Source organism: Rhodococcus sp. 15-649-2-2 (genome assembly GCF_002258645.1).
Classification (GTDB): Bacteria; Actinomycetota; Actinomycetes; order Mycobacteriales; family Mycobacteriaceae; genus Rhodococcoides.
Map to the genome: position 1 here is coordinate 284,948 of NZ_NPFM01000028.1, position 56,707 is coordinate 341,654.

At 64.4% G+C, this 56,707-nt stretch carries 60 protein-coding genes and 2 tRNA genes (1 of these 62 only partly in view); 34 read left to right on the plus strand and 28 right to left on the minus strand.

What is annotated here, in order from left to right; all coding sequences use genetic code 11:
• The 3 genes in view from cysD to CH305_RS19195 are tightly spaced (each overlapping or abutting the next) and all read right to left on the minus strand, a layout consistent with a single transcriptional unit that may run on beyond the window.
• Positions 1-530 carry the 5' portion of a sulfate adenylyltransferase subunit CysD gene (gene cysD / locus CH305_RS19185; protein ID WP_032402552.1) on the minus strand. The gene continues 415 nt to the left of window position 1, outside the view, so the window shows 530 of its 945 coding nt (coding positions 1-530); the start codon lies at positions 528-530; the stop codon falls past the left edge of the window.
• Positions 527-1,237 carry a phosphoadenylyl-sulfate reductase gene (locus CH305_RS19190; RefSeq protein WP_032379572.1) on the minus strand — a complete coding sequence of 237 codons (711 nt, stop codon included), beginning with the start codon at positions 1,235-1,237 and terminating at the stop codon, positions 527-529. Before CH305_RS19190 ends, cysD begins: the two co-directional genes overlap by 4 nt.
• On the minus strand, positions 1,234-2,952 hold the full coding sequence (locus CH305_RS19195) for a nitrite/sulfite reductase (protein WP_037151270.1): 1,719 nt from the start codon (positions 2,950-2,952) through the stop codon (positions 1,234-1,236). Before CH305_RS19195 ends, CH305_RS19190 begins: the two co-directional genes overlap by 4 nt.
• Before the next feature lie 368 nt (positions 2,953-3,320).
• Between CH305_RS19195 and hemW the strand changes: the two genes are divergently transcribed.
• Complete coding sequence (gene hemW / locus CH305_RS19205) at positions 3,321-4,532, plus strand: radical SAM family heme chaperone HemW (RefSeq protein WP_094704608.1); 1,212 nt, start codon at positions 3,321-3,323, stop codon at positions 4,530-4,532.
• A gap of 45 nt (positions 4,533-4,577) precedes the next feature.
• On the opposite strand, the gene CH305_RS19210 is transcribed toward hemW, so the two are convergent.
• Entirely contained in the window at positions 4,578-4,883 is a 306-nt protein-coding gene (locus CH305_RS19210; protein WP_008715485.1) for a type II toxin-antitoxin system VapB family antitoxin, read from the minus strand.
• Between the two features lie 133 nt (positions 4,884-5,016).
• Here CH305_RS19210 and hrcA point away from each other — a divergent pair, with 133 nt between their 5' ends.
• The 8 genes from hrcA to era all read left to right on the plus strand — a co-directional run bounded on the left by hrcA (position 5,017) and on the right by era (position 12,868).
• Entirely contained in the window at positions 5,017-6,060 is a 1,044-nt protein-coding gene (gene hrcA, locus CH305_RS19215) for a heat-inducible transcriptional repressor HrcA (protein WP_094704609.1), read from the plus strand.
• A gap of 98 nt (positions 6,061-6,158) precedes the next feature.
• On the plus strand, positions 6,159-7,316 hold the full coding sequence (gene dnaJ / locus CH305_RS19220) for a molecular chaperone DnaJ (protein ID WP_094704610.1): 1,158 nt from the start codon (positions 6,159-6,161) through the stop codon (positions 7,314-7,316).
• 3 nt (positions 7,317-7,319) lie between these two features.
• Positions 7,320-8,093 carry a 16S rRNA (uracil(1498)-N(3))-methyltransferase gene (locus CH305_RS19225; protein WP_094610089.1) on the plus strand — a complete coding sequence of 258 codons (774 nt, stop codon included), beginning with the start codon at positions 7,320-7,322 and terminating at the stop codon, positions 8,091-8,093.
• The gene (locus tag CH305_RS19230; protein WP_094704611.1) at positions 8,090-8,845 is read left to right on the plus strand and encodes a S9 family peptidase; all 756 of its coding nucleotides are present in this window, start codon (positions 8,090-8,092) and stop codon (positions 8,843-8,845) included. Before CH305_RS19225 ends, CH305_RS19230 begins: the two co-directional genes overlap by 4 nt.
• 94 nt (positions 8,846-8,939) lie before the next feature.
• Positions 8,940-9,983 carry a PhoH family protein gene (locus tag CH305_RS19235; protein ID WP_032402418.1) on the plus strand — a complete coding sequence of 348 codons (1,044 nt, stop codon included), beginning with the start codon at positions 8,940-8,942 and terminating at the stop codon, positions 9,981-9,983.
• A gap of 47 nt (positions 9,984-10,030) precedes the next feature.
• Positions 10,031-10,573: an rRNA maturation RNase YbeY gene (gene ybeY / locus CH305_RS19240; RefSeq protein WP_032379166.1), complete on the plus strand. Its 543-nt coding sequence runs from the start codon at positions 10,031-10,033 to the stop codon at positions 10,571-10,573.
• Positions 10,574-10,613: 40 nt separating this feature from the next.
• Positions 10,614-11,936 carry a hemolysin family protein gene (locus tag CH305_RS19245; RefSeq protein WP_094704664.1) on the plus strand — a complete coding sequence of 441 codons (1,323 nt, stop codon included), beginning with the start codon at positions 10,614-10,616 and terminating at the stop codon, positions 11,934-11,936.
• A 17-nt stretch (positions 11,937-11,953) separates the two neighbouring features.
• On the plus strand, positions 11,954-12,868 hold the full coding sequence (era, locus tag CH305_RS19250) for a GTPase Era (RefSeq protein WP_032379164.1): 915 nt from the start codon (positions 11,954-11,956) through the stop codon (positions 12,866-12,868).
• 18 nt (positions 12,869-12,886) lie between these two features.
• Here era and CH305_RS19255 read toward each other — a convergent pair whose 3' ends face one another.
• Positions 12,887-14,308, minus strand: a complete 1,422-nt coding sequence (locus CH305_RS19255; RefSeq protein WP_094704612.1) for an amidase — start codon at positions 14,306-14,308, stop codon at positions 12,887-12,889.
• 73 nt (positions 14,309-14,381) lie between these two features.
• Here CH305_RS19255 and recO point away from each other — a divergent pair, with 73 nt between their 5' ends.
• The 4 genes from recO to CH305_RS19275 are packed head-to-tail and all read left to right on the plus strand — an operon-like array spanning position 14,382 to position 17,447.
• Positions 14,382-15,215 carry a DNA repair protein RecO gene (recO, locus tag CH305_RS19260; RefSeq protein ID WP_008715506.1) on the plus strand — a complete coding sequence of 278 codons (834 nt, stop codon included), beginning with the start codon at positions 14,382-14,384 and terminating at the stop codon, positions 15,213-15,215.
• Positions 15,172-15,990 carry an isoprenyl transferase gene (locus tag CH305_RS19265; protein WP_052058432.1) on the plus strand — a complete coding sequence of 273 codons (819 nt, stop codon included), beginning with the start codon at positions 15,172-15,174 and terminating at the stop codon, positions 15,988-15,990. The genes recO and CH305_RS19265 overlap by 44 nt, the downstream gene beginning before the upstream one ends.
• Entirely contained in the window at positions 15,983-16,405 is a 423-nt protein-coding gene (locus tag CH305_RS19270; RefSeq protein ID WP_052058431.1) for a hypothetical protein, read from the plus strand. The genes CH305_RS19265 and CH305_RS19270 overlap by 8 nt, the downstream gene beginning before the upstream one ends.
• Before the next feature lie 49 nt (positions 16,406-16,454).
• On the plus strand, positions 16,455-17,447 hold the full coding sequence (locus CH305_RS19275) for an iron-siderophore ABC transporter substrate-binding protein (protein WP_094610094.1): 993 nt from the start codon (positions 16,455-16,457) through the stop codon (positions 17,445-17,447).
• A 7-nt stretch (positions 17,448-17,454) separates the two neighbouring features.
• On the opposite strand, the gene CH305_RS19280 is transcribed toward CH305_RS19275, so the two are convergent.
• Both CH305_RS19280 and CH305_RS19285 read right to left on the minus strand, forming a co-directional pair.
• A complete protein-coding gene (locus CH305_RS19280; RefSeq protein WP_032402421.1) occupies positions 17,455-17,895 on the minus strand; it encodes a Fur family transcriptional regulator in 441 nt (146 codons plus the stop codon).
• Positions 17,892-18,230 (minus strand): metalloregulator ArsR/SmtB family transcription factor, encoded by a 339-nt coding sequence (locus CH305_RS19285; protein ID WP_032379570.1) that lies wholly within the window; start codon positions 18,228-18,230, stop codon positions 17,892-17,894. Before CH305_RS19285 ends, CH305_RS19280 begins: the two co-directional genes overlap by 4 nt.
• 340 nt (positions 18,231-18,570) lie before the next feature.
• On the opposite strand from CH305_RS19285, the gene CH305_RS19295 reads away from it, so the two are divergent.
• Complete coding sequence (locus CH305_RS19295; protein ID WP_032379159.1) at positions 18,571-19,956, plus strand: glycine--tRNA ligase; 1,386 nt, start codon at positions 18,571-18,573, stop codon at positions 19,954-19,956.
• A 65-nt stretch (positions 19,957-20,021) separates the two neighbouring features.
• On the opposite strand, the gene CH305_RS19300 is transcribed toward CH305_RS19295, so the two are convergent.
• Positions 20,022-22,058, minus strand: a complete 2,037-nt coding sequence (locus CH305_RS19300) for a YgcG family protein (protein ID WP_256983885.1) — start codon at positions 22,056-22,058, stop codon at positions 20,022-20,024.
• 122 nt (positions 22,059-22,180) lie between these two features.
• On the opposite strand from CH305_RS19300, the gene CH305_RS19305 reads away from it, so the two are divergent.
• From CH305_RS19305 to dnaG, 7 genes are read left to right on the plus strand one after another with little or no spacing between them, the layout of a single operon-like run.
• Entirely contained in the window at positions 22,181-23,110 is a 930-nt protein-coding gene (locus CH305_RS19305; RefSeq protein WP_094704613.1) for an ABC transporter ATP-binding protein, read from the plus strand.
• Positions 23,107-23,910: an ABC transporter permease gene (locus tag CH305_RS19310; protein ID WP_094704614.1), complete on the plus strand. Its 804-nt coding sequence runs from the start codon at positions 23,107-23,109 to the stop codon at positions 23,908-23,910. The genes CH305_RS19305 and CH305_RS19310 overlap by 4 nt, the downstream gene beginning before the upstream one ends.
• 46 nt (positions 23,911-23,956) lie before the next feature.
• Positions 23,957-25,066, plus strand: coding sequence for a sensor histidine kinase (locus tag CH305_RS19315; protein ID WP_094704666.1), 1,110 nt, complete (start codon positions 23,957-23,959; stop codon positions 25,064-25,066).
• Positions 25,063-25,671, plus strand: a complete 609-nt coding sequence (locus CH305_RS19320; protein WP_094704615.1) for a response regulator transcription factor — start codon at positions 25,063-25,065, stop codon at positions 25,669-25,671. The genes CH305_RS19315 and CH305_RS19320 overlap by 4 nt, the downstream gene beginning before the upstream one ends.
• Before the next feature lie 55 nt (positions 25,672-25,726).
• Positions 25,727-26,443: a YdcF family protein gene (locus tag CH305_RS19325; RefSeq protein ID WP_032379155.1), complete on the plus strand. Its 717-nt coding sequence runs from the start codon at positions 25,727-25,729 to the stop codon at positions 26,441-26,443.
• 1 nt (position 26,444) lies between these two features.
• A complete protein-coding gene (locus CH305_RS19330; RefSeq protein WP_094619871.1) occupies positions 26,445-27,719 on the plus strand; it encodes a deoxyguanosinetriphosphate triphosphohydrolase in 1,275 nt (424 codons plus the stop codon).
• Positions 27,720-27,761: 42 nt separating this feature from the next.
• On the plus strand, positions 27,762-29,678 hold the full coding sequence (gene dnaG, locus CH305_RS19335; protein WP_094704616.1) for a DNA primase: 1,917 nt from the start codon (positions 27,762-27,764) through the stop codon (positions 29,676-29,678).
• On the opposite strand, the gene CH305_RS19340 is transcribed toward dnaG, so the two are convergent.
• Entirely contained in the window at positions 29,675-29,920 is a 246-nt protein-coding gene (locus CH305_RS19340; protein WP_032379567.1) for a hypothetical protein, read from the minus strand. The genes dnaG and CH305_RS19340 overlap by 4 nt on opposite strands.
• Positions 29,921-30,069: 149 nt before the next feature.
• Between CH305_RS19340 and CH305_RS19345 the strand changes: the two genes are divergently transcribed.
• A tRNA-Asn gene (locus CH305_RS19345) sits at positions 30,070-30,142 on the plus strand.
• 224 nt (positions 30,143-30,366) lie between these two features.
• Complete coding sequence (locus tag CH305_RS19355; RefSeq protein WP_037150986.1) at positions 30,367-31,281, plus strand: AfsA-related hotdog domain-containing protein; 915 nt, start codon at positions 30,367-30,369, stop codon at positions 31,279-31,281.
• Here the strand turns inward: CH305_RS19355 and CH305_RS19360 are convergent.
• On the minus strand, positions 31,259-31,900 hold the full coding sequence (locus CH305_RS19360) for a ScbR family autoregulator-binding transcription factor (RefSeq protein ID WP_094704618.1): 642 nt from the start codon (positions 31,898-31,900) through the stop codon (positions 31,259-31,261). The genes CH305_RS19355 and CH305_RS19360 overlap by 23 nt on opposite strands.
• 58 nt (positions 31,901-31,958) lie before the next feature.
• Positions 31,959-32,792, minus strand: a complete 834-nt coding sequence (locus tag CH305_RS19365) for an oxidoreductase (protein ID WP_094704619.1) — start codon at positions 32,790-32,792, stop codon at positions 31,959-31,961.
• Positions 32,793-32,892: 100 nt separating this feature from the next.
• Between CH305_RS19365 and CH305_RS19370 the strand changes: the two genes are divergently transcribed.
• The 3 genes from CH305_RS19370 (at position 32,893) to CH305_RS19380 (ending at position 35,136) form a co-directional block, all read left to right on the plus strand.
• On the plus strand, positions 32,893-33,360 hold the full coding sequence (locus tag CH305_RS19370) for an NUDIX domain-containing protein (protein ID WP_032402432.1): 468 nt from the start codon (positions 32,893-32,895) through the stop codon (positions 33,358-33,360).
• A 74-nt stretch (positions 33,361-33,434) separates the two neighbouring features.
• The gene (locus CH305_RS19375; RefSeq protein WP_032379148.1) at positions 33,435-33,614 is read left to right on the plus strand and encodes a hypothetical protein; all 180 of its coding nucleotides are present in this window, start codon (positions 33,435-33,437) and stop codon (positions 33,612-33,614) included.
• Between the two features lie 55 nt (positions 33,615-33,669).
• A complete protein-coding gene (locus CH305_RS19380; protein WP_094704620.1) occupies positions 33,670-35,136 on the plus strand; it encodes an MFS transporter in 1,467 nt (488 codons plus the stop codon).
• A 10-nt stretch (positions 35,137-35,146) separates the two neighbouring features.
• Here CH305_RS19380 and CH305_RS19385 read toward each other — a convergent pair whose 3' ends face one another.
• Positions 35,147-35,869 (minus strand): GAF and ANTAR domain-containing protein, encoded by a 723-nt coding sequence (locus tag CH305_RS19385; protein WP_032402435.1) that lies wholly within the window; start codon positions 35,867-35,869, stop codon positions 35,147-35,149.
• A 114-nt stretch (positions 35,870-35,983) separates the two neighbouring features.
• On the opposite strand from CH305_RS19385, the gene CH305_RS19390 reads away from it, so the two are divergent.
• The 4 genes from CH305_RS19390 to CH305_RS19405 all read left to right on the plus strand — a co-directional run bounded on the left by CH305_RS19390 (position 35,984) and on the right by CH305_RS19405 (position 39,274).
• Positions 35,984-36,451, plus strand: coding sequence for a universal stress protein (locus CH305_RS19390; RefSeq protein ID WP_094704621.1), 468 nt, complete (start codon positions 35,984-35,986; stop codon positions 36,449-36,451).
• A 104-nt stretch (positions 36,452-36,555) separates the two neighbouring features.
• Positions 36,556-38,346 (plus strand): TIGR03767 family metallophosphoesterase, encoded by a 1,791-nt coding sequence (locus tag CH305_RS19395; RefSeq protein ID WP_094704622.1) that lies wholly within the window; start codon positions 36,556-36,558, stop codon positions 38,344-38,346.
• A complete protein-coding gene (locus tag CH305_RS19400; protein WP_094704623.1) occupies positions 38,343-38,693 on the plus strand; it encodes a hypothetical protein in 351 nt (116 codons plus the stop codon). Before CH305_RS19395 ends, CH305_RS19400 begins: the two co-directional genes overlap by 4 nt.
• Entirely contained in the window at positions 38,690-39,274 is a 585-nt protein-coding gene (locus tag CH305_RS19405; protein ID WP_143545315.1) for a hypothetical protein, read from the plus strand. The genes CH305_RS19400 and CH305_RS19405 overlap by 4 nt, the downstream gene beginning before the upstream one ends.
• 30 nt (positions 39,275-39,304) lie before the next feature.
• Here CH305_RS19405 and CH305_RS19410 read toward each other — a convergent pair whose 3' ends face one another.
• The 14 genes from CH305_RS19410 to CH305_RS19470 all read right to left on the minus strand — a co-directional run bounded on the left by CH305_RS19410 (position 39,305) and on the right by CH305_RS19470 (position 50,589).
• A complete protein-coding gene (locus CH305_RS19410) occupies positions 39,305-39,925 on the minus strand; it encodes a YdeI family protein (RefSeq protein ID WP_094704667.1) in 621 nt (206 codons plus the stop codon).
• Positions 39,926-40,380: 455 nt separating this feature from the next.
• Positions 40,381-41,139: a hypothetical protein gene (locus CH305_RS19415; RefSeq protein WP_094704625.1), complete on the minus strand. Its 759-nt coding sequence runs from the start codon at positions 41,137-41,139 to the stop codon at positions 40,381-40,383.
• 1,706 nt (positions 41,140-42,845) lie between these two features.
• Entirely contained in the window at positions 42,846-43,490 is a 645-nt protein-coding gene (locus tag CH305_RS19420; RefSeq protein ID WP_256983888.1) for an Ltp family lipoprotein, read from the minus strand.
• 86 nt (positions 43,491-43,576) lie between these two features.
• Positions 43,577-44,080 (minus strand): DUF2637 domain-containing protein, encoded by a 504-nt coding sequence (locus CH305_RS19425; RefSeq protein ID WP_094704627.1) that lies wholly within the window; start codon positions 44,078-44,080, stop codon positions 43,577-43,579.
• 514 nt (positions 44,081-44,594) lie between these two features.
• Positions 44,595-44,744, minus strand: a complete 150-nt coding sequence (locus tag CH305_RS29125; protein ID WP_179278351.1) for a hypothetical protein — start codon at positions 44,742-44,744, stop codon at positions 44,595-44,597.
• Positions 44,745-45,145: 401 nt separating this feature from the next.
• Positions 45,146-45,439 (minus strand): hypothetical protein, encoded by a 294-nt coding sequence (locus CH305_RS19435; RefSeq protein WP_094704629.1) that lies wholly within the window; start codon positions 45,437-45,439, stop codon positions 45,146-45,148.
• Position 45,440: 1 nt separating this feature from the next.
• Entirely contained in the window at positions 45,441-45,821 is a 381-nt protein-coding gene (locus CH305_RS19440; RefSeq protein WP_143545317.1) for a hypothetical protein, read from the minus strand.
• 5 nt (positions 45,822-45,826) lie between these two features.
• Positions 45,827-45,994, minus strand: a complete 168-nt coding sequence (locus tag CH305_RS29130) for a hypothetical protein (protein ID WP_179278352.1) — start codon at positions 45,992-45,994, stop codon at positions 45,827-45,829.
• Between the two features lie 381 nt (positions 45,995-46,375).
• Positions 46,376-46,666: a hypothetical protein gene (locus tag CH305_RS19445; RefSeq protein WP_094704631.1), complete on the minus strand. Its 291-nt coding sequence runs from the start codon at positions 46,664-46,666 to the stop codon at positions 46,376-46,378.
• Entirely contained in the window at positions 46,663-47,721 is a 1,059-nt protein-coding gene (locus CH305_RS19450) for a hypothetical protein (protein WP_094704632.1), read from the minus strand. The genes CH305_RS19445 and CH305_RS19450 overlap by 4 nt, the downstream gene beginning before the upstream one ends.
• Complete coding sequence (locus CH305_RS19455) at positions 47,718-48,074, minus strand: hypothetical protein (protein WP_143545318.1); 357 nt, start codon at positions 48,072-48,074, stop codon at positions 47,718-47,720. The genes CH305_RS19450 and CH305_RS19455 overlap by 4 nt, the downstream gene beginning before the upstream one ends.
• 134 nt (positions 48,075-48,208) lie before the next feature.
• Complete coding sequence (locus tag CH305_RS19460; RefSeq protein WP_094704634.1) at positions 48,209-49,582, minus strand: phage/plasmid primase, P4 family; 1,374 nt, start codon at positions 49,580-49,582, stop codon at positions 48,209-48,211.
• Positions 49,582-49,887, minus strand: a complete 306-nt coding sequence (locus CH305_RS28785) for a hypothetical protein (protein ID WP_143545319.1) — start codon at positions 49,885-49,887, stop codon at positions 49,582-49,584. The genes CH305_RS19460 and CH305_RS28785 overlap by 1 nt, the downstream gene beginning before the upstream one ends.
• 507 nt (positions 49,888-50,394) lie before the next feature.
• Complete coding sequence (locus tag CH305_RS19470) at positions 50,395-50,589, minus strand: helix-turn-helix domain-containing protein (protein ID WP_094704636.1); 195 nt, start codon at positions 50,587-50,589, stop codon at positions 50,395-50,397.
• A gap of 231 nt (positions 50,590-50,820) precedes the next feature.
• Here CH305_RS19470 and CH305_RS19475 point away from each other — a divergent pair, with 231 nt between their 5' ends.
• A complete protein-coding gene (locus CH305_RS19475) occupies positions 50,821-52,104 on the plus strand; it encodes a site-specific integrase (RefSeq protein ID WP_094704637.1) in 1,284 nt (427 codons plus the stop codon).
• A gap of 124 nt (positions 52,105-52,228) precedes the next feature.
• Here the strand turns inward: CH305_RS19475 and CH305_RS19480 are convergent.
• Both CH305_RS19480 and CH305_RS19485 read right to left on the minus strand, forming a co-directional pair.
• Positions 52,229-52,302: transfer RNA gene (locus CH305_RS19480), tRNA-Ile, on the minus strand.
• A gap of 69 nt (positions 52,303-52,371) precedes the next feature.
• Positions 52,372-54,507 carry a molybdopterin-dependent oxidoreductase gene (locus CH305_RS19485; RefSeq protein WP_094704638.1) on the minus strand — a complete coding sequence of 712 codons (2,136 nt, stop codon included), beginning with the start codon at positions 54,505-54,507 and terminating at the stop codon, positions 52,372-52,374.
• A gap of 82 nt (positions 54,508-54,589) precedes the next feature.
• Between CH305_RS19485 and CH305_RS19490 the strand changes: the two genes are divergently transcribed.
• From CH305_RS19490 to CH305_RS19500, 3 genes are all read left to right on the plus strand, one after another.
• Positions 54,590-55,393, plus strand: coding sequence for a serine hydrolase (locus CH305_RS19490; RefSeq protein WP_094704639.1), 804 nt, complete (start codon positions 54,590-54,592; stop codon positions 55,391-55,393).
• A gap of 144 nt (positions 55,394-55,537) precedes the next feature.
• Complete coding sequence (locus CH305_RS19495; RefSeq protein ID WP_094704640.1) at positions 55,538-56,050, plus strand: DUF3145 domain-containing protein; 513 nt, start codon at positions 55,538-55,540, stop codon at positions 56,048-56,050.
• A 90-nt stretch (positions 56,051-56,140) separates the two neighbouring features.
• Positions 56,141-56,587 carry a cold-shock protein gene (locus CH305_RS19500; protein WP_094704641.1) on the plus strand — a complete coding sequence of 149 codons (447 nt, stop codon included), beginning with the start codon at positions 56,141-56,143 and terminating at the stop codon, positions 56,585-56,587.
• Positions 56,588-56,707: the final 120 nt, after the last annotated feature.

The following is a 56,707-nucleotide window of genomic DNA, read 5'->3' on the forward strand; positions in this document are numbered from 1 at the left end:
GGGCGCTGCTTCTTCGGCTCCCACTGACCGAATGCGTTGCGCAGAGAGAAGATTCGCTCCTTGGCGCGGGCTCGTTCCTCGTCGCGTCGCGCACCGCCGAAGACTGCGTCGAATCTGTTCTCGGAGATCGCGTCGAGAAGAGGCACGGTCTGCAGCGGGTTGCGGATGCCGTCGGGACGCTCGGTGAGGCGGCCGTCGGCGAGGTACTCCTCGACGCTGGCCACGTGCAGGCGCAGGTTGTACTTCGCGACCACGTGATCGCGGAAGTCCAGCACCTCCTGCAGGTTGTGACCGGTGTCGACGTGCAACAGCGCGAACGGCAGGGGAGCGGGCCAGAACGCCTTGATCGCCAGGTGCAGCAGTACGGTCGAGTCCTTGCCGCCGGAGAACAGAATGACGGGGCGCTCGAACTCGCCCGCCACCTCACGGAAGATGTGGATGGCTTCGGATTCGAGTGCGTCGAGGGTGTCGAACCGATCTGCATCGAGATGTGTTCGACCGACGGTGGCCGAGGTGAGATCGAGTGTCATGAGGCGTGCAACCCACATTCGGTCTTGGCCTTGCCGGCCCATCGACCGCTACGTGGGTCGGCGCCGGGGGCTGGTTTGACGGTGCACGGTGCGCACCCGATGGACGGATATCCCTCGTCGACGAGGGGATTGACCAGAATCGAATGTTCGTCGATGTAGGCCTGCATCTGCTCGTCCGACCACGGTGCGATCGGGTTGATCTTCACCAGGCCGAAGGCGTCGTCGAAAGAGATGAGCGGAGCGTTGGCCCGGGTGGGGGCCTCGACCCGACGGATGCCGGTGACCCACGCGCTGTAGTTCGCCAGCTCCTTCTTCAAGGGCGCGACCTTGCGCATCGCGCAGCAGCGATTGGGCTCGCGGGCGAACAGGTCCTTGCCCTCGATCGAATCCTGTTCTGCGACAGTCTTCTCGGCGCGGGCGTTGACCACGTGAACGCCGTAGACTGCCTCGACGGCGTCGCGCGTTCCGATGGTCTCGGCGAAGTGGTAGCCGGTGTCGAGGAACAGCACGTCCACACCCGGGTGAACCTGTGCAGCGAGGTGAACGAGAACCCCGTCCTGCATGTTGGAGGCGACGATGAAGTCGTTACCGAAGTTGTCCTCGGTCCACTGCAGCAGCTCCAGTGGGCTGGCACCGTCGAGTTCGCGGGCACCGCGCTCGGCGATGTCCTTCAATTCCTCTACCGTCAAATTCAGCCTGGTACTCATCGCAAATCCGCCTCGTCTGCTCGCACGGCCCACTGAGCGAACCGTTCGCCGTCCTCGCGGTGCTTGTCGAAATTGCGCACCACTCTGTCGATGTAATCTCCCAGCTCGGAGCTGTTGACCTTGTGCTGGCGCAACTTCCGGCCGAACGCACTGTCCAGACCGAGGCTGCCTCCGAGATGAACCTGGAAACCCTCGATCTGATTCCCGGCCCCGTCGTCGACCAACTGACCCTTGAAGCCGATATCTGCGATCTGCGACCGCGCGCACGAGTTGGGGCAGCCGTTGATGTTGATCGTGATCGGAACGTCGAGTCGACTGTTGATGTCGGACAAGCGCTCTTCGAGCTCGGGGACGAGAACCTGTGAGCGCTTGCGGGTTTCGGCGAACGAGAGCTTGCAGAATTCGATGCCGCTGCACGCCATCAGGTTCTTGCGCCAGTGCGAGGGCCGGGCAGGCAGGCCCAGCGCATCGAGGTCGGAGATGAGCTGCTCGAGCGTCTCGTCCGGAACATCGAGGACGATCAGCTTCTGGTACGGCGTGAACCGGACGCGATCCGACCCTGCCTTCTCCGCAGCGTCGGCGACGGCGGCGAGGATGGTGCCGGACACGCGGCCCGCGATGGGTGCAACACCGACGGCGTTGAGCCCGTTCTTGAGCTTCTGGATCCCGACGTGATCACGGGGCCGAGCGGGCTTCTCGGGCGCCGGGCCGTCGATGAGCTTGCGGTGCAGGTACTCGTCCTCGAGGACCTGGCGGAACTTCTCGATGCCCCAGTCCTTGATGAGGAACTTCAGGCGCGCCTTGGTGCGAAGCCGGCGGTAGCCGTAGTCACGGAAGATCGAGACGACGCCTTCCCAGACGTCGGGAACGTCCGCGAGCGGAACCCAGACGCCGACTCGCTGCGCGAGCATGGGGTTGGTGGACAGTCCGCCGCCGACCCACAGGTCGAGGCCTGGTCCGTGTTCGGGATGTACGACGCCGACGAATGCGCAGTCGTTGATCTCGTGCACCACGTCCTGCAGGCCCGAGATCGCCGTCTTGAACTTGCGCGGCAGGTTGGAGTACTCCGGCTTGCCGATGTAGCGCTCGACGATCTCGTCGATGGCGGAGGTGGGGTCGAGGATCTCGTCGACGGCCTCGCCCGCGAGCGGGGAACCGAGCACCACGCGTGGGCAGTCGCCGCACGCCTCGGTGGTCTTCAGGCCGACGGCTTCGATCCGACGCCAGATCTCGGGGACGTTCTCGACCTCGATCCAGTGGAACTGCACGTTCTCTCGATCGGACAGGTCGGCGGTGTCGCGACCGAACTCCTGAGAGATTCCCGCGAGCACACGCAGTTGCTCCAGGTTCAGTGCGCCCGCGTCGCAGCGGATGCGCATCATGAAGTACTTGGCCTCGAGCAGGTCGATGTTGTCGTCACCGGTGAAGGTGCCGTCGTACCCCTGTTCACGCTGGGTGTAGAGGCCCCACCAGCGGAAGCGGCCGCGAAGGTCGCCCTTGTCGATGCTGTCGAAGCCCTGCTTGGAGTAGATGTTCTCGATGCGGGCACGCACGTTGAGCGGGTTGTCGTCCTTCTTGGACTGCTCGTTGGCGTTCAGTGGCTCCCGGTAACCCAGTGCCCACTGGCCCTCGGCTCGACGCTTGGTCGGCCGCGGCGTGCGCTCCCGTGGTGTGGCGGAGGCAGCGTCGGTGGTCGCGTCGCTGGTCGACGACATGCATTGCTCCTGCATCTTCTGTGCTGGCCGGCTTCCGTGCTGGCATTCTTCGGGTCGTCGCGCGAGGCGCTCGCGACACGAGTGGGAAGCCGGTGGATCGAATGGACGTGCTCGAAGGAGGCTGGGTCAGCAGCCGGTCGTGTGTCGACACGACGCGCTGCAGACACGGCCGAGATCGACATGGCGGCGCGCCACGAGTCGAATTCCTGAGTCGGTCACGGGTGCCATTGTGCCACGTCATCGGGGCGACGGAAGACCGCGGCGGCTATTTACCCCGATTTCGGGGTAAATAGGCTGGCAGGGCTGCTGCGATTGCTCTCGGCGGCGGGTGGGGAGAAGGGCCTGCACTCTCTGGGAGACTGGAGACCGTGAATACCGTCGTACCCGTCCCGTCCACCTTCGAGTTGCCGACCGAGGCGTTCGACGGCGTGGGGGACCGGACGTTCGGGATCTACGTGCACGTTCCGTTCTGCGCCACGCGATGCGGCTACTGCGACTTCAATACCTACACGGCTGGGGAGCTCGGTACGTCGGCGTCGCCGCAGTCCTGGTTGGAGGGCTTGCGCCGCGAACTCGACATCGCCGCGGGTCTCATCGAAGCGGGAACGGGTCGCGTTCCGACGGCCGACACCGTCTTCGTCGGCGGCGGCACACCGTCGCTGCTCGGGGGCGACGGGTTGGCCGACGTACTCGGGGCGGTCCGGTCGAGTTTCGGCGTCACCGACGGCGGCGAGGTGACCACCGAATCGAACCCGGAATCGACGTCTCCGGAGTTCTTCGATCGACTCCGCACCGCGGGCTTCACCCGGGTCTCGCTCGGAATGCAGTCCGCCGCACCGCATGTGCTCGCAGTTCTCGATCGCATCCACACGCCAGGTCGAGCGGTCGCTGCGGCGAAGGAGGCTCGCGCGGCCGGGTTCGAGCACGTCAACCTCGACCTCATCTACGGCACTCCGGGCGAGCGAGACAGCGACCTCGATCAGTCTCTTGCCGCCGTGCTCGAGGCCGGCGTCGACCACGTCTCGGCGTACGCGCTGATCGTCGAGGACGGTACGGCCATGGCCCGCAAAGTGCGCCGCGGTGAGCTGCCCGCCCCGGACGACGACGTGCTTGCGAGTCGATACGAACGCATCGACACGGCTCTGAACGCAGCCGGCCTTTCCTGGTACGAGGTGTCGAACTGGGCCACCGATGCCGACGCGCAGTGCCGCCACAACATCGGCTACTGGGACGGCGGCGACTGGTGGGGCGCGGGTCCGGGCGCACACAGCCACATCGGCGGCACCCGGTTCTGGAACGTCAAACACCCGGCGGCATACGCCGATCGCCTGGCCACCGGGGTACTGCCGGTGCACGGCAGCGAATTGCTCAGCGCCGAGGATCGACACCTGGAGGAGCTGATGTTGACCGTCCGACTCCGCACGGGAGTGCCGGTGAGCGTGCTCGGGCCGGCCGAGCGCGCCGCTGCCGAACAGGCGGTCGTAGACGGGTTGATGGCGGCGCGGGGGGACCATCTCGTGCTGACCGACCGAGGACGATTGCTCGCCGACGCGGTAGTGCGCAGCATCGCAGCGGCGTAGCGCAGACCTACTCAGGCACTCAGCGTTTCCAGGACCTTCGTACCCTCAGGCACCCAGGGCGTCGTAATCGAACACTCTGGCGTGCAACACCGTTCGGTTCCGCAGTGCTGCACGCACGGCTCGGTGCAGACCGTCTTCGAGATAGATGACGCCGCGGAATTGCACGGCGTGGGGGAAGAGGTCGCCGTAGAAGGTGGAGTCCTCGGACAGCAATCGGTCGAGTTCGAGCACCTTTGTCGTGGTGACGATCTCGTCCAGACGGAGCTGGCGTGGCGGGATTCTCGACCAGTCGCGGATGGACAGGCCGTGCTCGGGGTACGGCTTACCGTCACGAACACCCTTGAAGATCATCGCGAGGCCTGAGCCGCTGGACCGAATCGAAAGAACGTTTCCACCCGGACCACAGTAAGGCCTTGCACGAGCATGCGTGCCTCGGCTACTAGACTCGAGCGACGATTGGAAACGAGAACGGAGGTGGGCACCGATGTCGAGCACCGACGACAGGCGGTTCGAGATTCTACGAGCGATCGTGGCGGACTACGTGTCCACCCAGGAACCCGTCGGTTCACGGGCGTTGGTCGAGCGACACAACCTCGGCGTGTCGAGTGCCACCGTGCGCAACGACATGGCTGTGCTCGAGGCCGAGGGGTACATCGCTCAACCGCACACCAGCTCCGGACGGGTACCGACCGACAAGGGGTATCGCCAGTTCGTCGATCGGATCGCCGACGTCAAGCCGCTGTCGGCGGCCGAACGCCGGGCCATCCTGGAATTCCTCGAGAACGGCGTCGACCTGGACGATGTACTGCGGCGCGGCGTCCGACTGCTGGCTCAGTTGACTCGTCAGGTTGCCGTGGTGCAGTACCCCACACTGTCGGCGTCATCGGTTCGGCACCTCGAGGTGGTGGCGCTCACCCCGGCTCGGTTGCTGCTGGTGCTCATCACCGACTCGGGTCGGGTCGATCAGCGCATCGTCGAGCTCGGTGACGTCCTCGACGACGAGAACCTGTCGCAGCTGCGTCGCCTGCTCGGCAGCGCGCTGGAAGGAAAGCGACTGGCCGCCGCGTCCGTCGCGGTGGCCGAACTCGCCGAGAACGCTCCGGCCGGGCTGCGGGACGCCATGATCCGATCGGCCACGGTGCTGGTTGAATCGCTGGTCGAGCACCCCGAGGAACGCCTGGTACTCGGCGGAACGGCGAACCTGACGCGCAACGCCGCGGACTTCGCCGGCGACGCGGGGTTTCCCGGATCGCTCCGAGCGGTACTCGAGGCGTTGGAAGAGCAAGTGGTGGTGCTCAAACTGCTCGCAGTGACGCAGGACACCCGCACCGTGACCGTGCGGATCGGTGAGGAAACGCAGGTCGAGGAGATGCGTGGAACGTCGGTGATTTCCACCGGCTACGGGTCGGCTGGCATGGTCCTCGGAGGAATGGGTGTTCTGGGGCCGACCCGGATGGACTACCCAGGAACAATTGCATCGGTCGCCGCGGTTGCCAGGTACATCGGCGAGGTCCTGGCCGAGCGCTGAGACGAGCGAGAACCGATCGAAGACCGGCAGCGGGGGCACGGGCCGCCGGCACGCAGCATCAACGAACGAGATTCATCTTCTAGGACGAAAGAGACGACGTGGCACGGGATTATTACGGGACTTTGGGCGTCGGCCAGCAGGCGACTGACCAGGAGATCAAGCGCGCCTACCGAAAACTGGCGCGAGAACTGCACCCGGACGTCAATCCGGACGAGGCCGCACAGGCCCGGTTCAAGGACATCTCCACCGCCTACGAGGTGCTCTCCGATCCGGAGAAGCGTCGCATCGTCGACCTCGGCGGCGACCCGCTGCAGCAGGGCGGCGGAGGCGGCGGCGGTGGGTTCGGTGGAGCCGGATTCGGCGGTGGCCTGGGGGATGTTTTCGAGGCATTCTTCGGCGGCGGTGCCGGTGGGGCCCAGCGCGGGCCCAAGGGGCGTGTGCAGCCGGGAGCGGATTCGCTGCTGCGGACCAAGCTGACCCTCGACGAGTGCGCCACCGGCGTGACCAAGCACATCACCGTCGACACCGCGATCCTGTGCGACCTGTGCACCGGCTCGGGCACCAACGGCGACTCCAAGCCGGTTCGGTGCGAAACCTGCGGCGGTGCCGGTGAGGTGCAGTCGGTGCAGCGCTCGTTCCTCGGCCAGGTCATGACCAGCCGCCCGTGCCCCACCTGCCGCGGTGCAGGCGAGACCATTCCCGATCCTTGCCGCAAGTGTGGCGGCGACGGGCGGGTGCGCTCGCGTCGCGACATCTCGGTCAAGGTTCCCGTCGGCGTGAGCAACGGCATGCGGATCCGTCTTGCCTCGCAGGGTGAGGTCGGCCCGGGCGGTGGCCCCGCGGGAGATCTGTACGTGGAAATCGTCGAACAGCAGCACGAGGTGTTCGTCCGCGACGGCGACGATCTGCACTGCACCGTCCGAGTTCCGATGGTCGACGCCGCACTCGGCACCTCGGTGAACATCGATGCGATCATCGACGGGCCTACCGAGATTTCGATAGGACAAGGCACACAACCGAATTCGACGACCGTGTTGCGCGGGCACGGTATGCCCAAGCTACGTTCCGGTATTCGCGGTGACCTGCATGCCCACCTCGAGGTCATCGTGCCGACCAAGCTGGACAGCAAGCAGACCCAACTGCTCGAACAGCTCAAGTCGATGCGAGATCGCGACTCGGCCGAGGTCGTCACCACCGGTTCCGCACACAGCGGTGGACTGTTCTCGCGGTTGCGGGAAGCGTTCAGCGGTCGTTGATCCATGGCCCCCACGGTCTTCTATCTCTCGCCGCTGCCGAAGGTCGGCGATATCGCCGTGCTCGACGGTAAGGAGGGGCATCACGCCGCGACGGTGCGACGCATTCGCGTCGGAGAGCGGGTGCTTCTCGGTGACGGCGCGGGCGGCTTGGCCGATACGGTCGTCGTCGCAGCGGAGAAGAACCGACTGGAACTGACCGTGCAGTCGCGCAGCGAGATGCCGCGTCCCACTCCGGTGGTGACGCTCGTGCAGGCATTGCCGAAGGCGGACCGATCGGAACTCGCCATCGAGCTGGCCACCGAGGCAGGCGTCGACGCTGTTGTGCCCTGGCAGTCCGCGCGCTGCGTGGCGCGCTGGGAAGGACCCAAGGCGATCAAGGGCGTCGCACGGTGGCGCAGTACTGCGGCCGAGGCAGCCAAGCAGTCGCGTCGGGCATACATCCCCGAGGTCTCCGACCTGCACGATTCGCGTGCCGTGTATGCCCTGGTCGGCGCGATCATCGCGCGCGGCGGGGTTGTTGCCGTGCTGCACGAGGGTGCCACCTCGGCGTTTCGGGACCTGCCGTTCGACTCGGTTCCCGAGGTTGCGCTCGTCGTCGGACCCGAAGGTGGCCTCGACGACCGGGAAGTTGCTGCTCTCACCGAAGCCGGGGCGACCCCGGTGGTGCTGGGACCCACGGTGCTGAGGACGTCGACGGCAGGAGCCGTGGCACTCGGCGCGCTGGGGGTGCTCACCTCTCGCTGGACGCAACTGCCCCCGGATTTTCGGAACGCATGAGCGCACGGATCAAGATTGCCTACGGCGATCATGCCGAGCAATTCGGCCATCTCTATCTGCCGCCCGAGCCCGTCGATGCGTCGACGCCGGTCGTCGTGGTGATACACGGCGGATTCTGGAGCGGGCAGTACGGATCGAACCTCGGCACCCAATTCGCGCGCGCTGTCGCGGCAGCCGGGGCGGTGGCGTGGAACATCGAGTACCGACGCGTCGGCGCAGGTGGGCACTGGCCGGAGATGCAGTCCGACGTCCTCGCAGCTCTCGACGTCGTTGCCGGTGCGGTGCAACACCACGCCCCGGCCGGCATCGACGACGTTCGCGTCATCGGACACTCCGCAGGCGGACACCTGGCAGTGTGGCTCGGCGGCGAAACGAGTACGACAGTGCGGCCGTCGCGCATCGTCTCGCAGGCCGGCGTCCTCGACATGGAGCCGCGTGGTGCGTCGGGTCGAACCAATCCGGCGGTCGAGGCGTTGCTGCAGGCTCGATACGAGGACGACCCCGCGCTGTACCGATCGGCCTCGCCTGCTGCCCGTGCACCCATCGGTATCCCGACGATCTGCCTGCACGGGTCCGAGGACGTTCAGGTCCCGGCGGTGCAGAGCGAGCGGTACGTCGAGACGGCGAGAGCAGCCGGAGACGACGCGCGGCTGACGATGGTCCCTGGCGAGGACCACTTCGCGTTCCTGAACCCGGATTCGCGGTGTTGGGCACTCTCGCTCGACGCCGTGCTGGGCGGAAGCGGCGAGTAATAGGAATGCGCATCGATGCTGCGGCGTTAAACTTCATTCGAACACCGCCCCATGTCTCCACAACCGAAACAAGAGAGCAGGCCATAGCCACCACGTGAGTGAACACAGCGAATTTCCCGCCGAGCGTGATGTTCGGTCCACCTTGGAGCTCGCCCCCGAAGCAGTGATGCCACTGCTGGGACAGTCCGACGAGAACCTGCGGGCGCTCGAGCAGATGCTGACGGCAGACATCCACGTACGAGGAAACGCCGTGACGCTCACCGGAAAAGTGGCCGACGTGGCGCTGGCCGAACGGGTGATCTCCGAGTTGGCCGCGCTCGCCAAGCGCGCCCAGCCGCTGACTCCCGACGCCGTCCGCCGCTCGATCGCCATGCTCACCGAGGGCGTGTCGGATTCGCCGGCCGAGGTCCTGAGCTTGGACATCCTCTCGCGTCGCGGCAAGACGATCCGGCCCAAAACGCTGAACCAGAAGCGGTACGTGGACGCGATCGACTCCAACACCATCGTGTTCGGCATCGGACCTGCCGGTACCGGCAAGACGTACCTCGCGATGGCCAAGGCCGTTCAGGCATTGCAGACCAAGCAGGTCAGCCGCATCATCCTGACGCGTCCGGCAGTGGAAGCGGGGGAGCGCCTCGGCTTTCTGCCCGGTACCTTGCACGAGAAGATCGACCCGTACCTGCGCCCGCTGCACGACGCGTTGCACGACATGATGGACGACGAAGCGATCCCCAAGCTGATGCAAGCAGGGGTCATCGAAGTCGCCCCGCTCGCCTACATGCGCGGCCGCACGCTCAACGACGCGTTCATCATTCTCGACGAGGCGCAGAACACCACGGCCGAGCAGATGAAGATGTTTCTGACGCGTCTGGGGTTCGGCTCGAAGATCGTGGTCACCGGCGACGTCACCCAGGTCGACCTTCCGGGTGGCGCAAAATCGGGATTGCGTGCCGCATCCGAGATTCTCACCGACCTCGACGACATCCACTTCGCGCAGCTCACCAGCAGTGACGTGGTGCGGCATCGCCTGGTCTCGGAAATCGTCGACGCATACGAGCGCTTCGAGTCGGCATCGGAAGGTGTGATTCCCAACCGCGAGCAACGCCGCAGCGGTGGACCGCGTTCGGCGAGAAGATGATTCAGGTGTACGAAACGACAGGCAACGAGAGCGTGGGTAGTGGCTAGATGAGTATCGAAGTGTCCAACGAGTCGGGGATGGACATCTCCGAACCCGAGCTGGTCTCGGTCGCACGGTTCGCGATCGCCGGCATGGACGTGCATCCCGCCGCGGAACTGTCGATGGTGCTGGTGGATTCGGCCACGATGGCGGACCTGCACATGCGGTGGATGGATCTGCCCGGCCCCACCGACGTGATGTCGTTTCCGATGGACGAGCTCGAGCCGGGCGGTCGTCCCGATGCGCCCGAACCCGGACCGGCCATGCTCGGCGACATCGTGCTGTGCCCGTCGTTCGCTGCGGATCAGGCTGCTGCTGCGGGCCATTCGCTCGAGCACGAGCTCGCATTGCTGACGGTGCACGGAGTGTTGCATCTGCTCGGCTACGACCACGCCGAGCCGGACGAAGAAAAAGAAATGTTCGAGCTGCAGAACCGTCTGCTCGCCGAATGGTACGAGGATGCCAGGCGCGCCGAGCAGGCCGCAGAACAGGCTGCTCGCGATGCACGGTTGCTCGGAAAAGCCGGTTTCGTCGACGGTGTCGATCGGTGATGTGCCTGTTCGGACCGGTCGAAGTGCGGGGTTCCGACGCGTGAGCAGTGCTGTTGCACTCATCGTTTTCGCTGTCCTTCTGGTGCCTCTCGGTGGAATGTTCGCCGCCGTCGATTCCGCGCTGAACACGGTGTCGCGTGCGCGGATCGACGACATGGTCAAGGACGAGCGACCCGGTGCCACCGGACTCGTCGTTGTGGTCGCCGACCGTCCTCGCTACGTCAACTTGATGGTGCTACTGCGCATCCTGTGCGAAATCGGCGGCACCGTCCTGCTCGCGGGCGGCCTGACACAGCTGATCGATTCCACGACGGCCCTGGTCATCACCGCAGTGGTCATGGTGCTGGTCAGCTACGTCGTGATCGGTGTCGGACCGCGAACCCTCGGCCGGCAGAACGCGTACTCGATCGCTCTCGCGGCAGCGTTTCCGCTGCGCGCGCTCGGGTGGCTCCTCGGACCGATCAGCAGGCTGCTCATTCTCATCGGTAATGCGATCACCCCGGGTAAGGGATTTCGCAACGGCCCGTTCGCATCCGAGATCGAACTGCGCGAGTTGGTGGACATGGCCCGCGAGCGCGGCGTCGTGGCCGACGACGAGCGGCGGATGATTCAATCCGTGTTCGAGTTGGGGGACACCTCCGCCCGTGAGGTCATGGTCCCGCGGCCCGAGATGGTGTGGATCGAGTCGGACAAGTCGGCCGGCCAAGCCACGTCGTTGGCTGTACGCAGTGGGCACTCGCGCATCCCGGTGATCGGCGAGAACGTGGACGACGTGGTCGGCGTCGTCTACCTCAAAGACCTTGTGCAGCAGACGTATTACTCCACCGATGGTGGCCGCGGGGTGCAGGTGTCCGAGCTGATGCGTCCGGCTGTGTTCGTTCCCGACTCCAAGGCACTCGACAGTCTGCTCGCCGAGATGCAGCGCGATCGAAACCACATGGCCCTGTTGGTCGACGAATACGGAGGCATCGCAGGCCTGGTGACCATCGAGGACGTCATCGAGGAAATCGTCGGTGAGATCGCCGACGAATACGACTCCGACGAAGTTGCGCCCATCGAGGAGCTCGACGACGGACAGTATCGGGTGTCCTCGCGAGTGCCGCTCGAAGACCTCGGCGAGATCTTCGGGATCGAGATCGAATCCGAGGAGGTCGACACCGTCGGCGGACTGCTCGGACACGAGCTGGGCCGCGTGCCGCTGCCCGGTGCTCAGGTGATGACCCACGGACTGCTGCTGCGCGGTGAAGGTGGGGCCGACCCCAAGGGGCGCGTCCGCATCACCACCGTGCTGGTCGAAAAGATCGAACCCGACGAAGAATCCACCGAGGACGACGACTCGTCGGACGTCACTCACCAACACTGAAATCTGGAGGTGCTCTTTTGTCCGAGCAGAACAACGGTGAGTTCCGATCCGGATTCGTCTGTTTCGTGGGCCGACCCAACACCGGCAAGTCCACCCTGACCAATGCGTTGGTGGGGTCGAAGATCGCCATCACGTCCTCGCGTCCGCAGACGACGCGGCACACCATCCGCGGCATCGTGCACCGCGAGCACGCGCAGTTGATCCTCGTCGACACACCTGGATTGCACCGCCCCAGAACGCTTCTGGGGCAGCGACTCAACGATCTGGTGCAGGACACGTACTCCGAGGTCGACGTCATCGGCCTGTGTATCCCGGCCGACGAGAAGATCGGACCGGGGGACCGATGGATCCTCGAGCAGGTTCGCCACATCGCCCCCAAGACCACCTTGATCGGCATCGTCACCAAGATCGACAAGGTCAAGAAGGAACGCGTCGTGCAGCAGTTGATGGCGCTGTCGAAGCTCCTCGGCGACTCCAGCCACGTGATTCCGGTATCGGCCGAATCCGGTGAGCAGGTGGAGAAGCTGGTAGATCTGCTGGCGTCGGAACTGCCACCGGGACCGGCGTTCTACCCCGACGGTGAGCTGACCGACGAGCCGGAGGAAATCCTCATGGCCGAGCTCATTCGGGAGGCCGCGCTCGAAGGCGTCCGCGATGAGCTACCTCACTCGCTGGCCGTTGTCATCGAAGAAGTCGTGCCCCGCGAGGGTCATGACAACATGCTCGATGTGCACGCGATTCTCTACGTCGAGCGGTCGAGTCAGAAGGCCATCATCATCGGCAAGGGCGGCTCACGACTCAAAGAGGTCGGCACGGCGTCGCGATTGCAGATCGAGAAGTTGCTCGGCACCAGGATCTATCTGGACCTGCACGTGAAAATCGCCAAGGACTGGCAAACCGACCCCAAGCAGATGGGCAAGCTCGGCTTCTGACCTTCCCAGGTGAGCAGACTACGAAGTTTCACTCACCTGGGTCCACCACGGTTCGGGGCGCTTGCGGTGCCACTGCAGCACGTTCTCGAGTTGAGCGGCAACCGACACCAGCAGTGGCTCCGATGATTCGTGTCCCATCAACTGCAGTCCGATGGGAAGGCCGCTCTTCGTCAGACCCGCGGGGACGTTCACGCTGGGCCAGCCCAGGACATTCCACGGCCACGTGTAGGGGCAATGCTCGGTGATGACCCGATCGGTGTCGGTGTTGGAGATGCCGTCGATGGCGTCGACCCGAGGCGGGGGAGTTGCCGTGGTCGGGGCGAGCACGATGTCGTAGTCGTCGAAGAACCGGCCGATGCGGCGCCCGATGCGCGGTTCGGCCGCGCGGGCTGCGCGCAACGGGGCTCCGGCGAGGGCCCGGCCGCTCTTGGCGTTGGCTCGGGTCCTTGGGTCGGCGAGGGCCGGATCGGGAAGGCGATCGAGCCACGTGGCAACGCCTGCCAGCGAGCGCGGTAAGAAGTTGAGCCCCAGCAACATTCCGTATGCGGGATCGTCGACGACCACCTGGTGTCCGAGCAATCGCAGCACCGCGGCCATCTCGTACGCCGCGGCCGCGATCTCCGGGTCCAGCGGGGCAGGCGTCGGGATGAACGGCTTGCGCAGGCTCAGCGCTATTCGCAGCGAGCCGGGGTTGCGTCCGACAGCATCCGAGACGGTCAACGGAGCCGGGCGATGCAGATCGCCGTCGTGGCCACCGGAGACCACGTCGAGGAGAAGAGCGGCGTCGGCCACCGTGCGCGCGAGCGGGCCGATGACGGTGATGCCGTTGAAGGCCTCGGCGTCCGGCCACGTCGATATCCGTCCCCGTTGCGGCTTGATGCCCACGAGATTGGTCCACGACGCCGGGATCCGAACCGAGCCGGCACCGTCGGAACCCAGTGCAGCCGAGACCAATTCGGCAGCCACCGCTGCAGAACTGCCACCCGAGGAGCCGCCGGGGGTGCGCTCGCGGTCCCACGGATTACGGGTGTGTCCGAAGGTGCCGCCGGTGAACGGCCATTGGCCAAGCTCGGGGCTGTTGGTCTTGCCCACGATCACCGCTCCGGCCGCGCGCAGTCCGCGCACCACCTCCGAGTCTGCGGTGGCAGGCGGAAAGGGCCCGGCGCAGCCGAAGGCGGTGGGCTCGCCGGTGACATCCACATCGTCCTTGACGGCGATCGGAACGCCGAGCAGGGGCGCGGTTCCACCGGCGGCGCGCAGTCGATCCGCCTCGGCGGCCTCGGCGAGTGCGGCGTCGCGGCGCACTATTCGGAAGGCGTTGAGAGTGGGTTGGCTCTTCTCGATCCGGTCGAGTGATTCGGTGACCGCCTGTACCGAGGTGATGCGACCCGACGCGAGTGCGGCGGCCTGGGCAACGAGAGTCGACCGATGAAAATCCACGTTCGCACAGTATCGACTTCTCTCCAGCGCGGGAAGCGGCCACCGATGCGGCACCCGTGGGAGACTGGAAGCCGTGAGGCCATACCGTGACAACGCAGTCGTCCTGCGCCAGCACAAGCTGGGTGAGGCCGACCGCATCGTCACGTTGTTGACCAGGGAGAACGGTATCGTACGGGCCGTCGCCAAAGGGGTGCGTCGTACCAAGTCCAAGTTCGGTGCACGGCTGGAACCGTTCGCGCACATCGACGTACTGCTCTATCCGGGACGCAACCTCGACATCGTCACCCAAGTGCACACCGTCGACGCGTTCGGCGGAGACATCGTCGCCGATTACGGCCGCTACACCACCGGTTGTGCCGTTCTCGAGACCGCCGAACGACTGGCGGGCGAGGAGCATGCACCGGCGCAGCGACTGCATCAGCTGACCGTCGGAGCGCTTCGAGCGCTTGCCCAGCACGTCCGCCCTCCCGAGCTGGTGCTCGACGCTTATCTGCTGCGCGCCATGGGCTTCGCCGGATGGGCACCCGCACTGACCGATTGTGCGCGCTGCGCCGCAGTCGGGCCACATCGCGCATTTCATGTCGCCGCCGGTGGAGCGGTGTGTGTGCACTGCCGCCCGCCCGGATCGGCGACGCCGTCGACCGGGGTCCTGGATCTGATGGTCGCGCTCGAACGAGGCGAGTGGGACTACACCGTCACCACCTCCGATGCGGTTCGCAAGCAGGCCAGTGGGCTGGTGGCGGCGCATCTGCAATGGCATCTGGAACGACAATTGCGCACACTTCCACTCATCGAACGCTCGCACCCGCATCAGGTGCCGCTGGCGCAACCTGACTCCGTGTTCGCCGATACCGTCGGGCAGGATGGGGACCGTGATTCGACGACGAGAGCCGCAACCCCGGCCTGACGGACAGTCGGCAGTGCGCCCTCCCGACCCGCACCCGTCGGGCGCTCGGCCGCCGATTCTGCAGCCGGAACTGATACCTCGCCACGTCGCCTTGGTGATGGACGGCAACGGTCGGTGGGCGCAGGATCGCGGTCTGCCGCGCACCGCGGGGCACGAGCAGGGCGAAGCGGTGCTCATGGACACCGTCTGCGGATGTATCGAGATCGGTGTGCAGTGGTTGTCCGCGTACGCCTTCTCGACGGAGAACTGGAAGCGCAGTCCCGACGAGGTCAAGTTTCTGATGGGCTTCAACCGTGACGTCATTCGTCGTCGACGCGACGAGATGAACGAGATGGGCGTCCGGGTCCGCTGGGCCGGTCGGCGACCCAGGTTGTGGGGCAGCGTCATCAAGGAACTCGAAGTGGCCGAGGAGCTGACGAAGCACAACACCGTGATGACTTTGACGATGTGCGTCAATTACGGTGGGCGTGCCGAGATTGCCGATGCGACAAGGGAAATTGCCCGACAGGTTGCCGCAGGCAAGCTGAACCCCGAGAAGATCACCGAGGCAACCGTCGCGAAGTACCTCGACGAAGCGGATATGCCGGACGTGGACTTGTTCCTGCGACCGTCGGGGGAGCAGCGAACGTCGAACTTCCTGCTGTGGCAATCCGCATATGCGGAGTTCGTGTTCCAGAAGAAGCTCTTCCCGGATTTCGACCGCCGGGACCTGTGGGAGGCGTGTATCGAATTCGCTTCGCGTGATCGACGATTCGGCGGAGTGAAATATGAGTGACGAAGTACAGGGTATCGACAGCTCCGGTGAGTTGACGTTGCAGACGCGGGCTCGGCTGGCGCTGTCTCAGTTCGCCACGGTGACCGTCGGCGAGGAGGGGTCACTCGGTTTCGACTACGCCGGTGCCCTGTGCTCGTTGCGGGCCGTACAGCTCTCGCCCGAACTCGAGGTGCTCTCGCTCACCGCGGTGTTGGCGTGGGACAGGCCGCTCAAGGCGGCGCTGCACAAGAAGGTCTCGGACCGCAATGCGGATTCGCAATTCGGCGCGATCTCCGTCAATACTCACGACAAGCTCGCAGATGTGTTGCTGCGCTACACCTTTCCGGCGAACGGGCTGGACGACGAGGCCATGTTGACGATGCTGATCCTGGTGCTCGCCGGCGTCGAGAAAGCACGGGAAGGCCTGCTGCCCTGATCGGTCAGCTAAGGTATGCCTGTACTTACTTCGAGTAGAGGCGGATGCGATGACAATGCGGTCGACCCGAATGCTGACGGCAGTGGTGGCGGTGATCGTCCTCGGTGTATCCCTGACGGCCTGCTCGACCGCAGATACCGGCGAATCGGGTACCCCGTCGGCCGACGGTGTCTTCCCGGTCGTCATCGACCACATCTACGGCAGCACGACCGTTCCGGAGAAGCCCACTCGCATCGTCACACTCGGAGTGTCCGACGCCGACGCCGTCATTGCCCTCGGCACTGTGCCGGTCGGGAACACCGGGTACACCTTCTACGAGACCGGACTCGGTCCGTGGACCGACGAGTTGGTGGGCGACGCACCACTGACACTGCTGGGCTCGGAGTCCGAACCGAACTTCGAGCTGATCGCCTCTCTGGCACCGGATTTGATCACCGGGCTGAACGCCGGCTTCGACGAGGCCACCTACACAAAACTCAGTGACATCGCCCCGACGATCGCTCGACCGGCGGGATCGGCGGCATATGCCGTCGATCGAGAGGTGGCCACCGACACCATCTCGCGCGCGATGGGCGAATCCGAGCGTGGCGAGGAGCTCAATGCGCAGACGACCGCGTTGCTCGAGCAGGTTCGCACGGAACACCCCGAGTTCGCGGGCAGGACTGCCGCCGTGGTGCTTCCCTACGACGGGCAGTTCGGTGCGTTCCTACCCGGCGATGCCCGCGGTACGTTCGTCACCTCGTTGGGATTGAAGGTTCCGGAGCCCATTCTCGCTCAGGACGACGGCACGAACTTCTTCGTACCGGTCTCGCTGGAGAACATCTCGATGCTCGACGCCGATGTGGTGCTGTACCTCGGCACGGGTGAGCCCATCGACGTCGTGGCGGAAAATCCGATCTTCGGGACATTGAAGGCAGCGCGCAACGATGCGATCCTTCCGCTGTCCACCGATCAGCGCGGCGCGATCACGTACAACTCGGTTCTGTCGATACCGTTCGCCATCGACGCGGTGGTGCCTCGCGTGGCCGACGCCCTGACGTGAGCGAGGTTCAGCGACCCGCCGCGCTGCACTGACTGCAGGTGCCGAAAATTTCGATGGTGTGACTCACGTCGGTGAAGCCATTGGACTCGGCGACAGTCTGGGACCACTTCTCGACGGTGGGCCCCTCGACCTCGACGGTGAATCCGCATGCTCGGCACACCAGGTGGTGATGATGGCCCGAGGAGCAACGCCGGTAGACCGACTCGCCGTTGTCGGTGCGAAGCACGTCCACCGTGCCGGCGTCGGCCAGCGTCTGGAGCGTGCGATAGACGGTTGTCAGGCCGATTCCCTCACCGCGCTTACGTAATTCGTCGTGCAGGTCTTGTGCAGATTTGAATTCCTCGATGGTGTCGAGCAAGTCCGAGATCGCACTGCGTTGCTTCGTGGCTCGTACTCCGACCACGACGGGTCGTCTCGGCGTTGCGGTATCGGTGGACTTCTCGGTCACAGGTTCCGGCCTTCCTCGGCGTGGGCCACGGCGTCGACGACGATGTGGGAGAGGTGATCGTCGACGAGTCGGTACAGGACCTCGCGGCCGTTGCGTTCTCCACGCACCACACCCGCAGCCTTGAGTACCCGGAGGTGCTGGCTGATCAACGGCTGCGTGACACCGAGGGCGACCACGAGTTCGTGGACGCATCGCTCGGACTCGCGCAGCTGCAGCACGATCGCGATCCGCACCGGGGCCGCAAGCGCGCGCAGAATGTCGCCGGCCGCGGCCAGGGTCTCCTTCGGCGGAATGTGGGCCGGGGGAGCGGCGGCGAACGGGTCGTTCTCGTGCATCGGATGCTCGGGGTCCTGCCGATCCGGCGAATCTGTGTGAACGGCCTGCTCGGTGGACACGGTTGCGGCTCCTTCGGTTGCCGACTCGTTCTCGGCGAACTCTCTCTGCACAATCGATGTCATGGCATCAGGTTAGTGCAGTTATCGCTATTGCAAATCGTATTCATTGTGATATGCACAAGTACGCATGTCAATTCCGAACTCGACCGGTGTTCGGATTCGCCCGCCGAGCCAGATAGTCTGATCAGGGCGAAAACCGCCCGCGTCACCCCTCGTGCGATGTAACCGACAATCACGATGAACCCGAGCACGATGTAACCGAAGATGGAGAGCTCCGCCAGTGGCACCCAAGTCCAAAGTCGAAACCGTCGCCAACCTCGCCAAGCGCAGAGGCCTCGTCTACCCGTGCGGCGAGATCTACGGCGGTACCAAGTCGGCCTGGGATTACGGCCCGTTGGGCGTCGAGCTCAAGGAGAACATCAAGAAGCAGTGGTGGCGCAACATGATCACCAGCCGGGACGACACCGTCGGGCTCGACTCGTCGGTGATCCTGCCCCGTCAGGTGTGGGAGGCGTCCGGTCACGTCGAGACGTTCTCGGACCCGCTGGTGGAGTCGCTGCACACACACAAGCGGTACCGCGCCGATCACCTCATCGAGGCCTACGAAGAGAAGCACGGCCATCCGCCGGAGAACGGCCTGGCCGATATCCGCGACCCCGAGACCGGCGAGCCCGGTTCGTGGACCGAGCCGCGTGCGTTCTCGGGCCTGCTCAAGACCTTCCTCGGCCCGGTCGACAACGAAGAGGGTCTGCATTACCTGCGTCCAGAGACTGCGCAGGGCATCTTCGTCAACTTCGCCAACGTGTTGACCACCTCGCGCAAGAAGCCGCCGTTCGGTATCGGCCAGATCGGCAAGAGCTTCCGTAACGAGATCACTCCCGGAAACTTCATCTTCCGCACCCGTGAGTTCGAGCAGATGGAGATGGAATTCTTCGTCAAGCCCGGCGAGGACGACGAGTGGCATCAGTACTGGATCGACTACCGCATGAAGTGGTACACCGATCTCGGTATCGATCCGGAGAACCTGCGGCTCTACGAGCACGCCAAGGAGAAGCTGTCGCACTACTCCAAGCGCACCGTGGACATCGAGTACAAGTTCGGTTTCCAGGGCAGTGCGTGGGGTGAGCTCGAGGGTGTCGCGAACCGCACCGATTACGACCTGTCGGTGCACTCGAAGGCGTCGGGCCAGGACCTGAGCTACTACGAGCAGGCCACCGACACTCGCTACACCCCGTATGTCATCGAACCGGCGGCAGGCCTGACGCGTTCGCTGATGGCGTTCCTCGTCGACGCGTACACCGAGGACGAGGCTCCCAACGCCAAGGGCGGTGTCGACAAGCGTGTCGTGCTCAAGCTCGATCGCCGTCTTGCCCCGGTGAAGGTAGCGGTGCTCCCGCTCTCGCGTAACGCCGATCTGACGCCGAAGGCGAAAGATCTTGCGCAGCAACTGCGTCAGTACTGGAACGTCGAATTCGACGACGCCGGAGCGATCGGTCGCCGCTACCGTCGTCAGGACGAGATCGGTACCCCGTTCTGCATCACCGTCGACTTCGACACCCTCGACGACCACGCCGTCACCATCCGCGAACGCGACACGATGGCGCAGGAGCGCGTGGCTCTCGATCAGGTCGAGGGCTACATCGCGTCCCGACTGATCGGCGCATAGAGCTCACAACACGACAGGGCCCGATCTCCTCGTGAGATCGGGCCCTGAGGCATATCGGGGTCGAATCAGAAGCGGCCGCCGCCACCGCCGAAGCCGCCGCCTCCACCACCTCCACCGAAGCCCCCGCCTCCACCGAAGCCGCCGCCGAAGCCACCTCCGCCGCCGCCGCCGCCGCGCAGCACGCTGTTGATCAGGATTCCGCCGAGCACAGCGCCTGCAACGTTGCCGCCGTTACCGCCGCCGCGTGGACCGTGACGGTTTTCCCAGTTCTGCACGTCGGACTGGGCGATCTGCGACGCGCGCGAGGCCAACTGGCTGGCGGCATGCGCGTGCTTGAGGGCCTCGTCAGGGTTCTCGGGTTCGAGCTGACGAGCCGCACCGAGATGCCGTTCGGCTTCGGACAACCGCGTTCGAGCATCGGCACCCACGCCGCCGCGCCGCGTCGAGATGTAGTCCGCTGCAGCGGTGATCTGCGCCTGAGCAGCCGCGATATCGCGTTCCAGACGCGCCCGCAGCTGATCCTCGGCCGCCTTCTCCGCCGACGCTTCGTCGACGATCTTCTCGAGTTCGGAATCTGCTGCGGCAAGGGCTGTGTAACTGCCGAGCGGATCGCTCGACTGCGCCGTCTCCGCGTTCTTCAACGCCGTCTGTGCCGCGGCCATCGCCGCCTGTAGTTCGGCACCGCCGTGTTCGGCCAGTCCGCGAGCCTGCTCGATGTCGCGTCGGACGTCCGCGATGGCGTCGGGCAGGGTGGCAATGGCGTTCCCGATGTCGTCGCGGGCGTGGTCGACTCCGTCGAGCAGGGACTTCGCCTGATCGAGGGCTCGTTCTGCGGTCCGAATCGCGGTGACGGCCGGACCCTGCTTTCCCGGCGGCAGCGCTGCGGCCTTGCGGCCGGCTTCGATGTTCTCCTCGGCCAGCGCAACTCGATCCTTGGCCATCGTGACGTTGTCGGCGATCGATTTCAGTGCGGTCTCGGAGAATTCCGAATGCAGCTGAGCGAGTACGGTTTCGGACTGTGGAATGCGCACCGTCAAGGCGATGATGGCTTGGGTGAGCTCGTCGAGATGCGAGCCGGCATTCATCACGAGGTCGCGGAATCCGTCGAACTCCTCGACCCGAGAGTCGAGCTCGCGATCTGCCTGACCGCACGAGGAGATGATCTCGACGAGCATCGCCCGCCGCTGATCGGGGGTTTCGGGAATGGCGTCGTCGAGGCGCTGACGGATCTCGAAGGCAGAGGCCAAGGCCTTCTTTGCGTTGTCGTACGCGGTGATGAACGGTGCGGCTGCCGAATCGCCGAACTCGCCTCGGGCAAGGGTCAATTCTTCCTCACTTGCCCGCACGGCGTTGTCGGTCTCGATCAGAATTTCCTTGGCGCGGGTGTCGAGAACGTCTATCGGGAACTTGGCCAGTGCGGACGGGTCGCTCGGGTCGATCTTCGCCACGGCGTCCACCTCGGCGGCCACCCTGGCCTTCTTGCGCCGCGAGGAGTAGACGACAGCGCCGCCGCCTGCAACCGCCAATACACCGACACCGATCAGCAGCGGTGCCGATGACCCACCGTCGCCGCTCGACGCATAGGCCTCGCCGAGGGCGCCGGCAGCCGCTATGGCCGCTCCCGACCAATCCTCTTCGCCCAGTGCGGGTTCGACGTCGTTGACGCGAATGTCGTCCTGCTCGGCCGTGGTGATCTGCGAGAGTCCGGTGTTGACGGCGAGGTAGTACGAGCGATCGACGGTCGCGACTGCGAGCAGGACGTCACGCTGACCGAGGTCGCTTCGTTCATATGTCTGCTGGGCCCAGTTCGTTGCCGACATGTTGTCGAAATCTGCCACGTAGGTGACCCACAGCCTGAGCTGGCTGCTGCTGTAGAGGTCGTCGATGGAGGTCTGCACCTCGGCCAGCGAATCAGGGTCGAGAGCCTGGACGTTGTCGGTGATCTGGGTGGCCAGCCGCGAGGGAGCCTCGGCGGATGCAACCCCCGGTGCGAGCAGGACCGCGGCGAACAGGGTCAGAGCACCCGTAGCGGCGAGACGACGAAATCGATGGACCGACCTACGGACTGTGGCGCTGGGGTGCCGCCGGTGCTGGACTGCCATGCGATGAAATCTACCGGCTGGGTCGTGTCCGAATCGAGCAGGTCGATCCATGACAGTTGTCATCGTGCAATCGTGACGCTCGGTCGAGGTGCATGGGCTCGGGCCGCAGCAGAGTAACTGTCATGACCACAACGAAGGCAGTCGAACTGCGAGGCGTCACCAAGACATACGGATCTGTCCGTGCGGTGGACGGGCTGAGCCTGTCGATCGAACCGGGCGAGGTCGTCGCATTCCTCGGACCCAACGGAGCGGGTAAGACGACGACCATCGACATGATGCTCGGCCTGGCAACACCCACCACCGGGTCGGTGTCGGTGTTCGGAGGAACGCCCGCCGACGCCATCGCCCAGGGGCGCATCTCGGCCGTCATGCAGACCGGTGGGTTGCTCCGCGACCTGACCGTCCGCGAAACCGTCGAGCTGACGTCGGCACTGTTCGCCCACACCCGGTCGGTGAAGGAAGTGCTGACCCGGGCCGGCATCGCCGACATCGGCGACCGTCGAGTGGCGAAATGCTCCGGCGGCCAGCAACAGCGACTGCGATTCGCGCTCGCTCTGTTGCCCGACCCGGATCTGTTGGTGTTGGACGAGCCGACCACGGGCATGGACGTCGAGGGTCGTCGCGATTTCTGGAACGCCATTCGCCAGGACGCGAGTACCGGCCGAACGGTGCTGTTCGCAACGCACTATCTCGACGAGGCCGATGCCTACGCCGACCGGATCGTGCTGGTGCGGCACGGCAAGATCGTCGCCGACGGTAGCGCCGCCGAGGTGAAGAACCTGGCTGCTGGACGCACCGTCACCGCGACCTTGCCCGGCGTCGATCGATCGATGTTGCTCGCTCTGCCCGGAGTCGACCGCGTCGAAACTCGCGGCGACCGGGTGATCGTGCACGGCCGAGATTCCGACTCCGTGGCCCGGTACCTGCTCAACGACGCGCATGCGACCGATCTGGAGATCGTCTCGCGGAACCTCGAGGACGCATTCCTCGCCCTGACCACCGATTCTGAGAACGACCCAGCCGAAAACGACCTCGCCGGGAGCATCCGATGACCACGACCACGCCGTCCGCAACCGCCCGCACATCCGCCAGAGCCGTTGCCTGGGGCGGATTCTCGCCCACCTTCCTCGGGCTCGAAATCCGCAGACTGTTCCGAAACAAGCGGACGCTGATCTTCACGTTGGTGATGCCGCCGGTGTTCTTCGTCATCTTCGGTACACAGTCGGACTTCAAGACCGACTACTCCTTCGCGCACGGCAACGTCACGGGCTACATCGCCATCAGCATGGCCGTCTACGGAGCGATGCTGGCAACGACCAGCGGGGGAGCCATGGTGTCGGTCGAGCGAGCGCAGGGCTGGAGCAGGCAGCTGCGGTTGACCCCGCTCAAGCCCGTGGCCTACATCATCACCAAGGTCCTCGTGGCCATGACGATGGGCGCCGCTGCGATCGTCGTGGTGTTCGTCGTCGCAAAGTTCTTCGGAGCCGACATGCCGATCTGGGTGTGGCTCGCTTGCGGTGTGATCGCGTGGCTCGGATCTGCGGTGTTCGCCGCTTTCGGGTTGTTCATGGGGTACCTGCTGCCCTCGGAGAACGTCATGCAGATCCTCGGACCTGTACTGGCCTTCCTCGCCTTGGCCGGCGGATTGTTCGTCCCGCTCGGCGACAGCGGCTGGTTCCCGATGCTGGCCAAGTTCACCCCGCTCTACGGCCTGGCCACGGTGGCCCGAGCGCCGTTCACGTCAGCCGACGCGGGCACTCTGGCGATCGCCGTGGTGAACCTGGTGGTGTGGGCCGCGGTGTTCGTAGCCGGAGCGGCCCTGCTGTTCCGAAAAGACACCAAGCGTGCCTGACGCCGAAACTGCTGATCGTGTCGCCCACGGGGATACCGTGGGCGACATGACCACGTTCACCGCCGACCTGCCGGAGGGGAGGGTCTGGCGATACGGCTGGATGTTCGGAGCCATCTGGCTGATCTACCTGATCTACCCGTTGAACGAGATTCTCGCTCTGCCGTCGATCGCGGCCCGGGCTGCCGGGATCATTGCGATCGTCGGTTTCGGTGCGGTTTTCACGACCACCTTCTGGCGGTTCCGCAACGGCCACCGCCGAGGACATCCGCTGCCCACCTCGCAGGCGTGGATCGCACTCGGTGCGATGGTCGCCCTGACAGTCGCGATGAGTGCATTGGTCGGAACCACCGGCTTCGGCGCCACCGTCTACATCGCGGTGCTGGCGATGATGACCCTTCCGGTCCGGCAGGCGTGGACGTTGGTCGCGGTGATGGTGGTGATCGTCGAACTGACGCCTCGCTTCATCGATTCCTGGGAGCCCGACAACTTCTTCGCGTTTCAGCTGTTGATCAGTTCGGCTGCGGCATGGGGCATCACTCAGGTATTTCAGCGCAACCACGAATTGGCCGTTGCCAGGCAGCAATTGGCAGATCTGGCGATTGTCGCGGAACGTGAGCGGATGAGCCGGGACGTACACGACATTCTCGGGCACTCGTTGACGGTCATCACCGTCAAGAGCGAACTCGCCGGACGGCTGCTCGAGATCGACGCCGCCCGAGCGGCAGTCGAGATCGCGGAGGTGGAAACCCTTGCCCGGCAAGCACTCGCCGATGTTCGCAGCACCGTCGGCGGCATGCGCCAGATCGACATCGGCACCGAATTGGCCAGTGCAAGAACCGCACTGGTTGCCGCAGCCATCGGTGTCGACCTGCCCGCTGATGCCGATGTGGTGCCACTGAGACACCGAGAACTGTTCGGCTGGGTCCTGCGTGAAGCAGTGACCAACGTGGTTCGACACTCGCACGCGCAACACTGCCGAGTGACGCTGACGCCGTCGAGCATTTCCATCGTCGACGACGGACGCGGACCTGCCGAGGACACCTGCGGGGGAAACGGGCTTCGCGGGTTGGGGGAACGTGTGAGCGCTGCCGGTGGTTCACTGACGGTCGCCCGGGTTCCGACCGGCGGATTCAAGGTGGAGGTCGCGGCACCATGAGTATCAGACTGTTGCTGGCCGACGATCAAGCTCTGGTGCGTGGAGCCCTCGCAGCACTGCTCGGTCTCGAGCACGATCTCGACGTCGTGGCGGAGGTGGGGCGAGGGGACGAAGTGGTCGCTGCCGTGCTCGAACATCGACCCGACGTCGTACTGCTCGACGTCGAGATGCCGGGCAAGAACGGAATCGACGTGGCCGCCGAGCTGACCCTCGTGGCACCCGAGTCGAGAGTGCTGATCGTCACTACGTTCGGCCGCCCCGGATATCTACGCCGCGCGATCGATGCGGGGGCATCGGGTTTCGTGGTCAAGGACACTCCCGCCAAGCAGCTGGCCGATGCAGTTCGGCGAGTGCACATGGGGCTTCGCGTCGTCGATCCGACGCTGGCGACCGAGACCCTGACCGACGGCGTCTCGCCGCTGACGGCCCGTGAGCAGGAAGTTCTCCGGGCAGCAGCTCAGGGTGGGACGGCCGGCTCCATCGCTGCCACGGTGCACCTGTCGGAGGGGACGGTGCGCAACCACTTGTCGTCTGCAATAGGCAAGACCGGTACCAGTACTCGCGCGGAAGCTGTCCGAGTGGCCGAGGATCGCGGGTGGCTCTAACTCCTACGAGGCGCGCCGTGACCGAGCCGATGCGCGGGCCTGGCAAACTCGAGGGGTGAATTCAACTCTCGACCGAGACCCGTACGGCGATCCGTACGACGATCGGTATGCCTCGGACCCCGGTCCCGAGCGCCTGGGCTTCTTCGGAACGCTGGGACGCTGGACCGGTCGGCTGGTCGCGGGAGTGGTCCTGATGGCAGTGGTGCTGGTCGCAGGGACTGCGGTCCGGGTCTGGCAGGTTGCCCGCATCGACGACTACTCCAAGGCCGACGCCATCGTCGTGCTGGGTGCGGCGCAGTACAGCGGGACACCCTCGACGGTGTTCGAGGCCCGACTGGCGCAGGCCGCGTCGCTGTACGAGCGGGGCATCGCCCCCGAGATCGTCACCGTCGGCGGCAAGCAGGAAGGCGATCTGTTCACCGAGGCCGCGTCGGGGCGCAACTATCTGATCGAGCAGGGAGTGCCGGCGGACGCCATCGTGGCCGTCGAGACCGGCTCGGACACGCTCGAGAGCATCGAGGCCGTGAGCGACACACTCCGCGACGAGGGCAAGTCGTCGGTGGTGCTGGTCAGTGATCCGTGGCATTCGCTGCGCACTCGAACCATGGCGCGTGACGCTGGGCTCGATGCATGGACCTCACCGACGCGTACCGGACCGGCCGTCTACACCAGAGAGTCACAGGCACACGGAATTGCCAGGGAGACAGGCGCACTGCTGTGGTACCAGCTGACTCACTTCACGGCAGACTTCTCCTACACGGCAGGCCAGTGACATGACCGGCACCTACTCGGCGCACGACGTCGAACGATTCGTCACCGAACCCCCGAAGACCGCCGGCCTGAAACCGGGAACGAACAACGCCTCGCATCGAAGTGCTTTCGCGCGCGACCGGGCACGGGTGTTGCACTGTGCTGCACTGCGCCGTCTCGCAGACAAGACACAGGTGACCGGGCCTCGGGACGGCGACACTCCGCGAACTCGGCTCACGCACTCGCTCGAAGTCGCGCAGATCGGCCGCAGCATCGCCGAAGGCCTCGGCAGCGACCCCGATCTGGTCGATCTCGCAGGCTTGGCCCACGACATCGGCCATCCGCCCTACGGCCACAACGGTGAACGGGCCCTCGACGAAGTGGCCACGGACTGTGGTGGGTTCGAGGGCAACGCGCAGAACCTACGCATTCTCACCGGCCTCGAGCCGAAGATCCTCGACGCCGATGGGCGCAGCGCGGGATTGAACCTGACCCGAGCATCTCTCGACGCCGCGACCAAGTATCCCTGGATCCGGCCGGCACCAGGCGCGAAATTCGGTGCCTACGACGACGACTCCGCGATTCTGGGCTGGGTACGTGACACTGCACCGGACAAGCACAAGTGTCTCGAAGCGCAAACCATGGATTGGTCCGATGACGTTGCCTACTCGGTACACGATGTCGAGGACGGCGTCATCGACGCCCGCATCGACCTACGCGCGCTGTCCGACCCGATCGAGCAGCGCGCACTCGCCGAACTCGGTGTCTCGGAATTTCGCGGACTCGATGTCGACGAGTTGATCGAAGCTGCGAGCCGGTTGTCGAGGATGCCCGTCGTGATCGCCGTCGGACGCTACGACGGCACCCTCGAAGCATCCGTCGCACTCAAGCACATGACGAGCGAACTGGTCGGGCGCTTCGCGACAGCTGCCATCGAGGGCACCCACGAGAGGTACGGCACCGCGCCGTTGAGCCGGTACGACGCCGACCTGGTGGTGCCGTCGATCGTCGGCTCGGAAGTTGCATTGCTCAAAACCATGGCGCTGAGGTACGTGATGTCCGACGCCGGACACAAGATCCGCCAGGAGCGCCAACGTGACCGAATCCACCGCGTCGCCGAGTGGTTGCTGCGCTCGGCACCGGGGGAGCTGGACCCCATCCTGGTCCCGGCCTGGCAGCGCGCAGAAAGCGACGCCGAACGTACCCGAGTTGTCGTCGATCAGATCGCCTCGTACACCGAAAGTCGACTCGAACTGATCGACAAGCGCTCGCTGGGAGCTCAGGCCAGCTGGGGTTGATCGGCGGGTGTCGGGTGTCTGGTTCGACGCTAGACTGCACACGTGGCCGGCCGAATTCCTGAACGCGACATCGCCGCCATTCGCGAACGCACACGGATCGAAGACATCGTCGGCGACTACGTCTCCCTCAAGCGCGCGGGCGGCGACTCCATGAAGGGGTTGTGCCCCTTCCACGACGAAAAATCGCCGTCGTTCCATGTTCGACCCAATCACGGTCATTACCACTGCTTCGGTTGCGGCGAGGGAGGTGATGCCTACTCCTTCCTCCAGAAGATCGAACACATTTCCTTCGTCGAGGCCGTCGAGCAACTCGCCGACCGGCTGAACTATTCGATCTCCTACGAGGGCGGAGGGCCATCGGTTCAACGTGACCGCGGCACCCGAGCGCGTCTGATCGCTGCCAACGCGGCAGCGCAGGAGTTCTATGCGGGTAGGCTCAGCGGCCCCGACGCCCAGACCGCACGTGACTACCTCACCGAACGTAACTTCGACGGCCACGCCGCATTGGCTTACGGCTGCGGATACGCACCCGACGGTTGGGACACTCTCACCAAACACCTGCTGGGCAAGGGCTTCGAGGCCAAGGAGATCGTGGACGCGGGCCTGGCGGCACCCGGCAAGCGCGGCACGCCCATCGACCGTTTCCGACGCCGATTGGTGTGGCCGATTCGCAGTCAGAGCGGCGACGTCATCGGTTTCGGTGCCCGTAAACTGTTCGACGACGACACGATGCCGGGTAAGTACATCAACACCCCGGAAACCATGCTGTACAAGAAGTCTCAGGTGTTGTTCGGTCTCGACCTGGCGCGCAAGGAGATCGCGAAGTCGCATCAGGCCGTCATCGTCGAGGGCTACACCGACGTGATGGCGATGCATCTGGCCGGCGTCAAGACGGCAGTGGCGTCGTGCGGAACCGCATTCGGCGAGGACCACCTGGCCATGCTGCGCCGATTGATGATGGACGACAGCTACTTTCGCGGCGAAGTGATCTACACCTTCGACGGAGACGATGCCGGGCAGGCCGCCGCCATGAAGGCATTCGAGGGTGATCAGAAGATTGCCGGACAGACCTTCGTCGCCGTTGCGCCCGACGGCATGGACCCGTGCGACCTGCGTTTGAAGTCCGGCGACAACGCTGTTCGCGATCTGGTCGCCCGGCGTACCCCGATGTTTGCCTTCGTGGTCAAATCGCTACTGCGAGAACATGATCTGGATACCCCCGAGGGACGCGTCGAAGCCCTGAAGAGAACCGTGCCCGTGGTCGCGCGCATCAAGGACGCGTCGCTGCGGGACGAGTACGCACGGCAGTTGGCCGGCTGGACCGGCTGGGACGACACCGCGATGGTGCTCGCCCGCGTGCGCGACGAGGCGAAGAAGGGCGCTCGGGGCGACACCAGCGGTAAGCGTGTGCCGTTCGAGAAGCGTCAGGCGACGCCGACCGAGGCTCCGTCCGGGCCGCCGCGTCCCAACCCCACCGATCCGTCTCTGTGGCCGCAGCGGGAGGCTCTCAAGGCGGTACTGCAGATGCCTGCGATGGCGGGCACGGTGTTCGACTCGCTCCCGCCGGAGAGCTTTCATCACCCGGCATATGCGGCCGTGCGTGACGCGGTGGCTGCTGCCGGGGGTACAGCCGCGGGACTGGGCGGAGGGGAGTGGGTCGACGCCGTGGCCAAGCAGGCCAAGGACGCCGTAGTGGTGTCGTTGGTGACCGAGCTGGCCGTCGACCCGATGCGTGTGGCCGACGACGCACTCACGCGCTACATCTCGGGTGTACTCGCGAGGCTGCAGGAAGTGTGGGTCGGCCAGCAGGTGGCAGAACTCAAGTCGAAGCTGCAGCGCATGTCACCGGTCGAGAAGCCCGACGACTACAACGCGCTGTTCGGCGATCTCATCGCCCTCGAGCAGTACCGCCGCAGTCTGCTCGAGCTCGCCGTCGGAAGTGTCGCCGAGGTCGGTTAGCGACGTAGCTGATCGCGGGGAACGTAGACCTGGGTCTCGTCGTCGATCGGCTGCATCGGCTCGAGCCGGGGCTGGGTGTTGAGGGAATCGGAGAGCTTCTGACGGCCGACCTCGATGGCCTTCTTGGTCGCCGGTGACGACGCAACGGCGCTTGCCGTCTTGCGAATCTGCTCGTACCGGCCCCGGCCGGCCTTGGCGCCGAGCACATATGCAGCTCCAGCCGCCAGTACCAAACGAATCATCAGTGGGTCCTTCCGTAGAGCGTGCGGCTGTAGGTCCATCTTGCCCGACGGAGCTCCGGCGACGCTCGAGCAGGGCGATTTGGTACTCACCAGGGTGTGTGCGCTATTGTTTCCAACGGCTCGCACGAGAGTGTGACGCCGCGAGGTAATCCCCCATAGCTCAATTGGCAGAGCATTCGACTGTTAATCGAAGGGTTCCTGGTTCGAGTCCAGGTGGGGGAGCGCAATCCCCGTCCGATTCTCCGGGCGGGGATTTTTGTCGTCCGGGTCGGTGGTACCAGGGTCTCGGTCGGTTATCAGATCGTGACTCTCCTGGCTGTATATCGATTGAATGAATCCATTCGACCGATGCCGGTTTTGTCGGTCGTTCGCGACATACTGAACGAGCGGTCCGGGAGGCTCAACAGTGCTATAAAAAACCGGATCGGTCGGTTTTAAGGGGCTTCATGAGTTTGAGTTACGCAGCAACCGTTCCACGTCACCTCGTGCATCGGCGTTCTCCGGCCGACGTCTTGTTGACCGATTACGAAACGGTGGACGGAACCCATCGGGCAGCTGTTCAGTTCCCGACTTCCCATCGGATGTTCGCTCCGGTCCGTCGCACCCACGACTCGTTGATGGTGGCAGAGGCTCTGCGCCAAGCGATCAGCCTCTTCTGCCACGTCAATCACGGAGTGCCACTCGACCACATCGTCTTCATCGAGCACTCTCGCTTCGAGATTCTCGATCCGCTGTCGGTCGACGAGATCGACGATTCGCTCGTCGCCGAGTCGATCACGACCGACGTGACGTTCGACGACACGTCGATGGACAACATGAAGTTGTCGGCCAGGTTGTTGAACGGCGACCGACTCGTTGCGTTCGGAACGGCGTCGGTACGGTCGCTCGGCCCCGAGGTGTACTCGCAGTTTCGCACCTCGTCGATGGCCGACCCCCACTTCCGGTATCTGCCGGCCGGGACCGAAGTGGTCGAGGCCTCTGAGGTCGGACGGCTCGATCCCTCCGACGTCGTGTTGGCACGGCACACCTCCGACGGCTCCATCGTCGTGGCACCGGATCCTCGTAACCTGGCGATGTTCGATCATTCCGTCGAATATCTTCCCGGCGTGACCATGCTCGAGGCCGCGCGTCAGGCCTTGCGTCTGGCGACCGGAACGCCGACGCTGGACTTCACGTCGTGCGAGGTGCGCTTCATGGGGTTCGCCGAGTGGGCGAACCCGTGCTCGGTCATCGTCGACACCGACTCCACGGATGGCGTGCACCGCATCCAGTTCGAGCACGACGGTGCTGTGCTGTCGGCGATGTCGGTCACGGCAACGTCCGAACCGTGGCTGGCTCCTACCGATCGCTCCAGTCGATAACGGGGTCCTCTGCGAGCGCGAGAAGTCGCGGCAGGCGTCGACGCGGGACGACGGCGGGGAGCAATATCTGCCACATCTCGGTCAGTCGCTGCTGGAGATCGGCGCGCCCGGTCACCATTTCCGAGACAGTGTGCACACCGGTGAACGACGACACGATGTACCGACCCAGTGCGGTCGGGTCGACGCCGTCGACGATGTCCCCCTCGGCTTGGGCACGCTCGATCAGATCGCCGATCTTGACGATCCACTCCTCGAACGCCCCCGCGTGTGGACCGTCGGCGATGGCCGATTCCAGCGTCAATCGCATGCCCCCACGCGATATCGACTCGGTCTGCAGCTGACGTCCCAGCTCCTTGGTGACGAGAATCAACGCATCGAGCGCCTTGGGGGTGTGGTCGACAATGACGGCAGTGGCAGTTGCCGCCATCGTCAGTTGCGCGTCGATCACGGCCTGCGCCAACTCTTCCTTGGACGAGAAATGGAAGTACATCGCCCCTTTGCTCACCCCGGCGTGAGCGATGATGGTGCTCAAACTGGCTGTGCCGTAACCGAACTTCTCGAAGCTGGCGGCCGCTCCTTCGAGTACGGCCTGCCTGGTGGACGCTGCACGCTCTTGCATCGGTAGACAATAGCTGTTACGCGGGTTCACGGCACGGCGTGTGGAAGTTACCGGCGATTCACCGGTAGTCGGTGTCGGAACCCATGGGGCGAACGGCGCGCACCTGATCGAGTCGATCCTGAAGGTAGGTCTCGATCCACTCGAAGGATGTCGGGCCCAGCGGTAGGCGAAGCGGGGGAGCGTCGGAGGAAATCGCAGCCAGGACGGCATCGGCTCCGCGGCGCGGGTCTCCGGTCTGCGTGCCGTGGGTGGCTTCGAACGCGGATCGAGCGGGTCCGATCAGTCCGGCGTAGTCGTCCAGCGGCGTTCCCCACTGCATCGATCGGCCGCTTGCATCGGTCCGGAACGGGCCGGGTTCGACGATGGTGACACCGATACCGAGATGACGCACCTCCTTCGCAAGCGCTTCCGAAAATCCTTCCAGCGCGAATTTGCTGCCGGCATAAGCGGTTCCACCGGGACCGGGTACGACGCCGATGACCGAGGACATCTGCACGATGTGGCCGCGTCGTCGCGCCCGCATCGAGGGCAGTACCGCCCGAGTGACGGCGAGCGGGCCGAAGAAGTTGACGTCGACGTTGTCGCGGAACCGACGGTCGTCGATCTCCTCGAACGCGCCGAGCAGGCCGTAGCCCGCATTGTTGACCAGGACGTCGATACGTCCGAACCGTCCGAGAGCGTGGGCCACCGCAGAATCGATCGATTCCTGGTCGGTCACGTCGAGTCGAGCGTGGAGCAACCGCTCGCTTTCCGGCCCCTCGAGATCGGCAAGGTCGCGGGCGGTCGCGACCACCCGATCGCCTGCGTCGAGTGCGGCACGAACGAATTCGCGGCCGAAACCCGAACTGGCCCCGGTGATCAACCAGACCCTGCTCGACAACGTCGTGTCCATCTCGTATGCCTTCCGGGGGGGCGGGATCGATCGCGAGCCGCGACAACGGTAGTGACGGGAGACGACGGGGAGCAAGCGAATTGATGGCACCCTGTTTGCCATGGTCAATACGAGTGCAGGAATCCTGTTGTATCGCGTGGGTGCCGACGGTCCGGAGGTCCTGATCGCACACCCCGGCGGACCGTTCTGGGCGCGCAAGGACGACGGAGCATGGTCGATCGTGAAAGGGCTCCCGATCGAAGGCGAAGACCTGTGGACTGCGGCCCGCAGAGAGTTTCGGGAGGAAGTCGGGATGGATGTGCCCGCCGGAGAACACTTCGAGCTCGGCACCGTCACGCAGCGCGGTGGAAAGATCGTCACCGCTTTCGGCGTCGAAGCCGATCTGGACGTCTCGAATGCGGTGAGCAACACATTCGAGATCGAGTGGCCGCCGAAATCCGGTGTGATGGCCTCGTTTCCCGAGGTAGACCGCATCGAGTGGTTCGGGCTCGAGCAGGCGAGAGCGAAGCTGTTGGCGGCGCAGCACCCGTTTCTCGACGCTGTGGAGACGATCGTCGCATCGCGATAGTTTCGGCACGCGGGCCCGGGGTATCCAGCGGCCGGAAATGACGAGATTCGCAGATGCAGGGTGGGAAGTGGATCATGATGCCGACGGATTCGTCCAGCGCACAGACCATGGTGGAAACGTCTCCGGTCGAAACCTCCGTGGTGGATACCTCACTCCTGGAGACACGGTGGGGCGGACGCGTCGTCGCGTCGGCGTTCGTCGTGTTGGCCGCGGGACTGTCGTGGGTGTTCGCGGCAACTGCCATGATCGGCTAGCGACCATCGGTCGGTGGGCCGATACTGCTCAGCTACGACTACGAAGGGCAGCACAGTGACCGACCGCAGTGTCTCCGCAACCCCACCGGCGATCGAGGTACCCAAGCGCGCCTGGCAGGCGCTGGTGGTTCTGTTGCTGGGTATGTTCATGGCACTGCTCGACACCACCATCGTGAACGTGGCTCTACCGACCATCAGCACCACGTTGGATGCGTCGGAATCGGTTCTGTCGTGGATCATCTCGGGGTACGCACTGGTATTCGGCCTGGCTCTGATTCCAGCGGGCAAGGTAGGTGACCGCGTCGGTCACAAATGGGTGTTCTTCACCGGCCTCGCGTTGTTCACCGTCGCGAGCTTTGCGTGTGGTCTCGCTCAGGACGACCTGCAGTTGGTCGTCGCCAGGGTCGTACAGGGCCTGGCGGGCGGCATGTTCGTACCCGCGGTCACCGCATTCATACAGCTGCTGTTTCCGGGGCCTGTGCGAGGCAAGGCTTTTGCCATCATGGGTGCCGTCATCGGAGTGTCGACTGCGCTGGGGCCCATCGTCGGCGGCCTGATCATTCAGGCGTTCGGCGACGAGAACGGGTGGCGGTTGGTCTTCTGGGTCAATCTGCCCATCGGAATCGTCGGTCTGGTCGCTGCCGCTGTATTGCTACCGAACAAGGATGATTCCACTCCCACGTCCCGCCCCGGAATCGATTGGCTCGGACTGGTTCTCATCTCCGCAGGACTGATAGCCCTACTCGTTCCTCTGATCGAGGGCCAAGAACTGGGTTGGCCGCTGTGGACTTACATGACGATCGCTGCTGGTCTGGGGCTGATCGCAGCGTTCGGGTGGTGGGAGGTGATCCACACCGGCCGTGGACACAGTCCGCTGGTGCCACCGCGGCTGTTCACCCGCCCGGCGTTCACCGGTGGTGTGATCCTCGCCCTCGTCTACTTCGCGGCCTTCACCAGCATCTTCTTCACCATCTCGCTGCTGTGGCAGACCGGACTCGGTAACACTGCCCTGTCGTCGGGCCTGGTGTCGATACCGTTCGCCATCGGCAGCATCATCGCCTCGTCGCAGAGCAACAGGCTGACCGTCCGTCTCGGTCGCACCGTTCTGATACTCGGAGCCTCGCTCGTCTCGATCGGGTTGATCTGGCTGTGGCTCATCCTGGCCACCAGCTCGGCCGACACCATCTCGCACTGGACGCTGTTGGTTCCGCTGTTCATTGCAGGTCTCGGCAACGGCGCGTTCATCGCACCCAACGCGCAGTTCATCGTCGCGACGGTGGATCGTGATGACGCGGGAGCGGCGAGCGGAGTCATCTCCACGATGCAGCGTGTCGGCTCCGCGATCGGGATCGCCGTGATCGGCAGCGTCTTGTTCGGGAGTTTGGACATCACCGGGCCCGATACCGTCGGATCGGGATTTCTGCACGGGGCAGCGATGGCGATGGCAGTCAGTGCAGCATTCAGTGTGGTGGCGCTGGCGCTGGTCTTCGCACTCCCCAAGAAGGTTCAGGGTGCGCGCTGAGCACTCTTGCTCAGCTCTTCAAGCCCTTGCTGTGCCGATCGACGACAGACGCTGCGAGGTCGGCAATCTTGACGTTCAAGTCCTGGGAAGACTTACGCAGCAAGGCGAAGGCCTCGTCGCCTGACACGTCGTGCAGAGCCATGATCAAACCGATGGCTTTGCCGATCTCCCTGTTGCTTTCGAGTCCGTCACGAAGCGTCGACGCTTCCTGCCCATTCATGACCGCGGCAACGGTGACCGCTGTGAACGCCGTCAGAATGATTGCCTTGCTCGCGCTGTCGGTGTCGAACACACCAGGCTGGTCGGTGAACAGGTTGAGCGCGCCCACCTTCTGATCGTCCACCTTGAGCCGAAATCCCATGGCGCCGCGCACCGGCGTTCGGTTCAACACACCGCGAGCCATCGCAGGCCACTGCGTGGGAGTGCGGAAGTCGGCTTCGAGCTGGGCTGCCTCGCTGGTGATCGCGTCCAGGCACGGACCTTCGCCGGTAGCGCGCTCGATATCGTCGACAACGCGAGCGATGTCGTCCGAGGCTGCGACAGTGACGGGCTTTCCGTGGCGCATCAGCATCAGGCTGGCGTGATCGCAATGCGGAACGATCAGTACGGCGGCGTTGCAGATCGCGGTGTAGATCGCCTCGGCGCTGCTGCCTCGGTACACGATGTCGGCCAGAGCGGCGAACACAGTTGCCGGGTCGGTCGACGGGCCGTCGTGCTGCGAGACGTCGTTCACTGTGCAACTCCCGTCCTGTGTGATCGTTCGAGCAACCGGTATTCGATGTGAAGCAACCGTACCGCCACGGCATGGGGTGTTCGAACGGGCGGGTACCGGCAGTAGCCTCAAGTCGTGAGCAATGCGCAGGAGTCCACCGGGTTCGAGTACGGCCACGACGGACCGAAATCGATCGTGGTGGGAATCGACGGGTCCGATTCGTCCTGGCGTGCCGCCGCCTACGCCGCAGGACTCGCCCGCAGACAACGGTCGCTGCTCGTACTGGTGTACGTACAACCCATCGCCACGGCGTCCTGGGGCCAGGCCGGCATCTCACTCGTCGAAACGGGTCAGCAGATCGCCGACGAGTTGCTCGACTACATCAGAACGTCGGCTGCCCGGTTCGGGGATCGAGAGCGTGTGCGCTGGGAGTTTCGTACCGCGCAGGGAGATCCGTACAACGGGTTGGTCGCCGTGGCAGAACAATTGCGCACCGACGCCGTCGTCGTGGGGGCGTCCGAGAATGCGGGACATCGAATCGCTGGTTCGGTGGCGGTGCGGTTGGTCAAAGCAGGCCGCTGGCCGGTGACCGTGGTGCCCTGAACGAGGCGAAATCGAGCCGAACCCCGGTCCGCACTGTAAAAATAGGCAGTCACCTCGTCGGATGCGAGGCGCACGTGGTGCCGATTTCGGATCCGAGGAGTTCCATGACCGGGCTTTCGCGTAGACAATTCGTGGCTCGCGTGGGGACTCTCGCGGCGGTGTGGGGAATCGCTCCCCACGTGTTGGGTCAGGCTCTGGTCGCCCGCGCCCAACCTGCGGACGCGGCCGCGACCGGAACGCTGGCGCAGACGATTCTTCGATCCTCGAGCGGGCCTGGGCAGTATCGCGTCCTGGGTGCCGCACCCGGGGAGCCGTATGTGCCTCGGCTGGACATTCTGGGCCGAGCACCCCAGCCGTCACGGGTGCAGTCGCGGCGGTCGTTGCTCTACCTAGGGCACCTGTCGGACATGCATGTCATCGACGCCCAATCGCCAGGCCGGATCGAGCCCATGATCGTCTCCGATCACGCTGCGTGGGGGTCGGCATTCCATCCGCAGGATCCGCTGACCGTGCACGTCACCGCCGCGATGGTGAAGGCCTTCGCCGATGCACGGATCAGCCCGGTCACCGGGGCGCCGATGGGAGCCGCGGTGGTCACCGGAGACAGCGCCGACATGCATTCCCATCTCGAACTGCGCTGGTACATCGACGTTCTCGACGGTGTCCCGGTGAGGCCCACGAGTGGCGCGGCGGACGTCTTCGAGGGTGTTCAGGCGTGGCCGGAGGCGCAGTGGGCCTATCGGCCGGGCGATCCGTCTGGCGGGTCGTTCGGCGATTACGGATTCCCGACGCTTCCCGACCTTCTCACCCAGGCGATGTCGGGAACCGTCGAATCGGTGGGACTCCCCGTGCCGTGGTACTCGGTCTACGGAAATCACGACACCCTCTTGCTCGGCACGTTCGATCTGTCCTCGCAACTGCACGCCCTCGCCGTCGGTGGTCGCAAGGCGTACACCCTGGAGGCGACGGCCACCTCGGCTCTCGCCGGCTATGCGTCGACCGCAAGTCCGTTGCAGCGAATGGTCGACGCGCTCGGCGTCGGATCCGGTGCGCGACCGGGCTTTCGGGCGGTGTCGGCCGATCCGGCGCGATACCTGTTCGAGCAACGCGAGTTCATGGAGGAGCACTTCGAGACCACGCCGACGCCGGGGCCGATCGGGCACGGCTTCACGCAACACAACCTCGATTCGGGCGAGACCTGGTGGACGGCAGACCCCACCCCGAACATCCGCACGTTCGGACTCGACACCTGCAACGCCGTCGCCGGGCCCGACGGTGCGGTGCCCGAGAACCAATTCGACTGGCTCACCGCCCAATTGGAGCGAGCACAGGCCGAGAACAAGTTGGTGCTGATCTACACCCACCACAACAGCCTGACATTGGAGAACCGGGCGCAGCGGCCAGGTCAGTCGGTGAAGCTCTACGGCGCAGACGAATTCGTCGATCTGCTGTTGAAATACCCGGTGGTGATCGGCTGGCTCAACGGCCACACCCACCAGAACCAGATCTTGGCGCATTCGAGCGGCGGGCGCGGATTCTGGGAGATCACCACCGCGTCGTGCATCGACTTTCCGCAGCAGCAGCAAGTGGTCGAGATCGTCGACAACCGGGACGGAACCCTGTCGCTGTTCACGACGGTGCTCGATCACGCATCTCCGGTCACGCCCGGAAACAGCGGCAGTTACCTGGATCTGGCGTCCCGCAGCCGTGAACTAGCGGCCAACGACTGGGCCGAGAATCCGCTGATGCGACGAGGATCGCGTCTGGATCGCAACACCGAACTGCTGCTTCCCGCGCCGTTCGACCTGAGCACCATCACCGACGCCGCCCTCGAAAAGCAACACCTGGACGAGCATGCGCGACTGATCGCCTACGAGACGGGGCAGGGCCGATGAACAGTGTTCGCAGGAAGATCCTTCTCGTGTCTGCGGTGGTGGTCTGCGCGGGGTGCTCACAGACCGCAGCGCTTGCGCCGGTCGGCGGAGCCGAGCTCGGAAACCTGCGCTACGCCGTCAACGACGTCCTGCTCGAGCAGGGTATCGAGATACTGGTCGCGCCGGTGTGCTCGGGTACCGGTGCCGATATCGAATGTGCCGGAAAGACAACCGGTAACGAGACGATTACCGGTTCGGCTACGTCGGACGACGCGAGCACCGTCGAGATCAAGGTCGGTACGAACGTTCTCTACTCGGGCTCCGTGCAGGACGTGCTCGATCGCAATTCGACGGTCGGTGCGCCGTGAGAGGGAGTGTGGTTCTGGCTGCCGTGGTGGTCGTGTCGGCACTGATTCAGGCGCTGACTGTGCTGGGGGATCCGGTTCCGACATCGTCTCTCGGCTTCGCGGGATTGGTTCTGGCTTCTGTTGCGGCGGTGATACTTGCACTGTGGATCACCGCGTCGACGGCACTCGATGTGGTGGACGGCAACGCATCCGGTGCGCTGAGGCGGGCGTGGCGACGGCCGGTCGTGCTGGTGTGGTGCGTGGTGCTGACCGGGGTGGCCGTTGCGCTCGCAATCCTTTTCCCGCTGCTCCCGGCTGTCGTGATTCTGGTTGCGTTGCTGCTACTTCCGGCCGCGGTCGACGGGCACCGAAATCCGTTCCACGCAGTCTTGGCTATTGTCAGGAGGTCTCCAGGGCGGTGCGCAGTCGCGGCTGTCGTCACGATTCTGGCCTTCGTCCTCGCCTGGGTGGCGGCCCTCGTACTGGGTTTCTTCGTCACCGGTGTGGTGGCGGCGTTCCTCACGTGGTTGTGGTTCGGAACCACTGCCGCTGTGCTGCTGGTCTATTGGTCGCGGCTGTACCGAAGGGCAACGCTGCTGTGACCGCCGGCTTTCGGCCGCTCGGACCCGGATTCAGCCGCGAGCTCGTCGACCTGCCGCGGCCTCGGCGACGACCTGAGTGATTCGTCCTGCGCGAGTGTCGTCTCGCACGGCGCTGACAATCCACCAGAGCATCTGCTTGCGAGCGCTTGGTGGAAAGCCGTCCCAGGTGCTCCGAGCGCTCGGGTTTCGGTCCAGCGCCCTGGTCAGTTCGAGAGGTTCCTGGAGGTCTTCGACCTGATCGGCGATCGTCCACCAGCCGTTGGACTTCGCGGCAGCGATGGCACGGCGACCTGCTTCGGTCATGAGGCCGCTGTCTTCCATATCGGCTGCGCGTTGTCGGTTCAGACGGGTCCACGGGCTCTTGGGCCTGCGCGGCGTGAACAGCTGCAGGCTGCGCTCGTCGTCGAGGTTGCTGCCGGTGGAATCGATCCAACCGAAGCAGATGGCTTCCTCGACGGCATCGGGGTACGGGCAGCGCGGGCGGTCGGTGGTGTTACGCCACGAACACAGCCACATGCCTCGGGCCGAGGTGTGATTGTGTGCCAGCCAGGTGCGCCACTGTGCCCGACTTTCGGCGTGAAAAATCGGGTAATCGAATTTCCACTTTGCCGGGTGGTCGGATGCAGACCACGAAGATTTCTCAGGAGTCACTTGCGCGCTCCATCTACTCGTCGTGGTGTTGCACACTGCGCTCTCGCATGCGTTCAGTGTGCCCACAATCGAGGACATCGGATGTCCGCAATAGCGCTGAGGTGTCCATGGTTCGGCACGAACATCAGGGTTCGGCTGTCGACTCAGTGGTGGGGCGGGCGGGGCTCGCGACAAGAAACAGAAGACGGTTATTGATAAATGGGGTTGTACCGTCATCGCTTTAGAACAGCTCGTTGTCTATCTCTTGTGGGATCCAGAATCGCTTCTCGAAGGGGTTGTCACGCAGCCGCACACCGGTTCCTTGCAGAAATTCTGGTCTGCTGATGGCGTCGTGACTTGGCCGCCAGCTTCGCCGTTGACGGACACTGTGATGTCCGAACTTGCGTACGGCGTATTCGGTGCATTTAAGGACGCGATTGAACGTCGTCAAACGGGCGCATAACGCGAGCTTTGCCTTACGCGCGCCAGGAACGAACGGCAGCTTCCATGGCTATGTGGACCACCGGAACCACCATGCCGAAATCTGACACGAAGTCACCGCCAGCGATCCGGGGCCACCCGTAAGCGTGCGCCGAGCCGCTTGCGGAGTGCCAGATCCACTCCAAACTTTCAACAAGTACCAGAGGTTCGGGAGCCTCGCCGCCCAGCTTTGCGACGGTCTGTTTGCCTGCTTCCTCTGCCATCAATCGGATGATTCTGCCTTCGCCGTGGTGATCCGTCTTCAGCAACGCGTCCGCACGTGCACGCATGTCTGCGGTAAATTCCTCGGTCGGGACCATTCCTCGCAAATGCTCAAATTTGGCCGTCGCGTCCAGGGCTCTCAGCAAGCTTTTCGCTTCCTGACGCAGGACGATGTGGGTATTCGCTTCCCTTACCGCCCGATCGTCTGGGCCGAGTACGAATGCGACTCGCGCAGCGCCTAAGAGTGCTGCCCTTGCCAGCGACTGGAGTCCGACCAGCGCGAATTTGTCACCGTCGACAAAGATCGACTGGGCATGAACCAACGAATCGCGCGCGGTATCCAGACCGGCGACCACAGAGTCCAGCAACGAGATTGGCGCATCCGGCGCTAACGAGTTGAGCGATACTAGTTCGCTTCTCGGATCGGGCGTCTCGGAAATCTGACTGTGCAATGAGTCAATGACGTCGATCGTCAGGAGTTGACGGCGTAAATGTTCGCGTGACGCATCGTCATCTATCCCCAAGCCATACATCAGTTCGCTTCGTCCGTTCGCTGAGACATCGCAAGAGTTTGGCACAGCCGCGTAGGCGGATCTGATGGAACGCTAAGATGCTCTTTGAATGACCGACGACAATACTTTTCACTCCACCCGCGGACGAAGGACAGGCCAGCTGGGTGCTTCTCCCGGACGGTCGACGCGCGCACCGCTACGACGGCGCTGACGAACTCATAATCCCCGAGGGAACCGCGACGGAGCCGTCGGTGTCCGAGTAGGCACGGACGGAGGTTTGGATGAGATCAGTAGCCGTAGCCCACACCGATACCATCAGCAAGCGCCTTCTCTGCTGGCCGGACGACGGGGTCTCCGGTCCCCATGTCCACGGTGTAGAACGGGCTACCGACGATGACATCCGTGAATGCTAAAAGCCTGCATGTCCCGTCGGGTTGGAGAACGCCGGATCCATACGTTGATGCACCGACGACCGCGCCCTCCGCGTCAGTGACTGATACGTAACCGTCTTCGCGGAGTCCGGATTGAAATAGGGCTCCTTGGCATCCCCCGTCAGGAGTAGGTGTGCTTCGCCCTGGCGCGATCTGGGCCATGATGATCAACGTTTCGGTGGCTGGGCCAGCGGTCGTGGTCTCGGTTGTTGATGAGACGGCCGCTGCCGTAGGCGTGCCGGACTCATTCGACGAGCATCCAACTAGGGCGAATACGGCCAATGCCGCGACGACTAGAACAATCCGCATGGTTGGTCAGAATACGGCAAATAAGTCGTCAACTATCTGCTATCTGGCGTGGCCGTCCAAGCTTGAGTCGGTGCAGGCTTCGGTCATCGGCGGCGTGAAGACCACCTGCCCGCACTTCCGGCACGCCTGCGTCCGGTGGTGGTGGATCTCGCAGGAGCAGACCTGCGACCCGACGAGAACGCGACCGCCGCGTAGTTGGTGGCCGCACGGGCAGTGTGTCGGCGCGGGCTCGGCCCACCTGTCTCCGATCCGGTAGAGCTCCACGACGCCTCCCGAACGTAGTAGCGGGACAGGATCCAGGCTTCCCTTCCTGACCGCGTCCCGCTGACATTCACACTGACAGAACTCGAACACCCGTGCGAACAGTGCGGGGGTTTTGCCATGCCCGGAATCGGGCTCACAGATCCCCTCACAACAGGGGGGTGCCACCCATGTGGCGGCTATTCAGTCGACCCGACTGGGTCGACGACATCCAGCGCTCACTGGGCGCAATCAACCGAAAGGTCAACCAGATCATGACAATTCAGGCAGGGTTCGACACCAAGGTTTCCGCGATCTCGTCCACCCTCGCAGTCGTCGCCGGCGGCGTGAATGCGACCCTGCAGAACACCGCCAACCTGGAGGCTGAGATCGCCCGCCTCAAGGCCCTCGACATCGACACCCCTGGCCCCGACGCGATCCTCGCGACGCGAAGAAGATCGAGGCCGTGGTCGTTCCCGCGGTTGATCCCGCTCAGGTCCCCCTCCGGTCACCGCGATCCCCGTCGTGCAGCCGGCACCGGACGCTGTAGTCGTGGAGCCTCTTCCCGTCCCGGACGAGTCGGATCTGGTGGTGACCGTTCCCGACGAGACAGTCACCACTGGCGAGCAGACCGCCTGACACCGGCTCGACTGCCCAACACGAAGCGCCCCACCCTCCGCCACGTGCGGAGGGTGGGGCGCTTTTTTGCGTTCGGGCCGAGGATGCTTCCTCAGCTCGCTCAGGCGGTCACAATCCCGCGCTGTCCGCTCCGAACTCCGCCTGCTCCGTGGTGTACCCGTCACCGACGGTCAGTTGCTGCACGAGTCCGTCTCGGGAGAACCCGGTCAGGTCAAGGTAGTTTTCGGCAGCTTTGGATGCCTGCTCGTTGTAGTCCGTGTCGATGTTGTCGACAGCGTAGGTAGCGTCTTCGGTGGAGTAGCCGTTACCTACCGTGAGTTGCTGGATGAGGCCATCACGTGAGAAGGGGGCGATGTCGAGGTACTGCTCAGCGGACCGGACCGCATTGCGCTGACCGGCGCTCTCGGCGGGTGCCGCAGGGGCAGGGGCTGCCGTCTGGACTTCTTCGACCGATTCGGCCGTGGCCTGCGGTGCTGCGGGGGCCGGCTGGGGTGCGACCGTGGTCTGGGCGGGTGCGACTGCGGCCGGAGCGGCCGACGTGGTTGCAGGCGCAGCCGTCGTCTCACTGTCGGAATCGCCTCCGCCGCCCGCGATTCCGATGATCACGAACAGTACGACCACGGCACCTACGATCCACGGCCACTTGCGCTTCTTCTTCACAGGCTCCGCGGGAGGTTGGCCGTAGGGCTGACCCTGAGGTGCGCCGTACGGCTGCTGCCCGTAGGGCTGGTTCGGGTCATTGGGGTTGGTCACTGAGGCTCCATGTGGTCGTTTCGGCTGGTTCGGATGTCTTATCAGACTTTTGGGTACGAATGTTTCATTCGGCACAATTGCCGCAATCAGGCGATCGGCGTCGACTCTCGCGCGTCCCTCCATCGCCGCACGGCTCGGTCGTTCGTACCGAGCTGCCGTGCGATCGCACGGAACGACAATCCACCCTTGTCGATGAGCTCGAGCGCGCGCGTACGGGTGTCGGCGACCTCGGGCAACTCACTGGGATTTCCGGATGTTCGTCGTCGTCCTGCGTGCGACCCAGCCGCACGGTCAGGTGCGTGACGCGTAGCAGGAACACCGGGTGAGTGAGCGCGACCCCGACGGCGATCCATGAGCCCTGCGTGGATTCCGTTGGTCGCGATCGACATGAGCGCCGACGCGGCGAGCAGTGACCACGCGGTGCGGTTGCCGCTGAGGCCGACTACTGCCACGGCACAAACAACGATGGTGCCGTCGATCTTGACCGGCCACAGGTACGCCTCGGGGCCGAGACCGGCAATGCGTGCGAGATCTGCAAGAGCGATGTACGAGATCGCGAAGCAGACGAGGGAACAGGAAGATTGTGCCACGGCGAGCCGTCGTCAGAGCTGTGGATTTGGACATGGGTTCTCCCGGAACCGGACGTCGGACAGCGACGTCGAGGTGGGTATGGATGCAGAGCCGCGATCGTCGACGAGGGATTCGACCCGGACGACCCGGCGGTAGTGAAGGCGATGTTGCGCGTGCGCGCGTTGCTTGCCCACATCGGATGCATCTGTGACCGTGGGCAAATTGTGGGGAAGGCCAGCAGTCGAACTGTTGCAGGTTCGGAAATAGTTGGCCCTGAGCTGGGCAAATGTGAGTGGGGCGGGCGGGGCTCGAACCCGCGACCAATGGATTATGAGTTATATTTTCATGTTCCCGGCCGATCCTGGCGATTCACGAACGCGCCCTCAAATCGACCGTAGTGCAGGTTATCCCTGCTTAGTACTCCCGGTGCATCACTCGGATTCCCGTCGCGTCCCGGCGCTACTGCTATCCCATTGCTATCCGAGACGGCGATGATCGGCGGACGACGTCGCCGGCGCTGGAGGTATCCGCCTTTCATGCCGCGCGTCCGTGGCGGTGTCGCCGGTACCGGGCATAAGCGCGCGCTTCGCGCCAGGCGTCGAGTCCGAGTTTCTCGACGTCGTGACGGTCGCTCTCGGTCGGCAACTCAGTCGAGTCGAGAAAGTCCCGCCAGGTGAGCTGCATTCGGTTTTGTGTAGCCCCGACTGTGGCGCTCAGCGCTGCTACTGCGGTTGGGTCTCGGTGAGGCATGCTCTTGTTCCGTTTCTTGTCGGGGGTGTCGTCGCGGTCGGTGAACTGTCGTCCGCTGCCGAAACGGACCCGCTTGTGCCACCCGCTGGAGCTGGACCATCCCTGCTGCCGGCAAAAGTTGTCGGCGCGCAATATCTCGGCCGGCGCAGGTTGGCCGGTGTGGGCCGTAAACACGTCTGCACGGACGCAACACACACACCGCCATCCGACCGCGTCCAGCCGGCGACTCGTGCGGGTGTGTTGAACGATTCGGATATCGAGTGTCACGGTGCGCGGCTCCAGGACGTGACCGCGTAGACACGTCGCCGGCACGATCAGAGAGACGTCGGCGGTGGTCACTGCGCGGCCCTCCACTCGTCGCGGGCGCGCCATTGCAGCTGTGCGGCCACTTCTTCGCGCCACCCGTCGATCGGCGTCGGGAGGGCGTAGGCCCGCTTCTCGGCCGTCGAGCCGAACGGATTCGCAGTCCAGCCGTCCGGGTAGGCGATGTCCTTCTCGAACTCCGTCGTCGGCTCGTCGTGGACCTCGGACAGCCACTCGCGCCAGGCGTCGGGCCGAAGGTCGGCCGGTAGCTCGTCGCCGGCCCCGCTGGTGTCCAGCTTCGCTGCTACTGCGATCGGGCGGGCCATCTCATGCCCTCCGCGCGGCCGTGCGGCTCTGCCGTGTCTCTCCGCGACGGTTGGCCCGCTCAGAGTCGCGGGCCTGGTTCTGACTGCCGTCGCCGGTGTACGTGCCTCGGATGCCTCTCGCACCACCTTGCGCGGCTGCGACTCCGAGACGTCGGTCCATGTCGGCCATAAGTCGCGCTTGCGCGAGAGACTGCGCGCGTTGCTCGGCCATGAACGTTTTCATGGCGGTCGAGCCGATACCGGGTGACTCCAGTTCGCGCGCGCAGCGGTCGGCCGCGTCCGATGCCTGCTGAGCCCGTTGGAGAACGGCGAGATCGTCGGCGTCCAGCGCGAGCCCTAGTTCGGTCGCTTTCGCTGTGAAAATCGCTGTCAGGTCGGTCATGTCGGTCACGCCTTCAGTTGCGCGAGAATCGAGTGCTGCGCCGAGAGCGACAGCCAGAACTCGGGGTCGACGTTCTCGTTCGCGTCGGCGAGTTTGTAGGCACGCGCGAGTGCGTCCTCGGCTGCTGTGATGTGCTCGGCTCTGGTGGTCGCCGAGGGTTGCGGTATCGCCATGTTCGGCCGTCGCTTTCAGTCGCGGAACATACCCCCTATGGGTATGCGAACACGGTATCGGCGCTGTCAAAAGTCCACGGCCGGCGAGAGTCCAACCCGCTCGTTCGAGCGAGAACCCCTAAGCGCCACCGCATTTCGGACGAATGACGCCGATAACGTCGCTCTACGGTCGAGCTGGAGGGTCCCAGAGGGGGTAAAACGCCAGGTCAGGCTATCGGGGCCGATACAGTTAGCACCTCGGCCCTGCCAGAGCGCAGTACGGGGCTGCCTTCCGTGTGAGGGGGTGGGGGGAGGTGGACCCCCTGGGGTCGAGACGACGATGCCCCGACACTCCGCGATGGAATGCCGGGGCTGTACGCCACGCTGAGGCGTCGGCTGCTGTCAGTTGTCCAGGTATCGGCCGAACCCTCTGCCGGCGTTCTCGCGACGCTGAGCATTCTTGATCGGTGACCCACCGCTCTCGACTCGACCAGCCTCCACCTGCGAGACTCCGTGGGACTTGTCGGCCTCGGCCTGCCGATCGGCTTCGCGCTTGCTTCTCTTGATGGCCATCGAGTTCTCGTGTTCCCGTTTACGTTCGTCACGTTCGAGCTGTGCCGTCTTCGCTCGCAACGTCGCAGCTACGTGATGGTCGTCGCCGAGGTAGCGACCGAACCCCCTGTCGCCGCTCATCGTGCTGCCTCCACGTCGCTTTGTGCCGTCACGCCTGCCGGTGCAGGTCGTCCGTGTGCGAGCCACGAGACAAGGGCCATATGGGACCCCTCTATACGGACCCCTACCTCGGCTCCCACGAACTGCCGCTCCCACGAAATCCGTTCGGCGTCTGTGTCGTTCAGCAACTCCAGAGGCCGTTTCGGATCGAACCCGCTCGACAGCGCGACTGCGAGCCAACGGCGCACGCTCTGGACGTCGGACCACTCCGAGACAGCCGTGCGCCACGCTCGCCATGCTGCCGAGACCTCGGCGGAATCCTGCTCGACAACGTCTTCGGCCGAAGCCTCGGGGTTGAGCCCTGCCGCGTCGAGTACGTCGGCGGCATGGCCGGCGTTGTCGAGAATCGACAGTGTGCGAGATTCGAGCAGCTTTTCCGCGCTCTCCAGGCTGTCGCGTACCCGCTGGGCCCGCTCCTGGGCTTGTCGTTCGTTCAGGCTCGCGAAGACGGTCACGGCGTACCCCTCCGGGCGTCCATCCGGTCGCTGGTGCTCGATCCACTGAATGAACGGTGCCAGGACGTCGGGCGTGCGTTGCTTGGCCCTGGAGGCGTCCAGGGCGGCGTCGAGCAATCCGCCGAGTATCCGAGCCTCGGACTTCTTCTCGGCCTCGACGGTCTCGATTTCTCCGCGTACCCGCTCGGCAACCTTGGAGAACGCGGCGTCGATCTTGCGAAAGTCCAGAACGTCAGAGACAGCCCTGCCGAGGTCCCCGCGTAGCTCGGTCGAGATGCTCGGTCCACCCTTGGCGGCTTCGCTCTCGGTGCGCTGCCGCTCGGCTTGCCGGCGGTCCTCGGAGAGTCGGACGTCGGCTCGCGCTGCTGCCGCGTGCGTCGTGCCGATGATGAGGTTCGCCTCGCGCTGCGCGGCCTCGGTCATCGCCGCTCGGTTTCCTGCCTCTACCGCGCTCGCCGATAGCAGATCAGGGCTCTCGTCGTCGGAAACCTCGGCGGCTATCGGCTCGTCGGCGGTCGGCGGCGTGTTCGGATCGAATCGTGTGGCGTTGGTGATGGTCATGTGGTGCTCGCTTTCGTCGGTAGTGCCAGCCGGACAACTTTGTGTCGCCGGTCGTTTAGTCGGGGCTCCAGCACGGAGTAGGTGCGTTCAGCCTCGGCGAGTGCGTCGAGTGCGTGATCCGCGCTGTCGAAAAGCGCGATGCTCGGCCAGTGATCGAGCCACCAGACCAACGCAAACGCGCCGTCCCCGCTATCGATCACGGAGTTCGGCCAGATGCATTGCGCCATCGTGCGGTGCGTGCGGTGCGTGCGCCGGCAACGGTGCTCGCGATAGGTGAGCACACGCGCGTCCGGTCGGTTCGCCTGTGCTCGCGCAGCCGCTTCGGGGTTCATTCCGAGCTTGAGTTTGGGCATCTCGGCCTCCGTCAGGTTGGGCATTATTGCTGGTCAGGTGGTGTTTCACGGAAAAAGCGGAAATCCATACCTAATTGCTCACACGGGCGCGTATGGAAAGTTAGGTTTTCTTTTCCGCTTTTTCCGCCTCGGCGCTATTCGGGCTCCGTCGAGACCTTGAGTCGAAGCGTCGGAAGCACGTAGCCGTGAACCTCGTTCTGGCGTTTCGAGCTGAGTCGAACGGCAATCCCACGAGATTCGAGCGCCTTTCGAAACTCTCCCTTCTGGAGCGGTTCGTGTCCGGCGCGCTCGGCCCATGCGCTCCAGCGCGAGTACGTCTGCGAGAACAACGCTCGGCCCCCGATCGTCTTCTCGCATGCCTGGTCCAGGAATTGCTCGACGGCGTCCTGAGCGCGCCGATAGCCGGCCGTAGCAACCTTCACGGCCTCGGGAGCTGCGAGGTCTCCACGGTCCAGGTAGTCGCGTCTGCCGGCGAGCATCCACGCGAGTACGGCGTCCGCGTCGAGTTCCAGGCGTGCCGGCAGGTCCTTCACTCGGTCGGCCTCCGGGATCACCACGCCGAACGGGACCACACGCAGGCGTGCCCATAGCGCCGGATCGTCGCCGCGCACTTTCGGCAGGTGGTTCGTAACGAGAAACGGCGAGTGGCTCGGCTCGAACTCTACGAAATCTCGGTGCATCCGACGCGCTTTGATCCTGTCCCCGCCGACAAGTCGTTTCACCGTCGCAGCGGCGAGCTGGGCACCCTGTCCGGTCTCGGAGACCGTGACCAGTCGCAGTCCGCGCAAGTCCATCTCGCCGGTGGTGTGAGCGCCTCTGCGATCGAGGAACAACTCGGACTCGCCGATGCCTGCATACGATCCGAGCGCGTGATTCAGAGCGCCGTAGAACACCCCCTTCCCGTTCCGGCCCTCTCCGTGCAGGATCGTCAGAATGTGCTCGGTTACCCGGCCGCTGAGTGCGTAGCCGGCGTATCGCTGGAGAAATGTGCGAACCTCGGCGTCGGGCAGTGAGGACTTCAGAAATCTCTCCCACGCCACGGAACGGGATTCGGGTCGGTATGCCGCGCGCGTGACCTTCGTTATTCGGTCGTCTGGATCGTGCGCTCGCAATGTCCCGTCGAGTAGGTCAACGGTCCCGTTCGCCACGTTGAGAACGTTCGGGTCGGCGTCCAGGTCGGCCACGGTGCAGTGAAACTCGGGCAGCTTCGCCGCGATGCTGAGCACTCCAGCAAGTCCGCTCGCACGCTCACAGGACGCAATCTCCGACAGAGCGTCCTTGTCCACGGACTCTTGCGAGCGACCCGTTCGGAGTAGTGCGAGCAGTAGCCGAGTAGCGACCACTCCGTCCGGGTCCTCGGTCCAGCGGGTCCCGTCGTAGGCGAACCATCCGAGACCGGTAACGAACATGACGTCGTTCGCATGATGTTCGGCGAGCAGGTATGCCCACCGGGCTTGTCCGCTGTGTTGGCGTGAGAGTCGCAGACTGCGGGTGTCGTCGGTAGTCACTAGAAAATCTCCGTCAGTTCGTGCTTGAAGCGCGCGACAAGCTCTGCGCGCAGGGGCCGGGGCATCAGAAATCTCGTCGGCAGTCCCACCTCGGCCGCGACCTCGGCCCCGATGGCCAGCGGCACGATGACCGGCAGTCGACCCTCGGCGCGGTAGAACTCACGCAGAACGTCCACGGTGCTTTTAGGTAGCGCTTTTCGTGGGTCCCGCTTGTCGATTGGGCGCATCCGGTGGGTTCGGTCGGTGACCGGTGCGTTGCCCGTGCTGCGGACCGGGACCGTGGCGTCGAGCTGCGTTTCCAGCACCGACGACGGTAAATCCGTAAGGCACCGCACAGCGAGGTCGATAAGCGCCTCTCCACCCTCGGCAAGTAGGCGGTTCTGCAAACGAATTGATCGGATTCCCATCGCGCGCAACACGAGTCGTCGTTCGTCGGCGGCATACTTGGGTCCGTCGAAGCGCGAGCTGTGAGCGTCGCGGCAGACCCGGCAACTTTCGTCGTATTCGTGGGGCTCGCACTCGGCAAATCGAATCATCGTCCACCGCCGACGATCGAGACCAGCGCACCGACGTTGGAGAGCAACGCGACGCAACCCCAGGTAACGGGAAGCGTGAGAATGTCGGACGCACGCGCTAGAATCGCCTCGGGAGACGAAATCCGGTGACTTAGCGGTAGGTGACCATTTCGGCGAGATGCCCTCGACTTCGGTCGGGGGTTTTCTTGTGTGTAAAGCATTGCAGAGGACCATCTTTCAAGTCGGCAGTTATGGGCTGAGCCGGCCTCGGGATGGGTGACGAGTAGAGGTCCCCGGTTACGCTCCGACGAGTGTTGCGGCCTTCTCGCGAGCAATCCACACGTTCAAATCGCGCAGGTCGTACCAGACTCGGCCACCGATCCGGTAGCTCGGCGGGCCGATTCCGCGTGCTCGCATGTTGGCGAGCGTCTTGGTGGACAGGTCGAGAAATTCGGCCGCACCGCTTGCGTTGAGTCGGTCGGTGGGTTGCATTGGTGCCTCCGGGGTTTCGGTTGGTTCGTGCCGTGACGTCATAAGATCACGCCGAAATCTGTTGTGCCACATGTCAACTTTGACGAAAGAACCGGACATCTCCAGGTCAGGGGCTATGTCAGTTTTGGCGATCGAAGTTTTAAAGTGCTGGTCCAGCCGTTCGCATATATGTGACACAGATCACATGGATAGAAAATATCCATTGGTCATAGGTGACCTAGACTTCCCGGTATGCCCTCCGCAATCCCCGCTGTACGGCGAGTGCGTTCCAATGTCTTCGACCGCTGGCACACTCGTGACCCACTCGGCCCCGATGACGTGAAATGTGGATGCCGATCCGAGAAGAAGAAGCCGTCGTCACGGCATGGCGTCGGGAAACGGTGGACGGCCCGATATGTGCCCGCCTTCGGAGGGTCTCCGATCTCGAAGGGCTTCGACACGAAAGCGCGCGCCGAGGCGTGGATTTCGGAACAAATGGCCTCAGTCGTGCGGGGCGACCACGTTGCACCCGCTCGGGCGGAGATGACGGTCGGAGCGCTCGCCGAGGTCTGGAGGGCCGGTCTCGCGTCGAGAACGGCCAGCACTCGGCGCTCGTATGAGAGCGTGCTCGACACGCACGTTCTGCCCCGCTGGGAGGGCGTGCGCCTGGTCGACGTCGAGCACGGCGATCTCGCTACGTGGATTGCATCGCTTACCACCCATCGCGAGCTCTCCCCGTCGAGCGTGCGTCATGTCCACGTAGTGACCCGCATGATTCTCGACCTTGCGGTGCGTGACGGCCGGATGCCGCGCAACCTGTGCGACGGAATACAGCTCCCGCGTGCGCGTCGGGCCTCACAGCGGTTTCTCTCCCGTGTCGACCTTGCGCGACTGGTCGCCGCTGCCGACTACCTCGCAATTCAGCGAGACATTGCTCAGTACCCACGTAAGCGGGTCGCTGGGCCACCGATTGGACAAGACGACGACGGGCGAAATCTCATCCCAGACGCCGAACCCTCGGTCGACGGATTGATGATCCGTACGCTCGCTTTGACCGGCTTGCGCTTCGGAGAGGTTGCGGGGCTACGGGTCGAGTGTGTCGACCTGGACAAGCGCCGTTTGCGTATCGAGCGGTCGGTCTCCGAGGTCGGTGGCAAGCTCGAATGGTCCGACACCAAGAATCACACGGCCCGCTCGGTGGCCTTCCCTCGGTCGCTGGTCGAACCGCTCCGGGAGCAGATCGACGGTCGGAAGGGCGGCGAGCTAGTGTTCCCGTCCCGCTCAGGCGAACCGATCCGCAACCCTGCCTGGAGCAAGCGGGTGTTCAAACCTGCCGTCGAGCTCGCGCAACTCGCTCCGCTGACACCGCACGATCTACGCGACACGTACGCCTCACTGGCCATTGGAAAGGGTGCCTCGGTGAAGGACGTGCAGCGCCAGCTCGGCCACAGTTCCGCTGCAATGACCCTGGACGTGTACTCGGGGCTGTTCGAGGACGGCCTCGACGCCGTAGCCGACGCGCTCGACGGCGAGTAGCGACCAGGCGAAATGCCGGGGGAGTTCGGGAACTGCTATCCCGGTGCTATCCCCAACCGGTTTGAGCGGGTTTGCTATACCGTCGACCGGCAATTCGACCCGCTCTGAGCTGGGAGAATGTGAGTGGGGCGGGCGGGGCTCGAACCCGCGACCAATGGATTATGAGTCCACGGCTCTAACCGACTGAGCTACCGCCCCATGCGCGTACTAGGTACGAGCCTGCAGAATCGTACAGAATCGCGTCGCCTCGACGGTGCATCGGGGGAGCTATTTCGCCCGGACCTGCACCGGGACGCCGTTGAGGATCGCATTGGCCGAGACGGCGTCGACTCGGCCCGGGTCGGTGATGTCGTTGACACTCGGTCCTTGCACCGTCGTCGCGACGGACAACTGGACGCCGGGGCGCTGATGACCGAAGCCGTGCGGCATGCTCACCACGCCCGGCATCATCTTCTCCGATGCCGCCACCTCGATATCGACGGTTCCGGCAGCGGAGGTGACCGACACCATCGACCCATCCTCGATACCGCGGTGCGCAAGATCGTCCGGGTGTGCCAGAAGCTGATGTCGCGCTTTGCCTTTGGTGAGCCGGGCAGTGTTGTGCATCCACGAGTTGTTGCTGCGTAGGTGCCGCCGCCCGATCATCAACAACTCGTCACCACTCGGAACTGCGCTGGAATGCATCAGGTCCACCAACGCGGGAAGTTCGGTGACCACCACGTCCTGAATCAACTGGACACGCTTGTCCCGCGTCTTCAACTTCTGCGGAAAGCCGGGACGCAGTGGGCCGAGGTCGATGCCGTGCGGATTGGCCCGAAGCTTCCTCAGCGACAACCCTTTTCGTCGGCTACGGAGCAAGATGTCCAGAGTGCGAGCAGGGGACAGGCGCAGACGGGCCTCGCCGATGATGCTCTTCGGAGTCACTCGTGCTTTCAGTCGATCGACCGTCGAACCCGCCATGCGGTTCTTGTAGCGGAGCGACAGATCTCGGAAGATCTCCCAATCATGCTTGGCGTCAGCCTGCTTGGGCAGAACCGCGGGCATGTATTTCGCGGTGTTGTGTACCGCGAAGGAGTTGAAGATCAGGTCGTAATGATCGCGTTCGAGCGACATCGTCGGCGGCAGAATCACGTGTGCGTGACGCGAGGTCTCGTTGATGTAGAAGTCGAACGACACCATGAAATCCAGGGCCGCGAACGCGTCGTTCAGGGTGTTGCCGCCGGGCATCGACAACACCGGATTTCCGGACAGCACCGCCATCGCGCGGATCTGGTCTTTACCTTCGGTGGTGATCTCGTCGACGAGCGTCGAACAGGGGTATTCGCCTGCGAACTCGGGCAGATCCCGAACGCGGCTGCGCCACTTGTCGAAGTGGCCGCGGCCGACGATGCCCTGCTTGATCAGGTCGATCGCGGGATCGGTCACCATCGCACCACCCGGGCGATCGAGATTGCCCGTGATGATGTTCAGCACCTGAATGGCCCACTGACACACGGTGCCGAACTGCTGGGTCGACACCCCCATGCGGCCGTAGGCCACGGCAGATTTCGCTGCGGCGAAATCACGAGCGAGAGTCGAGATCTCGTCCGCCGAGATTCCGACCACGGGGGCGACCGCCTCCGGGGTGAACTCCGCGACAAGATCAGCGAGTCGATCGGCCCCGTCGATGTAGTCGGCCACCTTCACGGCTCCGTCGACAACGATGGTGTGAATCATCGCGAGCAGCAGCAGTGCATCGCTGCCGGGCCGAACGAAGAAGTGAGTGTCGGCGATGTCGGCGGTCTCGGTCTTGCGTGGATCGACCACGACCAGGCGGCCGCCCCGTTTGCGCAGTGCCCGCGCTCTCTTGGCGAAATCTGGCACCGTCATCATGCTGCCGTTGGACGCCATCGGATTACCGCCGAGGACGAGAAAGAAATCGGTTCGATCAATGTCCGGAATCGGTAGCAGCAGCTGATGGCCGTACAGCAGATGGTCGACGAGCTGATGTGGCAGCTGATCCAGCGAAGTGGCGGAGTAGCGATTGCGCGTCCGCAGCAGCGAGGTGAACGGAATTCCGTGCGTCATCGCGCCCATCGAATGCACGTTGGGGTTTCCCTGATAGACGCCGACCGCGTTGCGCCCGTACTTCTTGCGCGTCGACACGAGACCCTCGACGACGAGGTCGTATGCCTCGCTCCACCCGATCTTCTCCCACTTGTCGCCCACCCGCTTGACCGGTGTGGTGAGTCGATCGGTATCGGCATGAAGATCGATCAACGACAGTGCCTTGGGGCAGATGTGGCCGCGTGAGAGTGGATCCTTCTCGTCACCCCGGATCGACACCACTGCGTCGTTCTCCACGGTGAACTCGAGCCCGCAGATCGCCTCGCACAAATTGCACGATCCATACACAACCGACATCGCATCTCCATTCCTGTGGACCGAGAGTAGCCCGGCGGGGGACCGGGGCACCGTCATCGGCCGACAATTAGGCTCTGGAGTTGTGCCTACCCTCGATCTCACAGCCTCGTGGCCCGTCGATCATGTCAGTGCCGCAGTCGTCACCGACTCCGGTATTCGTGAGGAGGTCGGCGACACCGAAACTGTCTACGAACTCGCCTCGGTGACCAAGCTGCTGAGTGCGTACGCGGTCCTCGTTGCCGTCGAGGAAGGCGCGGTGGAACTCGATCAGCCCGCAGGGCCGGAGGGTTCGACGGTGCGCCATCTGCTGGCACACGCATCGGGGTTGGCGTTCGGCGACCGCACAGTCCAGGCACCGGCCGGCACCAAGCGGATCTATTCGAGTGCCGGGTTCGAGGTGTTGGCCGAATTGATCGAAACCGAGGCAGGCATTGCCTTCCCCGACTACTTGGACGAGGCCGTGTGCAAGCCCCTGCAGATGACGAACACGTCGCTGCCGGGATCGGCCGGTCACGGCGGCCGCTCCACACTCGCCGATCTGACGAGGTTCGCGACCGAGTTGCTCGCGCCGACGCTCCTGGCGTCGCAGACACTGGCGTCGGCGACGGAGGTGCAGTTTCCCGGTCTCAACGGAATCGTGCCCGGTTACGGATCACACAAGCCCTGCGACTGGGGGCTCGGGTTCGAGCTGCGCGGTGAGAAGACCCCGCACTGGACCGGGAGCAACAACTCGCCGTCCACGTTCGGTCACTTCGGGCAAGCCGGAACGTTCCTGTGGGTGGATCCGGCAGTACGCACTGCGTGCGTGGTGTTGACCGACAGGGCGTTCGGAGACTGGGCCAAACCGCTGTGGCCGGAGCTGTCCGACGCCGTGCTGGCAGGGTGAAACTCGTCTGTTCCCAGATTGCACTGGCGCAACAGGGGCAACTCGGGGCACACTAGTACACACACGCGTTGATTCACTGCAGCCAGCCGAAGCATGTCGAGGTCGTTGGGGAAGACGTCCCTCGTCGAAGCTGGAGGTAGTGCAATGCGTGGATCGAATCAGTTCGCAGAAGCGACGTCGGGTGTTGTGTACATCCACTCGTCGCCCGCTGCTCTGTGCCCGCACGTCGAATGGGCGTTGACCGACGCCCTCGGTTGCCGTGCGAATTTGAAGTGGTCTGCGCAGCCTGCCTCCGATGGTCAGCTCCGCGCCACCACCGACTGGGTGGGCCCGGTCGGTACCGGGGCCAAGCTCGCCGGCATCCTGCGCTCGTGGCAGATGCTGCGGTTCGAGGTGACCGAGGACGCCAGTGAGGGCGTCGACGGCGAACGGTTCTCGCACGTACCCGGATTGGGCCTGTGGCGCGGCACTACGAGCGCGAACGGTGACGTGGTACTCGGCGAGATGCGACTGCGCGCCTTGATGGAAAACAACCAGGGGAATTTCGCTGCAGCCGTGGAGCATGCTCTCGGCTCGGACTGGGATGCTGCGCTCGAGCCGTTCCGCACCGGTGGTGCCGGAGCGGAAGTGACGTGGTTGAGCCGCGACGTCGGTTAGCCGACCGGGTTGCTGGGGCCTGGGTGTCGCGGTAGTTTCGCGGGCGTGCCTGGGTAGGCATGTGGGAACGACCGTGGAGTGGTGAGTTCGATGCTGTCGACTGGAAAAGTGATTCGATTCGACGAGTTCAAGGGGTACGGATTCGTAGCGCCGGACGAGGGCGGCGAGGACGTGTTCATTCACGTCAACGATCTGGACTTCGACAAGAGACTGTTGGCACCGGGGGTTCGAGTCGAATACGTCGCCGTCGAGGGCGACCGAGGCCTCAAGGCCACCCAGGTACAGATCATCGACGGTCCGGCATCGACCGCACTGGTCACCCGACTCAAGCCCGACGTGCCGTTCCACGACATTCCGGTCAGCGAACACCAACAACTCGAAGACGTCATCTGCGACGTGCTGTCCGAGGGGGACTTCACCGCGGAACTGACCGAGGCTCTGCTGACCGCCAACGGCACCTTGTCAGCGACGCAGATTCTCGACATTCGATCAGCGATTCTGCGACTGGCGCACGACCACAAGTGGATCGAAAGCTGACCGACGCGTAGCCCGCCCACCTGGAGTCCGCCCGGGTGCTGAATGAATGTGGCTTTGTTGCACTCAGAGCGCCTCGAAGTCGCATTGATCCCAACCGGGGCGGGTTATTCGGTGGGGGGC

Coding starts and splice junctions, on each gene's coding strand:
- CH305_RS19340 (WP_032379567.1), bottom strand. CDS start 29,920: ATGATTCGTTTGGTACTGGCGGCTGGAGCTGCATATGTGCTCGGCGCC.
- CH305_RS19450 (WP_094704632.1), bottom strand. CDS start 47,721: ATGACCATCACCAACGCCACACGATTCGATCCGAACACGCCGCCGACC.
- CH305_RS19485 (WP_094704638.1), bottom strand. CDS start 54,507: ATGTCGGTTGTGTATGGATCGTGCAATTTGTGCGAGGCGATCTGCGGG.
- CH305_RS19195 (WP_037151270.1), bottom strand. CDS start 2,952: ATGTCGTCGACCAGCGACGCGACCACCGACGCTGCCTCCGCCACACCA.
- CH305_RS19265 (WP_052058432.1), top strand. CDS start 15,172: ATGGGGACCGTGATTCGACGACGAGAGCCGCAACCCCGGCCTGACGGA.
- CH305_RS29130 (WP_179278352.1), bottom strand. CDS start 45,994: ATGGCGATACCGCAACCCTCGGCGACCACCAGAGCCGAGCACATCACA.
- CH305_RS19315 (WP_094704666.1), top strand. CDS start 23,957: ATGACCACGTTCACCGCCGACCTGCCGGAGGGGAGGGTCTGGCGATAC.
- CH305_RS19375 (WP_032379148.1), top strand. CDS start 33,435: ATGATGCCGACGGATTCGTCCAGCGCACAGACCATGGTGGAAACGTCT.
- CH305_RS19470 (WP_094704636.1), bottom strand. CDS start 50,589: ATGCAACCCACCGACCGACTCAACGCAAGCGGTGCGGCCGAATTTCTC.
- CH305_RS19285 (WP_032379570.1), bottom strand. CDS start 18,230: ATGCACGAGAACGACCCGTTCGCCGCCGCTCCCCCGGCCCACATTCCG.
- CH305_RS19355 (WP_037150986.1), top strand. CDS start 30,367: ATGAGTTTGAGTTACGCAGCAACCGTTCCACGTCACCTCGTGCATCGG.
- CH305_RS19300 (WP_256983885.1), bottom strand. CDS start 22,058: ATGGCAGTCCAGCACCGGCGGCACCCCAGCGCCACAGTCCGTAGGTCG.
- CH305_RS19440 (WP_143545317.1), bottom strand. CDS start 45,821: ATGACCGACCTGACAGCGATTTTCACAGCGAAAGCGACCGAACTAGGG.
- CH305_RS19370 (WP_032402432.1), top strand. CDS start 32,893: ATGGTCAATACGAGTGCAGGAATCCTGTTGTATCGCGTGGGTGCCGAC.
- CH305_RS19190 (WP_032379572.1), bottom strand. CDS start 1,237: ATGAGTACCAGGCTGAATTTGACGGTAGAGGAATTGAAGGACATCGCC.
- CH305_RS19275 (WP_094610094.1), top strand. CDS start 16,455: ATGACAATGCGGTCGACCCGAATGCTGACGGCAGTGGTGGCGGTGATC.
- CH305_RS19475 (WP_094704637.1), top strand. CDS start 50,821: ATGCCCTCCGCAATCCCCGCTGTACGGCGAGTGCGTTCCAATGTCTTC.
- CH305_RS19330 (WP_094619871.1), top strand. CDS start 26,445: ATGACCGGCACCTACTCGGCGCACGACGTCGAACGATTCGTCACCGAA.
- CH305_RS19310 (WP_094704614.1), top strand. CDS start 23,107: ATGACCACGACCACGCCGTCCGCAACCGCCCGCACATCCGCCAGAGCC.
- CH305_RS19320 (WP_094704615.1), top strand. CDS start 25,063: ATGAGTATCAGACTGTTGCTGGCCGACGATCAAGCTCTGGTGCGTGGA.
- CH305_RS19230 (WP_094704611.1), top strand. CDS start 8,090: ATGAGCGCACGGATCAAGATTGCCTACGGCGATCATGCCGAGCAATTC.
- CH305_RS19445 (WP_094704631.1), bottom strand. CDS start 46,666: ATGAGCGGCGACAGGGGGTTCGGTCGCTACCTCGGCGACGACCATCAC.
- hrcA (WP_094704609.1), top strand. CDS start 5,017: ATGTCGAGCACCGACGACAGGCGGTTCGAGATTCTACGAGCGATCGTG.
- ybeY (WP_032379166.1), top strand. CDS start 10,031: ATGAGTATCGAAGTGTCCAACGAGTCGGGGATGGACATCTCCGAACCC.
- CH305_RS29125 (WP_179278351.1), bottom strand. CDS start 44,744: ATGCAGCTCACCTGGCGGGACTTTCTCGACTCGACTGAGTTGCCGACC.
- CH305_RS19395 (WP_094704622.1), top strand. CDS start 36,556: ATGACCGGGCTTTCGCGTAGACAATTCGTGGCTCGCGTGGGGACTCTC.
- CH305_RS19415 (WP_094704625.1), bottom strand. CDS start 41,139: ATGTATGGCTTGGGGATAGATGACGATGCGTCACGCGAACATTTACGC.
- CH305_RS19225 (WP_094610089.1), top strand. CDS start 7,320: ATGGCCCCCACGGTCTTCTATCTCTCGCCGCTGCCGAAGGTCGGCGAT.
- CH305_RS19305 (WP_094704613.1), top strand. CDS start 22,181: ATGACCACAACGAAGGCAGTCGAACTGCGAGGCGTCACCAAGACATAC.
- CH305_RS19365 (WP_094704619.1), bottom strand. CDS start 32,792: ATGGACACGACGTTGTCGAGCAGGGTCTGGTTGATCACCGGGGCCAGT.
- CH305_RS19495 (WP_094704640.1), top strand. CDS start 55,538: ATGCGTGGATCGAATCAGTTCGCAGAAGCGACGTCGGGTGTTGTGTAC.
- CH305_RS19400 (WP_094704623.1), top strand. CDS start 38,343: ATGAACAGTGTTCGCAGGAAGATCCTTCTCGTGTCTGCGGTGGTGGTC.
- CH305_RS19270 (WP_052058431.1), top strand. CDS start 15,983: ATGAGTGACGAAGTACAGGGTATCGACAGCTCCGGTGAGTTGACGTTG.
- CH305_RS19210 (WP_008715485.1), bottom strand. CDS start 4,883: ATGATCTTCAAGGGTGTTCGTGACGGTAAGCCGTACCCCGAGCACGGC.
- CH305_RS19455 (WP_143545318.1), bottom strand. CDS start 48,074: ATGCCCAAACTCAAGCTCGGAATGAACCCCGAAGCGGCTGCGCGAGCA.
- CH305_RS19500 (WP_094704641.1), top strand. CDS start 56,141: ATGCTGTCGACTGGAAAAGTGATTCGATTCGACGAGTTCAAGGGGTAC.
- CH305_RS19360 (WP_094704618.1), bottom strand. CDS start 31,900: ATGCAAGAGCGTGCAGCGTCCACCAGGCAGGCCGTACTCGAAGGAGCG.
- CH305_RS19435 (WP_094704629.1), bottom strand. CDS start 45,439: ATGGCCCGCCCGATCGCAGTAGCAGCGAAGCTGGACACCAGCGGGGCC.